Origin of the sequence: Rhodococcus sp. MEB064 (assembly GCF_000834565.1) — a bacterium.
Taxonomy (GTDB): Bacteria; Actinomycetota; Actinomycetes; order Mycobacteriales; family Mycobacteriaceae; genus Rhodococcoides.
The window spans coordinates 57,342-115,012 of record NZ_JXQS01000002.1 but is presented as its reverse complement, the minus strand read 5'-3'; the positions used below and the strand labels follow the sequence as shown (position 1 = coordinate 115,012).

Here is a 57,671-nt window from a genome sequence, read left to right as displayed (position 1 = left end):
ACTGCAGAGCGTCGCGGCGCGAGTCGAGGGCGGACAGCGACCCCGACGCGCCGGGCGTCGTGAGAAGGGCGGCAGCAGCGACCAGGCCGTCGTACTGCTGCACGCCGTCGGCCAACCTCGCGGCCGTGGACGTGATCGACGTCGACAGGTGGACGGCGGCGCCGGTACTGCCCACCGCGGCTCGTTCCATCGCAACGATGTCGTGGGCCACGGCGGTGAGCGACGCCGAGGCCGCAGCCGCGATACGTGCGGTGTCGTCGACGTCCTCGGCTGCTACCACACCCGACCGGGTGAGGATCCCGAGAAGTTCGTGCAGGCTTCGCTCCGACGCGGCAAGACGTTCGACCGGTGCACGAGCGGCCGACCCGACCGGTGGCAACGCGCGACGCGCCGGCGCCGACGGGGGAAGCGGAGTGGTGCGTAGCCGTCGGTAGGCCGCCACGGCAGCCACCGCCGGTATCCCGAGAAGAACAGTGGTGCCCGTACCGCCCACGATCAGCCAGTCCGGGGCCGACGTCGCCGCCACCGTCATGGTCGCGACACCGGTCGAGCCCGAGGCGGCGCCGAAGATTCGTGCTCGTCGACGCACCCGGCGACGCTTGCGTTCCGCTTTACGACGCGGGTCGTTCCATGACCGAGCCGCGTCGAGGATGGGACGCGTGGCCTCGATCGCACCGAGCGCACGGGCACCACGAGAACCCGAACGGGCGACCCGGGAGGACGCAGCGTCGGCAGCCTGCGTCACCCACGGATGCTGGAAACGGTGCCCTGACATGGCTGATCGGCCCCGACAGCCGACTCAGTTGGCCTGAGGAGGTTCGGGGATCGCCTGCGAGGGCGCAGCGTTCTTCTGCAGGGACGCGGTGTCGCCGGAGGTCAGCGAGTCGCCCTTCATCGAGGCGCGGATCTGCTCGAGACGGCTGTGACCCGCCATCTGGACGCTGGCCTGCTGCACTTCCATCATGCGGCCCTGGACCGAGTTCTGAGCGAGCTCGGCAGAACCGAGCGCGTTGGCGTACCGACGTTCGATCTTGTCCCGGACAGCATCGAGGCTGGGCGTGTTACCCGGCGCGGACAGCGTGGAATCCATCGACCGCAGCGACTCGCTGACGCGCTCCTGCATCTTGGCCTGCTCGAGCTGACTGAGGAGCTTGGTGCGCTCGGCGACCTTCGCCTGCAGCGTCATCGCGTTCTGCTCGACAGCCTTCTTGGCCTGCGTCGCGGCCTGGAGCGCCTGGTCGTGGAGCACCTTGAGGTCCTCGACGCTCTGCTCGGCCGTGACGAGCTGGGCGGCGAATGCCTCGGCGGCATTGGTGTACTGGGTGGCCTTCTCGACGTCGGCTGCCGCGTTGGCCTGGTCGGCGAGGGTGACGGCCTGACGCGCGTTGGCGTTCAGCTTCTCCACCTCGTCGAGCTGGCGGCTGAGCTTCATCTCGAGCTGACGCTGGTTTCCGATGACGGAGGCGGCCTGCTGCGACAGAGCCTGGTGCTGGCGCTGCGCATCCTCGATGGCCTGCTGGATCTGGACCTGGGGGTCCGCCTTCTCGTCGATCTTCGAGTTGAACAGAGCCATCAGATACTTCCAGCCCTTGACGAAAGGATTGGCCATCGGTTCTTCCTGCCTCCATGAGATACGCCGCCTACGCGACCCGGCTGGCGACCGTCACCGCCGGTAGTTCGTGTCGAGAGAGTGTGTCTGTACTCGGTACCCGTAATGGTGCTCTATCGAACCGGACAGTCCGACCGGTACGGCATATCCGATCAGGCTGCGGCCAGTGCCCGAGCGCTCGGAGCCGGAATGACCACACGAGTGTCGTCGGAGATGTGGGTGGCAGGCGAGGCGGCGTCGCGCGCCGGTGCGGCGTCCACTGCACCTGCAGATCCCGCCATCGTGTCGGTCAGCGACTCGCTCACGTCGAACAGAACGGTCGACAGAGGAACCGCGAGCGCGTCACAGATCGCGTTGAGCAGTTCGCTCGACGCCTCCTTGCGGCCGCGTTCGACCTCCGACAGATAACCGAGGCTCACCCGGGCGGTATGGGAGACCTCACGCAGCGTGCGGCTCTGAGCGACCCGCGTGCGGCGAAGACTGTCGCCGAGTGCCTCACGCAAAAGCAGCGCCATGTGGCCCCTCCTTCATCGTGTCCCAACGTGTCGGGACGTGTCGTGCCATCCAGACGTGCTGTTCCTTCGAGACGTGCTGTTCCATCAGTGACTACAACGCCGAGCGGACCCGATCGGTTCCCGCGACGGAAAGAGATTCCCTCACCGTCACCGGTGGAAGCACCCTAACCCGCTCGCCCGACCCGCACGCGCCGTAGGACGTCCGACACGGCCGCCCCGAGTCGTTCGGATCGTGTACCCCGGTACGAACGGTTCCCACATCCGCGTCGTCATGGGATTCGGACCCGCGACAGCGGATCGGTCATCGGCCGTCGTGAGTCGACCGGACACGGGGACGCGCGGCCTGCACGAGATAGTCGAGCCCGGTCACGACCGTGAGCACCACGGCCACGATCATGACGACCATCGCGGCCGGCATCACCGCGTCGGGAAGCGGCAGCACGATGATGCCGATCGCGACACTCTGCACCAACGTCTTGAGTTTGCCGCCGCGACCGGCAGGGATGACGCCGTGCCGCAGCACCGCGAACCGTAGAAGTGTGATCCCGATCTCGCGGACAGCGATGACCACGGTGATCCACCAGGGCAGGTCGCCCAACAGCGAGAGACCGACGAGAGCAGCACCGATGAGCGCCTTGTCCGCGATGGGATCGGCCATCTTGCCGAACTCGGTGACCAACCCGTGCTTACGCGCCAGCTGACCGTCGACGCGGTCGGTGATCGCCGCGACGACGAAGATTCCGAAGGCGGCCAACCGCCACCGCGTGTCGTGGCCTCCGTCGGCGAACAGCGCCCACAGGAACACCGGGACGAGCGCAATCCTCAGCACGGTCAGAACGTTGGCGATATTGAGCAGCGGGGCCGCACCCACCGGGCTGGACCCGACCACGGCATCTGCACCGGGAGCCGACGCGTCACCAGGACCACGACCGACGTCGTACTGCGCGCTCACGTCGACGCGTCCGCTCGGGAGGCGTGATGTGAGTAACCGGCGCGCGACACACGGTCACAATATCGGTACGTCCGATGACTACTGTTCACCCCATGACTTCCGACCTCGATCCGGACACGGACTCACGGGCGGCGCACGACCACGACGACGTCAGCGACGCCCCTGCAGCGGCCACCGATCGCGTACACCTGCGTCGAGCGCGCACCTCCGACATCCCGGAGATCAAACGGCTGATCGACATCTACGCCGGTCGCATCCTGCTCGAGAAGAACCTGGTGACCCTCTACGAGGCGGTCCAGGAGTTCTGGGTCGCCGAGGTCGACGGTGTCGTCGCCGGGTGCGGCGCGCTGCACGTGCTGTGGGCGGACCTCGGCGAGATCCGCACCGTCGCGGTGGACCCGTCGGTCAAGGGACACGGAGTCGGCCACCTCATCGTGTCGACCTTGGTCGACGTCGCGCGCGAACTCCAGCTGTCCCGGATCTTCGTCCTCACCTTCGAGGTTCCGTTCTTCGCACGCCACGGATTCTCCGAGATCGACGGCACTCCGGTCACGGCCGAGGTGTACGCGGAGATGTGCCGGTCCTACGACACCGGTGTCGCGGAATTCCTCGACCTCAGTTACGTCAAACCGAACACCCTCGGCAACACCCGCATGCTGCTCACGCTCTAGTTCCCCCACCACCCGATCACACACCGCAGGAGAACATCGATGGCCCACTTCCTCGTCAACTACACGTACTCGTCGGCCACTGCCGAGGGACGCGACCGCGTCCGTGCCGAGCACCGCGACTGGCTGCGGGATCTGCTCGCTCGCGACGTCGTGGTGGTGGCGGGGCCGTACGCGGACGACAGCGGCGCCACCATCATCGTCAAGGGTGAGAGCGCGGACCAGGTGGGCACGCTGTTCGCCGAGGACCCGTTCGCGGTGGAGAAGCTCGTCGACGCCGTGGCGATCCAGGAGTGGAAGCCGGTGATGGGCGTCCTCGCGGAGTGACCCGAGCCCCGCACCCACCGGATACGCGAACAGCCCGGCACCTCTCGGTGCCGGGCTGTCGTCGTGTGGGACGGATCAGCGCGAGTCGCGCTCGGTGTCCGTGACACCGGTCGACGTGGTGCCGGTCGACGTGGTGCCGGTCGAGGCGGCCGTGGTGTCGTCGTCGCCGAGGACCGGGCTTCCGGTCTCGTCGCCCTTCGCCGCGGGCTTCGCATCGCCGCGGGTCTTGAGCAGGCTGGCCACGGTGGTGACGATCAGGATGCCCATGATGACACTGAGCGAGAGGCCGGTGCTGATCTCGGGCACCTTCAGGTTCTCGCCGCCGTTGATGAAGCCGAGCTCGTTCTCGTGCAGGGCGTGCAGCACCAGCTTCACACCGATGAACGCGAGGACCAGCGACAGACCGTAGGACAGGTACACCAGGCGATCGAGCAGTCCGCCGATGAGGAAATACAGCTGACGCAGACCCATCAGTGCGAACGCGTTGGCGGTGAAGACGATGTACGGCTCGGTGGTCAGGCCGTAGATGGCGGGGATCGAGTCGAGCGCGAACAGGATGTCGGTGAAGCCGATGACGACCAGGGCCAGCAGCATCGGGGTGACCACGCGCTTGCCGTCGATCTTCACCGTCAGACGATCACCGTGGTACTCGTCCGTGGTGGGGAGGATCTTCTTGGCGAACTTCATGATCTTGGTGTCCTGCTGGACCTCGTTCTCCTCCTCTTCCCCGGCTTCCTTGATGAGCTTGTAGGCCGTGTAGATGAGGAATGCACCGAAGAGGTAGAAGACCCAGCTGAAGTTGTTGATGGCCGCGGCACCGAGGGCGATGAAGCCACCGCGCATGACGAGTGCCATCACGATGCCGATGAGCAGCACCTTCTGCTGGTACTGACGCGGCACGGCGAACGTCGTCATGATGATGAGGAAGACGAACAGGTTGTCGACGCTGAGCGCCTTCTCGGTGACGTACCCGGCGAAGTACTCACCGCCGAAGGTTGCGCCGTACTGCCAGAACACGATGCCGCCGAAGATGATGGCGATCGTGATGTAGACGACGGACCACGTCGCCGATTCCTTGAAGGTGGGCTCGTGGGGCGTCTTCACGTGAGCGAAGAAGTCGAAGACGAAAAGTCCGAGAATCACCACGATGGTGACGATCCAGACTGTGGGTGAGACATTCATGTAGCAACTACCTCCGGTAGTCCATGGTTGGGCTCCGGAGGTCTCTCCCACAGTGTCGAACGGTGATGTCTCGTGACCGTCGATACTGCCGATGACCCGGATCGAGGCAGGGCTCGATCGTGCTGACGGGTCCTTCGCAAGCTGGGGATACTCCCCTCCTGTGGACAAGAGTGCCACAGCCGAGCAGCGATTTGCGCCCCCTGAAGGTAATGCACAGGTAAAACTCAGGCAGTCTGAGAGTCAATTCACATCAGACCACGATCATTCGTCCGGGTTGTCCGATTCGGCAGGATCTCCGCCCTTGATCGACCACAACAAGCCGTCCAGCTCGTCCGGCTTGACCAGAACATCACGAGCCTTCGATCCCTCGCTGGGCCCGACGACGCCTCGGGTCTCCATCAGGTCCATCAGACGGCCGGCCTTCGCGAAACCCACCCGCAGCTTGCGCTGCAACATCGACGTCGACCCGAACTGGCTGGTGACCACCAGCTCGACAGCCTGGAGCAGCACGTCGAGATCATCGCCGATGTCGGCGTCGACGTCCTTCTTCTCCGCGGCCTTCTGCGCGGTCACACCCTCCTGGTACTCCGGCTCCGCCTGGTTCTTGGCGAAGTCGACGACGGCCGTGATCTCCTCGTCGGTGATGAACGCACCCTGCAGACGGGTGGGCTTGCCGGCGCCCATCGGCAGGAACAACGCGTCACCCATGCCGATCAGCTTCTCGGCGCCCTGCTGATCCAGGATCACGCGCGAGTCGGTCAGCGACGACGTCGCGAACGCCAGGCGCGAGGGCACGTTGGTCTTGATCAGGCCCGTGACCACGTCGACCGACGGTCGCTGCGTCGCCAGAACCAGGTGGATACCGGCCGCGCGGGCCTTCTGGGTGATCCGCACGATCGCTTCCTCGACGTCGCGAGGCGCCGTCATCATCAGGTCGGCGAGCTCGTCGACGATCGCGAGGATGTACGGGTAGGGCTTGTAGACACGCTCGCTCCCGAGCGGTGCGGTGATCTCCCCCGACTTCACCTTCTTGTTGAAGTCGTCGACGTGCCGAACCCTGTTGGCCTGCATGTCCTGGTAGCGCTGCTCCATCTCCTCGACCAACCACGCCAGGGCCGCGGCGGCCTTCTTGGGCTGCGTGATGATCGGGGTGATGAGGTGCGGAATGCCCTCGTACGGCGTGAGCTCCACCATTTTCGGGTCGATCAGGATCATCCTGACCTCTTCCGGCGTCGCGCGGGCCAACAGCGACACGAGCATCGAGTTGACGAAGCTCGACTTACCCGAGCCCGTCGAGCCGGCGACCAGCAGGTGCGGCATCTTCGCCAGGTTCGCGCTGACGAAGTTGCCCTCGATGTCCTTGCCGAGGCCGATGACCAGGGGGTGATGATCCTTGCGCGTCGACGACGCGGTCAGCACGTCCGCCAGGCGCACCATCTCGCGGTCCGAGTTGGGCACCTCGATGCCCACGGCCGACTTGCCGGGGATCGGGGCGAGGAGTCGGACGTTGTCGGTGGCCACGGCGTAGGCGATGTTGCGCGCCAGGGCAGTGATCTTCTCGACCTTGACGCCGGGGCCGAGCTCGACCTCGTACCGGGTGACCGTGGGTCCACGGGTGAACCCGGTGACGGCCGCGTCGATCTTGAACTGCTCGAGAACCTCGGAGATGGCCTCGATCATCGTGTCGTTGGCCTGGCTCCGAGTCTTGGGCGGATCCCCGGCGATGAGCAGCGACAGCGACGGGAGAACATAGTCGCCGTCGACGACCCGGTCGACGACCAGCTTGTCCTCGTCCGCGGGCCTCGGCGGCGTGGCCGCGACGACCGGTGTGGGTTTCGGCTTCGGGGCCGGAGGGGGTGTCGGGGCCGGTACGGGCTTCGCCTTCGCAGCAGGCGGCGCCACGGGAACGTACTCGGTCGGCTCGTCGACCGGATAGGCAGCGTCGGGATCGACCGGAGCAGCACCTCGACGGCGCCGAGTCTTCGGCTTCTCGTCCACCGGGTATCCGTCGGCGTCGAACAGCGCCGGGTCGTAGTCGTCCCGGCTGTCATCCGAACCGTAGGAGTCGTAGGACCGGTCGTAGCCGTCGGGTGCGAACTCGTCGTCGTAACCCTCGTCATAGCGAGCGTCGTACTCGCCGTACTCGTCACCGCGGTCGCGAGTGCCGAACAGCGTCCGCAGCCGCGCGGGGATGTCGCGGACTGTCGTACCGGTGAGAAGCAGGACTCCGAACAGGATTGCGAGGAGCAGCAGCGGCACCGCCAACCACACCGTGACACCACTGCTGAGAGGTCCACCGACGACGAATCCGACGAAACCGCCGCCCGACGCGCGTCCGGTGGCGTCGTCGGGAGATCCTGCGCCCAGATGCCACAACCCGAGCATGGGAAGTCCGACGAGGACGGAACCGAGAACGAGACGTGGCCGGGTGTCCGGCTTGGGCTCGGTGCGCATCAGCGCCACGGCGACGGCGATACCGAGCAGGGGCAGAACGACGGCTGCGCTGCCGACCACGGCGCGCAGCCCGATCTCGATCCACTCTCCGACGGGCCCACCTGCGGAGAACCACAGTCCGGCCGCGACGACGACGCTCACGGCGAGAGCGCCCAGCGCGAGCCCGTCCCGACGGTGTCCGTGCTCGATGTCGGCTGCTTTGCCGACGGTGCGCGTGGTGGCTCCGAGTCCGCGGGCAGCGAGTGACCAGCCCTTGCCGATACCGCGACCCATCGAGTTCAGCGCAGCCATGCCCGGCGAGACGGACGACCGCTTGGCGGCGGGCCGCGCCCGCGTCCCCGACGAGGTGCGAGGAGACGACTGCCGGGCACCGGACTGCCGTGGCGCGGTGGGCTTGCGCGGCGTGGTGACCGTCCGCCCGCGTCCTGTCGACGTGGCACTGCTCTTGCCTGTGCCTGCCCTGGTCGATCCGGTACTCCCGGATCGGGACGCGCGCGTACTCGTCTTGCCTGCCATGACCGTCAGGCTAGTCGGTCGACACCATCAGGACCATCCGCAACACCAGTAACAAGAGCGTGCGTCGGTGTCACACGCCTCGGTCGAGACCCTTCACCGACGCGATGTCCTCTGCTTCACCGTCGAACTCCAGCACGACCGCGTCCCGCCCGAAGGCATGGAGCACCAGTTCGGCCGGTTCGCCCCGGAGCGTCACGGTCCGCGATGCCGACTTCTTGCCGAACGCTCGGCGCCGACCGTCCGGGGTCTCGACCGCGACCCTGACCGGAGCACTCCGGTAGGCGATGCGGCCGAGCAATCCCAGCAGACCCCACAGCGCACTCTGCATCTCGGGGCTCAGCTCCCGAGGGCTCGGCGCCGCGGTGCCGGCGCGCCTGATGTCCTCGTGGTGGACGAACATCTCGCCCAGGTTCACCTGCGCGTCGAGCAACTTGTACGGGGACCACACGGGAGGACCGGTGCGGACGTCGTCCACCAGCGACACCCACTCCCCCGCGGCGACACCGTCCTGGACCTTGCGTGTGTACCCGGCCAACGGCGGCAGGAAGATGCCCGGCGCGGCGTCGAGCCGTCGTTCGCGGATGACGAGGTGCGCCGCCAGATCGCGCACCGTCCAGTCGCCGCACAGTGTCGGGGCATCCGGTCCGACCTCCGCCATGGTGTCCGCGAGGTCCAGACGTTCGTCGTGTGCGAGGCTCATGAGATACGAATCTAGCGTCTGTCGTACGGTCGCCGGTGTGCCCGTGACCGAAATACTGCTCATCCTGCTGGCGGGCTTCGCCGCGGGAGGCATCAATGCCATCGTCGGATCGGGAACGCTGATCACGTTCCCCACCCTCATCGCCTTCGGGTATCCGCCGGTCACGGCGACCATGAGCAATGCCATCGGCCTCGTCGCGGGCAGCGCGTCGGGCGCCTGGGGTTATCGCCGAGAACTGCGGGGACAGTGGCCGCGCCTGCGCTGGCAACTCCCCGGTTCCCTGCTCGGTGGACTGCTGGGTGCGTGGCTCCTCCAGCATCTGCCCGAGAAGACGTTCACCGCAGTCGTTCCCGTCCTGCTCGTCCTGGCGCTGGTTCTCGTCGTCACCGGACCCCGTATCCAGGCCTGGGCCCAGAAGCGGTCGTCCTCGGAGACATCCGAGACGTCGGCGGGGCTCGGCCGCGGCCGATTCGTCCTGCTGGTCATCGGCACGTTCGCGGTCGGCGTCTACGGCGGATACTTCACCGCCGCACAGGGAATTCTGCTGATGGGCGTCATGGGCGCCCTGCTGCCGGAGAACATCCAGCGGATGAATGCCGCCAAGAATGTTCTGTCGCTCGTCGTCAACATCGTCGCCGCGGCGTCGTTCATCATCTTCGCGTCGGACCGGATCAGTTGGGCCGCAGTCGGATTGATCGCCGTGAGCTCGCTGGTCGGCGGCGCCGTCGGTGCGCGGTACGGCCGTCGCCTCTCGCCGGGAGTACTGCGTCTGTGCATCGTCGCACTGGGCCTGATCGGCCTGTACAACCTGCTCGCCTGACGCGGCCTCCGATGATTCGGAGGCCGCGTCAGCGGGTGGATCAGCCTTGATTGACCTCGATGACGGTGGGCACGATCATCGGCTTGCGGCGGTACTTGTCCGCGACCCAGCGACCGACGATGCGACGCACGGACTGTGCGACGCGATGCGTGTCCCGGACACCGTCGTTGGCGAGGCGCACAACTTCCGCCTCGACCAGCTTCGCAGCCTCCTCGAGCGCGCCGGGGTCGTCGGAGAACCCGCGACCCGACACCTCGGGGGTGCCCACCGAGCGACCGGTGGCGCTGTCGATGGCCATCGTGATGGCGATGAAGCCGCCCTCACCCAGGACCAGTCGATCCGACAGAGTCGAGTCGCCCACGTCACCGACGGACAACCCGTCGACGTAGACGTGTCCGACCGGCACCTGACCGACGATCTCGGCGAGACCGTCGACCATGTCGACGACGACGCCGTCCTCGGCCAGCACGACGCGCTCCTCCGGGACACCGGTGGAGATCGCCAGGGCGGCATTGGCACGCAGGTGCCGCCACTCGCCGTGGACGGGCATCGCATTGGTCGGACGCACCGCGTTGTAGAGGTAGAGGAGCTCGCCCGCCGACGCGTGGCCGGACACGTGCACCTTGGCACTCTGCTGCGTGACCACCTTGGCGCCACGCTTGGCCAGCCCGTTGACGACGGCGAACACGGAGTTCTCGTTGCCGGGAATGAGCGAGGACGCCAGGACGACGAGATCGTCGGCGCGGATGTTGATCTGACGGTGCTCACCGCGGGCCATGCGGGACAGAGCCGACAGCGGCTCACCCTGCGAACCCGTGGACACGAGCACCAGCTTGTCGTCCGCGAGCTTCGTCGCGGTGTCCATGTCGACCTCGACACCGGACGGGACGGTCAGGTAGCCGAGCTCCTGCGCGATGGCCATGTTGCGCACCATCGAGCGACCGACGAACGCGACCTTGCGGTTGTAGCGGTGCGCGACGTCGATGACCTGCTGGATGCGGTGGACATGGCTGGCGAACGACGCCACGATGACGCGGTTCTTCGCCTTGCCGATGACGGTGTCGAGGACTCCGCCGATCTCACGCTCGGGTGTGACGAACCCCGGCACCTCGGCGTTGGTGGAGTCGACCAGGAACAGGTCGACGCCCTCGTCGCCCAGACGCGAGAAGCCTCCGAGGTCGGTCAGGCGACCGTCGAGCGGCAGCTGATCGAGCTTGATGTCGCCGGTGTGCAGCACGACGCCGGCGTCGGTACGGATCGCGACGGCGAGCGCATCGGGGATCGAGTGGTTGACCGCGAAGTACTCGAGCTCGAACGGTCCGTGGTCGGTGCTCTCGCCCTCGCGGACCTCGACCAGCTTCGGCTTCTGGCGGTGCTCACGGCATTTCGCAGCGAGCAGCGCGAGCGTGAACTTCGACCCGATGACCGGGATGTCGGGGCGAAGGCGCAGCAGGAACGGCACGGCACCGATGTGGTCCTCGTGGCCGTGCGTGAGAACCAGGGCGACGACGTCGTCCATCCGGTTCTCGATGTGGCGGAAGTCCGGGAGGATCAGGTCGACGCCGGGCTGGGCGTCCTCGGGGAACAGCACGCCGCAGTCGACGATGAGCAGCTTGCCCTGGAACTCGAAGACGGTCATGTTGCGACCGATCTCGCCGATACCGCCGAGTGCGACGACGCGGAGGCCGTTCTTCGGCGCCTTCGGCGGAGCGCCGAGGCGCTGCGTCTTGTCGACGGCGGTGCGGGCGTCGGGTCGCTGGATCGCCGACGAGCTCTGCGGGGTGCGCGGAGGCCGTGAGCGAGGCCCGCGTCCACCGCGGCCACCGGACTGGTTACCGCCGCCCGACTGGTTGCCACCGTTGGACTGGTTGCCGCCGCCGGACTGACGGCCCTTGGGGGCGTCGGACTTCGGGGCGCGGTCGGTCTGCGGTGCCTTCTCGGCTCGTGCCGCGGGCGCCGCGGGGGCGTCGGCTACGGGGGGCGGAGTCTTGGGTGCCTTCGGCGCCTCGGGAGGCGCCTCGACGGGAGGTCCGGCGCTGCGTGTGGCACTGCGCCGCCTGGGCGGACGGGTCATGTGAGAACTCCTGCACGGTGGAGATCGGCTGCGAGAGCATCGATCTGATCGGTGGACGGTGGAACTTGCGGAAGACGGGGGTCGCCGACGTCGATGCCCAGCAGGCGCAGGCCCGCTTTGGAACCCGTGACGCCGCCGAGTCGGGCGAACGAGCGCACGATCGGAAGCAGGCTGACATTGATGGCCTGCGCGGCGGCGATGTCGCCGGCGGTCCAGGCGGCATGAAGGTCGCGCAGCTTGCCCGGCACGAGATGGCCGATGACGCTGACGAATCCGACGGCGCCCACGGACAACCACGGGAGGTTGAGCGGGTCGTCGCCGGAGAAGTATTCGAGGCCGGTGGACGCGATCAGCTCGGCGCCCGCGGCGAGATCGCCCTTGGCGTCCTTGACGGCCAGGATGTTGCGGTGCTCCGCCAAGCGGCGCAGCGTTTCCGTCTCGATGGGAACGACGGAGCGGGGCGGAATGTCGTAGAGCATCACCGGCAGATCAGTGGCGTCCGCGACGGCGACGAAGTGGGCGTACAGGCCGGCCTGGGGTGGGCGTGAGTAGTACGGGGTCACGACGAGGAGGCCGTGAGCGCCCGCATCCGCGGCGGCCCGAGCGAGCTGGATGCTGTGCGCGGTGTCGTTGGTGCCGGCGCCGGCCACGATGCGGGCCCTGTCCCCCACGGCCGCGACGACCGCACGCAGGAGGTCCGCCTTCTCGCGATCGGTGGTGGTGGGCGATTCACCCGTCGTGCCGGAGATGACGAGGCTGTCGCAGCCACTCGACACGAGATGCGACGCCAAGGACACCGAGGTGTCGATGTCGAGGGCGCCGTCCGGGGTGAACGGAGTCACCATCGCGACGGACACCGCTCCGAACGGCGAGGGCGCCGTCGTCGTCTGCTTCTGCCGTGCGGGGTCGACAGTCTCCGCAGTGCCGACAGTCCTCGCGGTGTCACCGATGGTCATGGTCAGGAAGGTTACCCGGTCCGATTCGGACCATCGGACCCCCACGACGCTGCCGACTCGTCGGGCGCGCCGTCATTCTCCGGGGTACGAGCTCCGCGCCACTTCGGTGCCGTCGGGCAGAGTCTCGATCTCGAAGTCCGCGAAGACGTCGGGAGCGACATCCTTCAGGCGTCGCAAGCACTCGACCGCGAGGCGACGGATCTCGAGATCGGCGTGCTCGGACGCCCTCATGACGACGAAATGCCGCCAGGACCGGTAATTGCCCGTCATCACCAGACGCGTCTCGACGGCGTTGGGAAGCACCGACCGCGCAGCCTGACGCGCTTGCTTGCCCGCCACGACGGCGGGCGCGTCGGGACCGCTCACCTTCTCCAGCGCGGTCAACAACGCGTCGTACGCGGCACGGGAACTGTCGGTCGCATTCTGGAACAAGTCACTCAGCGTCGGGTCGGCTTCGAGAGCCGGGGGAACGACCATCCGCGCGTCGCGTTCGGACACCGACCGTTGCGAGAGCTGCGAGAATGAGAAGTGCCGGTGCCGGATCAGTTCGTGACTGCACGAGCGGGAGATACCGGTGACGTAGACGCTGGCGGACGCGTGTTCGAGCACCGAGTAGTTGCCGACGGCCAGCAGATGGTTGAGGTACCCGGCGTTGGTCGCGGTGCGCGGATTGGGCTTCGACCAGCTCTGGTAGCAGGCACGGCCGGCGAATTCGACCAGGGCCTGTCCCCCGTCGGCGTCGGTCTCCCACGGCACGTCCGGTGGCGGCACGAACGAGGTGGCGGCGATCAGCCGAACGGACAGCGGAGCATTCTGCACCCCCGAAGACTATTCGCTCGCGTGAGCGAGATCGGACGCGAGATCCCCCCGATCGCCGACGACGACATCGTCGACACCCAGCCAGTCCGCCATCTCACGTATCGACGCCGCGAGGGCCGCCGTGACCTCGGCGCGCCTGCCTCGGGCGTCGACGGACGGTTCGGAGAAGGCACCCGGAACGGTGAGGACTCCGGCGGCGCGGTCGACCCGGATGTCCACACGCCCGACGAGTTCGTCGTTCAGCAGGAACGGGAAGACGTAGTACCCGTACGTTCTCTTCGGCTCGGGCGTGTAGATCTCGATGCGGTAGTGGAAATCGAAGAGCCGTTCGGTGCGGGGTCGCCCGAAGATCAACGGGTCGAACGGGCACAGCAGAGCAGCCGTCTCGACCGACCGCGGTACCCGGGTGTCGCGGTGCAGGTAGGCCTGATCCCGCCAGCCGGTCACCGTGGCGGGCACGAGGACACCCGCGTCCACCAGATCGGCGACGGCACGGGTGGTCTGCACCGACGACAGGCGATAGTGATCGCGCAGGTCCGGCGCAGTGGCGACGCCCATCGCCTCGGCCGACTTCTCGACGAGCTGTCGGACGGCATCCACCTCGTCCACCCGCCGCCCCACGACGTCGGCCGGCAGCACTCGCTCGGCGAGGTCGTACAGCCTCGTGAACCGCTCCCGCCGCGGTACGGACAACACACCGCCGGCGAACAGTTGCTCGCACACCACCTTGACGTCGCTGTGGTCCCACCACGGACCCTTCGGACCCGGTCGACGACGGTCCAACAACTCCTCGAGGCCTCGTGCGGTCACGGGCCCCTGGTCGCGGATCGCGTCCAGCACCTCGTCCACCAGCCCGGGGTTACGCTCGGCCACCCGGGCAGCGCCGCCCCACCGGCCGTGCTCGTACTGGTCCATCCGCCACCGCATCAGCGGCCAGTCCGCAACGGGGAGGAACGCTGCCTCGTGTGCCCAGTACTCGACGAGCAGTCGCGGTGATCGCGCCGTGTCCGTCCACGCCGCGTCGTCCAGTGCCTGCCGGTCATAGGGTCCGATCCGACTGAAGACCGGCGCATAGTGCGCGCGCACCGCCGCGGACACCGAATCGATCTGCAGGAGCTTCGTCGAGCGCACGACACCCGCCACCGCTCGCCTCCCCGACACCGCGCCGGACCGCGGGCGACCGAATCCCTGTGCAGCGACGGCTGTACGACGTGCCGCGGCGGCGGACAGCTCACGCATCGGGAACGGCCCTCTCGCAGCAGGTCTTCACCGTCAGGACGGTACCCGTGACAGAGGTCGCTGCTGGATCGCTCGGTGGTGTTCCTGCTCCTCTCACACCGGATATCGACGGAAACCCGCGGTGTTCGGGCGCGAGGGGAGCAAAAACACCACTCACCGGCTGAACGGCAGGGTCGTCCGGCCGGACGGATACTCTCGGGTCATGCATCGGTCGAGGCTCGTTCCCCTGATCCTGTCGGCCGCTCTTCTCGGCGCGGCCTGCGGATCGACGATCGAGGGGCGCCCCACGGCCGGCGAGTGGGTGCCCACCGCCGAGAATCCCGACCCGTCCCTCGCCCTGGACGGTATCGAGGTGGTGCAATATCCGCCCGCCTTTCACGCGCTCGCGAACTACCGTGTGGCGTACAACTATTCACCCCCGATGGGCGGCCGGCACGACGCCGCGTGGGCCACTTGTACCGGGATCGTGTACCCGGAACCCGTGCGGACGGAGAACATGGTCCACTCGCTCGAGCACGGCGCCGTCTGGATCGCCTACGACCCCGACGCTCTCGACGACCAGCAGGTCGCGGCACTCGCCGACAGGGTCGACGGCGCGCCTTACACGATGCTGTCGCCGTATCCGGGCATGGACCGCACCATCTCGCTGCAGTCCTGGGGACACCGATTGGCCGTGGACAGCGCGGACGACGAGCGCATCGACCAGTTCATCTCGGCACTTCGTCTGAACCCGAACACGTTCCCGGAACCCGGCGCTACGTGCGCGACACTGCCCTCCACGTTCGACACGCTGAACCCGCCGCCGTTCGTCGAAGGCCCGCCGGATCCCGCGTCGCCGCTGACCCTTCCGGAATGATCAGGCAGGCATGATCGTCGCCGCGAGGGTGCCGCCGAGGTCGACGAGCCGCTCTCGAGACGTCGCATCGAACGCCGTCAGGTCGACGGGGGCAGCGGCCTGCTCGAGACCCCAGCCGCTCACGATGGATGTCAGCGCCCGCACCGCGCCCACCGTGTCGTTGTTCCCGTAGACCCAAGCGCCCCAGGGTTTCCCGTCGACGGCGCCCAGTGTCGGGTAGTAGACGGAATCCAGGAAATGCTTCAGTGCACCGGACATGTAGCCGAAGTTGGCCGGCGTACCGAACAGGAACGCGTCGGCATCGAGGACGTCACCGACGGTCGCCCCGAGCGCCGGGCGGACTCGAACGTCGACTCCGTCGATCTCGGGATCCCGCGCCCCGGCCAGGACCGCCTCGAGCATCTCGTGCATCGGCGGCGAGACCGTATGGTGCACCACCAGGAGCAGCGTCACGCGCTCTCGGCGCGCTCGAGTTCGACAGCGCGGCGCATGGTTTCGCGAGCACGCCCACGGTCTCCCGCGTAGTCGTAGGCACGGGCCAGCCGGTACGAGTTACGCCAGTCGTCCGGCGCCTTCTCGTACTCGGCCTTGACGTCCGCGAACAACGCATCGGCAGCTGCGCGTTCGATCCGGCCGGACGGACGGCGAGGAAGATCCTCCACGTCCAGCTCGAGGTTCTCCTCGTGGATGCGTCGCGCGAGATGCTGGTGCCGTAACCCGGCTCGGAGCGTGGCCACGACGATCCAGATTCCCAGCAGCGGCAGGATCAGCACACCGATACCGAGGCCGATGTTGACCGGACCACCGAGCTGGATGAAGTCGAAACCGCGACTTCCGAGAATGACGAAGTAGACACCGAGTACGACGACCATCACCACGATGATCGCCACCACGCGCGAATACTTGCTCATGCCGACCCGAGATCCATCAGCGGTTCGATGCCCAGCGTCAGACCGGGTCGGGACCCGATTGCCCGAACTCCCAGCAGCACACCGGGAGTAAAGGACGTGCGGTCGATGGAGTCGTGCCGGATGGTCAGTGTCTCGCCCTGCGTACCCAGCAGCACTTCCTGGTGCGCGACCAATCCCGCCAGCCTGACCGAGTGCACGCGCACCCCGTCCACATCGGCACCGCGCGCCCCGTCGAGCTCGGTGCTGGTCGCATCGGGGCTCGGTCCCACGCCGGCCGCCGCGCGCGCCTCGGCGATCAGCGCCGCCGTGCGATACGCCGTGCCGGACGGTGCGTCCGCCTTGTTCGGGTGATGGAGTTCGATGACCTCGACGGAGTCGAAGAACCGCGCGGCCTGCTGCGCGAACGCCATGGACAGAACGGCACCGATGGCGAAGTTCGGGGCGATCAGCACACCGGTCGTCGGAGACTCTGCGAGCCACCCGCGCACACGATCCAGACGCTCGTCGTCGAAACCGGTGGTTCCGACGACAGCGTGGATACCGGCCCCGACGAGATACTGGAGGTTGTCCATGACGACGTCCGGATGCGTGAAGTCGACGACCACCTGCGCACCGTTCTCCGCGAACGTCTCCAGCCGGTCACCCTTGTCGACGCGAGCGACCAGCTCGGTGTCCGGCGCGGCCTCGACGGCGTCGCACACCGCCTGTCCCACCTTGCCGGCTGCGCCGAGCACTCCGACGCGAATTGCCTCTGTCACCGTCAACATCCTCCACTTCGAACTGTCGCAGGACAGCCTAGTGGTCGAACTCGATGACCTGACGTATCGCCTTGCCGTCGGCCAACTCGTCCATGCCCTCGTTGATGTCGTCGAGAGTGATACGCGAGGACACGAGCTTCTCCACCGGGAATCGTCCTTCGCGCCACATCTGCTCGTAGGTCGGGATGTCGCGCTCGGGAACGGCCGACCCCAGGTAGCTGCCGATGATGGTTCGCGCCTCGGCGACGAGCGTCAGTGGCGAGATCGACGCGCGGGCGTCGGGAGACGGGAGCCCGACGGTGACGGTGGTGCCTCCGGGTGCCGTCGCTGCCAGCGCCGTCTCGAACGCGCGCGCATTGCCCGCCGCTTCCACCACGATCTGCGCCTTCACGCCGGACTCGAGCAGTTCCTGCGGTGTGTAGACCGCCGTGGCCCCCAGATCACGCGCCATGTCGAGCTTGTCGGGCATGGAGTCGACGCCGATCACGTCGCCGAGCCCCAACGACGCCGCGGTCAGGATCGCTGCCATACCGACGCCGCCCAGCCCGACCACCATGATCGTGTCCCCGCTCGTCGGGGACGCGGCGTTCAGCACGGCGCCTCCGCCGGTGAGAACCGCGCATCCCAGCACGGCAGCGACCGCGGGGGGAACATCGGCGCCCACCGGGACGACGGATCGACGATCGACCACCGTGTGCGTCGCGAACCCCGAGACCCCGAGGTGGTGCTTGACCTCGGTGCCGTCCCGCGTCAGTCGGACGTCGCCGTTCAGCAGGGTGCCGGCGTTGTTCGCCGCACTGCCCGGTACGCACGGTGTGCGCCCGTCGGACAGGCATCCGGCGCACTCACCGCAGCGCGGCAGGAACGTCATGACGACGCGCGTGCCGATCTCCAGATCGACTCCGGCGCCGACTTCCTCGACGATGCCGGCGGCCTCGTGCCCCAACAGCATCGGTACGGGCCGTACCCGGTTCCCGTCGACGACGGACAGGTCCGAGTGGCACAACCCGGCAGCTTCGATCCGCACGAGGATCTCTCCCTCGCCCGGCGGGTCGAGGTCCAGTTCGGACACGGTCAGAGGACGGGATTCGGCGAACGGACGCTGACGACCGATCTCCTCGAGGACGGCACCGCGAATCTTCATACCGTCACGTTAACCCGGCGGCGTCGGCGGCCTCGGCACTCTGGGATTGAGAAGATGCGCTACCAGCGCCGTCCACCCGGTCTGGTGACTGGCGCCGAGTCCCTCACCGGTGTCCCCGTCGAAGTATTCGCTGAACGTCGGATGCTGCGACCACAACGGATCGTCGGTCGATTCGATACGGCCACCGTCCGACGGTCGACCGGGTGACGTGCCCGTCCCGGCGCGGAACAGGTCGGCCAGTCCGCCCTCGATGATCGCGGCGGCCTCGACCAGCGTGTGCTGCTTCCCGGAGCCGGTGGGAATCTCGATGGTGAACGTGTCGCCGAAGTACCGGCCGTAGGCCCGAAGTTTGTCGGCGAGCAGCACGTTCACCGGGAACCACACCGGCCCACGCCAATTGGAGTTCCCGCCGAACATCGAGGTTCGGGACTCCCCGGGTTCGTACTCGATGGACAACGATCGTCCGTCGACGTCCATGCTCACGCCGTCGCGGTACGACGCGGACAGGGAGCGGATACCGAACGAGGACAGGAACTCCTCCGAGTCGAACATGCGCTCGAGGATGCGGCGCAGCCTGTCCGGGTCGACGAGGGCCAGCAACATGCGCCATGTCCCGTTGTCGTTGCGCGACATCATCGGTGAGACCAGATCGGGGCGGCGATGCTGCAGCCAGCGCAGCCGGGACGTCAGGTCCGGGCATTCCTTCGGCACCCACGACGGGATCTCCGTGGCACCCAGGATCGGCAGCAGTCCCACCATCGACCGCACGCGCAGCGGCACCGCGTCACCGTGGGGCGGGGCGAGTACGTCGTAGAAGAAGCCGTCCTCCTCGTGCCACAGCGACATCTGCGCGGAGCCGAACGATCCCACGGCCTCGGCGATGGAGAGGAAGTGTGCGAAGAACTTGGTGGCGACGTCGTCCCACGCGGAGTCGTAGCGGGCAAGCTCGATCGCGATCTTGAACATCTGCTGGCAGTAGAAGGCCATCCAGCTGGTGGCGTCCGACTGTTCCAACCGGAACCCGGGAGGCAAGGGTTCGGAACGGTTGAACATTCCGATGTTGTCCATTCCGAGGAATCCGCCCTCGAAGATGTTGGAACCCCCGGCATCCTTGCGGTTGACCCACCACGAGAAGTTCAGCAGCAGTTTGGTGAAGACTCGTACCAGGAACTCTCGATCACGGTGCCCGTCGATGCGGTAGACCTGCCACACCGCCCACGCGTGCACGGGCGGGTTGACGTCACCGAACTCCCATTCGTACGCCGGCAGTTGGCCGTTGGGATGCATCGCCCACTCACGACACATCAGGACCAACTGCTCCTTGGCGAAGTCCGGGTCGACGTGCGCGAGGGGAATGGTGTGGAACGCCAGGTCCCACGCGGCGAACCACGGGTACTCCCATTCGTCCGGCATCGAGACGACGTCCGCGAGCGAGAAATGCGACCACGCATGGTTACGCGCCGATGCGTCCAGTCGCGATCCCGGCGCCGGCGCTCCCACCGGGTCTCCCTGCGCCCACTCCCGAACGTCGTACCGGTAGAGCTGTTTACACCACAGCAGGCCCGCGTAGGCCCGTCGCGCGACGTGCCGGTCCTCGTCGGACAGGTCGGGGCCGATCACGTGGTCGTAGAACTGGTCTGCCTCCTGCGCACGGTCGGCGAGCACCGCGTCGTACCCGGGTCCGAAGGTGAACGAGTCGGGAAGGGTCGTGCCCAGTCGCAGCTTGATCCGACGCGTCTCACCCGGCTCGATGTCGTCGAGGGAATACCAGAAGGCGCACTTGGTGCCGGTGCCGTCGGGATTGACGGCCGACTCGTCGCCGTCGACGATGCGTCGACCGATGCCGTCCTTGGTGTACTCCGACAGGTTCTTCTCGGCGCCGAACAGATCGACCGCATTGGTCTCGTTGTCGCAGAACAGAACTCGTGGCGTGCCCTCGGCCGCGAGGTGGTACCGGCCGAGGAAACCGTGGTCGGCACGGACGGCCGCCAGGTGCCCGGGGATGCTGTCCTGCGTGATATCGACGATCGACGCCGTCCGGTCGTCGCGACCCCAGGACCATGTGTTGCGCAGCCAGAGGTGCGGTACGACGTCCACCGACGCCGCGTCCGGCCCGTGGTTGGTGACGTCGATGACGATGCAGACGTCCTCCGGCGACGCCTTGGCGTAGGTGATGGAGACGTCGAAGAACCGGTTCTCGTCCAGGATGCCGGTGTCGGCCAGTTCGAATTCCCGCTCCAGACGACTGCGGGCGAGGCTTCGTTCCCGCAGTTCGTCGTACGGGTACTCGGCCTGCGGGTAGCGGTAGAGCCACGACATCCAGCTGTGGGTAGGTGTCCCGTCGACGGCCCACCAGTACTCCTTGGCGTCCTCGCCGTGGTTGCCCTCACCGTTGGTGAGTCCGAACAGCCGTTCCTTGAGTATCGGGTCGCGACGGTTCCAGAGCGCCACCGAGAAGTTCAGGAACCCGAACCGGTCGCAAATTCCGCCGAGTCCGTCCTCACCCCAGCGGTAGGCACGCGACCGGGCGTGATCGAAGGGGAACGACTCCCAGGCGTTGCCGTCCTCGGAGTAGTCCTCCCGCACGGTCCCCCACTGTCGACCCGCGAGGTACGGCCCCCAGATGCGCCACGCACCCTGGGCTCCGGGCGACTCCGCCAATCGGGAGTGCTCCACCGTCGGATGACGAGGTGGATCGGTCGGCGACGTTGCGACGTCTGGTGCGTTGAACGGTGGAGCGGCGTCGGTCACCGCAACAGTGTGCCCCCACCGGTGCCGTCGTGCATCGCGCCGACCGTGGAGCCGGTGACGAGACCGGCGACGAGGGAGACGAATCCCGCGATCGTGGACGCCGGACGCGACATGTCGTATCCGGTTCCCGGCGCGAGGCCCACGCGCATCCCGAGGTCGGTGGCAGCGAGCATCAGCTCCTCCTGCGTGACCGTCACACGACCGGACGTTCCCGGTCCGATCACGACGAGAGCGGGACGCCAGCTGTCGAGGGCGGTGGGGCTGCCTCCTTCGGTCATTCCGCGGTCCCATTCGGGCGACTCCCACCAGACGCCGTCATCCGTAGCGGACGGTACGGGTGTGTCCTCGAACATGACCGATGCTGCGGGCACCGCGCCGGCTGCCGCGACGAGAGCATTCCTTGCGACTAGAGGAAGATCACCGTCGACGGCGAACAGTGGGTGCCCGGACGCGAGGACGCCGATCATCGAGATGACCGAGTCGACGCTTCCGTCCGAGACGACGGCCAAGGGAGCCCGACCGATGCGGTCGGGCGAATGTGCTCGGACGAGTGCAGCGCCCCGCTGACGCGCGGACACGGCCAGCTCCCCGTACGTGATGGAATCGGTGTCGGATACGAACGCCACCGACGATCCCGCCGAGCGGGCGATGCGATCGATCGCGGCCATGATCGAGACCCGGCCGACTGCGGTTGTTTGCTGCCCGGCGCGGACCTGCACCACGGCAGACGAAGCATTTGAAGCGGACATAGGGAACACCACCCACTGCCGAACCGGTCGGCGATCAGGTCAAGGACTCCGTAAGCGTACCGGAAGTATGTTTCTGCCCGGTTCACGCGTCGGAAACCTTGTTACGGCTCACGAAGAGCCTGCATACCCCAATCGACGGCTGATATCCTTCGCCGCGGTCATGGCATCCGCTGCCACCGCGGCGAAATCTTCCGGTTCCAGTCGATAGGCCGGACCGGACACGCTGAGCGCGGCGACCACTGTTCCGGTGTGGTCCCGAACAGGGGCGGACACGGCGTTGAGCCCCACCTCGAGTTCCTCGCGCACCGACGACCATCCGACCTCGCGAACGGCCGCCAGCTCCGCTTCGAGGGCCGACAACGACGTCACCGTCGTGTCCGTGAACGACTCCAGTCGTGTCGGGAGGCGATCGCGACGATCGTCCGCCGCCAGCTCGCTCAGCAGAATCTTGCCGCTCGACGTGGCGTGGACAGGGCTTCCCTGACCGACCCAGGTGCGCAGTGCCACTTCGGACTCGGATCTCGCCTTCACGATGTTCACCGCGCGATCACCGTCGAGAACGGCAAGGTTGGTCGTCTCCCCGACCTTCTCGGCGAGTCGGTCACAGATGTCCTGCGACGCCTTCGACAGGTCTCTCTCGGCGGTGGCCGAACCCGCGAGGCGCACGATCGAGAACCCGAGTCGGAACTTGCCCCGCTCGCCGACCTGCTCGACGTACCCACGGGCGTCGAGGACGCCGACCAGGCGGGACACGGTCGATTTGTGCACCCCGAGTTCGTCGGCGATGGCCGTGACACCGGCGCTTCCGTGACGGGCGATGATCTCGAGAACCTCGAGCGCTCGATCCACCGACTGGACGGCACTCTTACCGGGATCGCTCGTCTTTGCCATGATGGTGTCCGATTCTATCGTCTGTCACAGACCGGGCAGTCCGACGGTGGCCGCCACGTGTCCTACGCGCCGCTGCACTGCCGCGATCTCTCGGATCGCGTCCATCACCAGGCTGCGTTCGAGCGGCGTCAGCTCCTGGAGCACCACCACGTCCGTCGGTGTCCGTCCGTCGACGATCAGGGAGACCTGGTGGTCGAGGCGAAGATGCTGGAGGCGGTCGAACACGTCCGTCAGCCCCGACACGTCGCGGTCCGACAGCAGGCCGTTGCCCGCCGCGGCGCGAAGCCGCGCGGGCGTCGACGCGCAGGCGACTCCGACGCTCAACCCTCCCCACCGCGCAAGGTTCACGATCGCCGACACGGCATGCGACTTGAGATCCACCGTGGTGCCCCGCCGAGCGAGCACGTCCTTCAGGGATCGGACCCGTGCGCGGGTTCCCAGCGCGTCGCGCAGTTGGAGGCGGAGCGCGTCCGGGTAGTCGGCCGCCATCGTCGAATAGGCGTCGGGCACCGTGTGCAGCCCGGGGTCGCCCCAGACGACGCGTCCGTCGACCATCAACGACGACATGACGATGCCGCGGTCACCGAGTGGGTCGTCGAGCCACCCCCGCGCCGCGGTGCGCCACTCGCGGGCGGAGCGGGAGAACCGGGGACTGGCCGCGACGGCGTTGTTCGTGTCGGCCGGGAGTCCGCACGCCTCCAGGGTGCGGTGCACGGCACGGGCGACGTCGCGCAGCGCGCCGGCGTCTCTGTTCGATGTATCCGCCCACGACAGTGCGCTGTCGACATCGGACGACGGCATCGCCTCGCGCCGCCCCACACTTCCGAGGGACAGCCATGCGACGTCTCTCCCGGTGATCGGGACGGGTGACCCGGTGATGGCGAGCTCGACCGCACGTCGGACCACCGCGTCGACGACGACGGACAGGATGCCGGTCGCGGCGCTCGCGGTCGTTCCGGTCGTCCACAGGTCCACGATCAACGCGCGGATGCCTGCACTGGCCTCGATCAGGGCCGCCTCGGTCTCCGCCGCATCGAGGTCCCGACGCAACGAGAAGCTTCTCGCGGTCGAGTTGGCCAGGAGATCCGCGCTCTCGAGAACGCCGATCAACGTGCCCCTGGTATCGATCACCAGCATGTGGTGCAGACCGAGTTCCAGCATCTCGAGCAGCACACCCGTCGGGGTTCGATCGGCGTGCACCGAGCGTGCGGGCGAGCTGATCACGAGGTCGATCGACGCGTCCACGGACACCCCGACCGCGACGACCCGGGTCCGCAGGTCCCGGTCGGTGAAGATGCCGAACCGTCCACGCGGCAGCGGGACGACGACACACGAGGACGACTGCTCCGTCATGACGCAGACGGCATCCCGGATCGACGTTCCCGGTTCCACCGTGACGGGAGGTCTGCGGACGAGCGCTCCCACGGTCCCTCCCGCTCCGTCCGGAACGGGCGAGACGATCGACCGACCGCCGAAGGATGCGGCGATGGTGCGGGCGAGGAAGGCGACACCTGCGGGCCGGCCGAAGAACGGACGAGCGGCCGGTCCGGCGACTCTGATCACCGCGGAGTCGCGCGATGCTTTCGCCCAGAACGTGGTCCGCGCACCGACGAGCATCGCCGAGAACCCGAAGAGGCCGCCCGGCTCGATCGTCTCGAGCGGCGCGGCCCCGTCGACGTCGTCCGGATGCAGCAGGTCGACCTCGCCGGACTGCACCACCCAGACCGCGTCGATGTCGTCCACGGAGCTACCCACTACGGTCTCGCCCGCTCGGTAAATGCTCACCGCGGAATCCTCGGCCAGCTGTTCGAGCTCGCTCGCGGTCAGCGCGTCGAACGGCGGGTGGGCGGCGAGGAAGTCCGCCGTACGTCGAATGTCGGCCTGGTCAGCCCCTGACGAGATCGGCACACCGTTCCGCCATCGTCATGACCGTGATGTTGGGGTTCACGGCAGGCAACTTGGGCATTGCCGACGCGTCGACCACGCGCAGGTTGTGGACGCCTCGCACCCGCAGTTCGGGGTCCAGCACAGCCATGGGGTCGGTGGATGCACCCATCTTGGCCGTCCCTGCCGGGTGATAGACGGTGTTGTGCGTCCTGTGGACGTAGTCGAGCAGATCGTCGTCGGTGACGGCGTCCGGGCCCGGTGCGAGCTCGCGGGCGATCCACTCCTTCAACTGCGGCTGTTCGGCGATGCGCCGGGCGAGCTTGAGCCCGGCGAGCATGACGCGGTCGTCGTGGCCCTCGGAGTCGGTGAAATACCGCGGGTCGACCTTCGCACGGTCCCGGAAGTCCCGTGAGCGGAGTCGAACTGTTCCCCGCGAACGGCCTTGTGTCACATTGGGAGTGAGACAGAAGCCGTTGTCGGTGGTCGGGTAGCCCCAGCGCAGAGTGTTCATGTCGAACGGGACGCTGCCGTAATGCATCATCACGTCCGGATACGTCAGGTTCTCCTCGGTGGTGGCGAACACGCCGATCTCCCACCACTGCGACGACGTCGTGACCATCGGCCGCGACGCCTCCCAGAACACCAGTCCCTCGACGTGGTCGTCGAGGTTCGCGCCGACTCCCGGAGAGTCGACGCGGACGGTGATCCCCATTTCGCGGAGATGCACGGACGGGCCGATCCCGGACAGCATCAACAGTTTCGGTGTGTCGATCGCGCCGGCGGTGACGATGACTTCGCGGCGGGCGGAGACCACGTCGTGGCCCGTCAGGTCGGGACGCTGGTACCGCACCCCGGTCGCCGTGAGGGAATCGTCGATGACGATCTCGCTGACCCAGCACCCCGTACGCACCTCGAGATTGGGGCGCTTGTCCATGATGGGGTGCAGGTAGGCGTGCGAGGTCGACATACGCAAGCCGTCGTCGGAGGAATTGATCTGGAACCACCCGGCGCCGTTGAGCACCGTCTCACCGCGGTTGAACTGCACGGTGGGCAGTCCCACATCGGCAGCCGACTCGAGGAGAGCCGCACCGCAGGGATCCAGCGGAGGCACATCGCGCAGGGTCACCGGTCCCGTGACGCGGGAGATATACGGCGTGATGGCCGCCGCGTTCCATCCCGTGGCCCCCATGGCTTCCCAGTCGTCGAGGATGCCGGCCGGCGGATGGAACGCGATGCACGAATTATGAGAGGAGCAGCCGCCCAACACCTTCGCTCGTGCATGACGCATGAAACTGTTGCCGCGCTCCTGAGGCTCGACCGGGTAGTCCCAGTCGTAGCCGGAATCGAGGAGGTGCATCCATCGGTCGAGGACGAGGATGTCGTCGTTGCCGACGTCCGTCGGTCCCGCCTCGACGAGGCACACCGTGACCGACGGGTCCTCGCTCAGCCGAGCCGCCAGTACGCACCCTGCGGTGCCGCCTCCTGCGATCACGTAGTCGAACACGGTGTCCGTCATACTTCGTCACCTTTCGAGGTCGCGGCGTGGGACTTCAACGTACCGATATGGGACCGGCCGACGGTGAAGTACCACAGATACCCGAGGCCCAGGATGACTCCGATGTAGACGAAGGCACCCCACGTGTTGAACCACGGTGTGCCGTAGACGGATTCGCGTGGCCAGGCCAGGTTCAGTGCCATCGCGGCGCCCCAGACCACGGCGAAGATGTTCACCGGCAGTCCCCATCGGCCCATCGTGAAGTAGCCACCCTCCTTCAGATCCTTCGGTGGCCACTCTCCGCGGAGGCGCTTCTTCAGCAGCGGACCGGTGACCATCAGGTAGGCGAGATAGATCATGATGATCGCGATCGAGGTCAACACCGTGAAGATCTTGGGCTGAGCGATGTTGATGACCAGGATCAGGATGGACAGCAGACCGATCACGACCGCGGGAACGACCGGCGTCTGGTACTTGGGGTGCACGGTGGCCAGCCGCTCACCGAACGGCAGGGCATTGTCGCGTGCCATCGCAAACGTCAGGCGGATCGCCGCGGTGTGGACGGCCAGCGAGCACACGGTGACGGCGATGACGATGCAGATCAGGAAGATGTTGCCCAGAGGTCCCCACATCACCTGTTCGACGATGCCCTGCAGGCTGCCCTCCGGAGTTCCCAGAGCGGGATCGTTCAGATCCGGCGCGGCCATGATCGCGAACACCAGGATCGCCCCGCCGATGACGAAGGACGCGAGGATGGCGCGAAGAATCGCCTTCGGCGCGGTGCGGCGAGGCTCGACCGTCTCCTCGCCCAACGAACTGGCCGTATCGAATCCGTACATCACGTATCCCGACGCGAGCGACGCGACGAGGAACGCGCCCAGATACCCGCCGCTCTCCCCCGCGCCGTAACCGTTGGTGGAGAAGAAGACGTCGGGTCCGCGAGTGATGTTGGCAGCCAAAATGATCGCGATCAGGACGGCAGCGATGAGCTCGATGAACACGCCCGTGCTGTTGATCGCCGCCATCAGCCGCACGCCGGCAGCGTTGACCACCGTCGTGAACAGGATCATGATCGCGCCGAGCACGACGGCGTTGGCGGCGTAGTCGTACTGGCCGGTGCCGTCCCCGATGATCTGGAACCCGGGCCACAGCCTGGGCAGGTTGATCTGCAGAGCCAGCACCACCGCGGACAGCGTGACGATCGACGCCGTCAACATCAGCCATCCCGACGTCCACCCGACGATGCGACTGCCGAGCAGTTTCGCCCAGTTGTAGACCGACCCGGCCACCGGGTACTTCGCGGCGAGCTCCATGAAGCACAGCGCCACGGCCATCTGGCCGACGAACACGATGGGCCACGACCACAGATAGGCGGGTCCGGCCGTGCCGAACCCGAAGTAGAACAGCTGGAACGTGCCGGTCAGGATCGAGATGTAGCTGACGCCCGCGGCGAAGCTGGCGAACTTGCCCAGACTCCTGTCGAGCGATTCCTTGTACCCGAAGTCGTCGAGACCGCCGTCGCCCGGCGACGCGCCACCGGGTACGGGGGATCCGGACGGTGTAGTCGATGACACCATGTCGCCTCGCTCGTGTGAGAAGTGAATGTCGAATTCCGGCCGGCCTCCGGCCTACCCGCCGGTCCGATTCCGGCCGGCCTTCGGCCTACCCGCCGGTCGATCCCGGCCTACCCGCCGGCGCCGAACCAGTCCGCTCGCGGCGACGCGGTGTTGTTCCAGATGTGCTTGGTCTCCTGGTACTCGTGCAACCCCGCGGGTCCCAACTCGCGGCCGTTACCCGACTTCTTGTAACCACCCCACTCGGCGGCGGCGGTGTAGTACCCGAAGTCGTTGAGCCACACGGTTCCGTGGCGCAGCCCGCGCACCATGCGCTCGCCGCGCTCGGGATCGTTGGTGCGAACGCCCGCCGCGAGTCCGTACGCGGTGTCGTTCCCCAGCCGGAGCGCCTCGGCCTCGGTGTCGAAGCGCTCGACCGTCAGTATGGGCCCGAACGTCTCGAGCTGCACGATATCCATCTCGCGTGTGCAATGGTCGAACACGGTGGGGAGGAAGTAACTTCCGTCCGCGAGCGCAGGATCGGACGGGGCTCGTCCACCCGTCCGCAGCTGAGCACCCTCGGCGAGGGCGGTCTCGACGAACTTCTCCATCTTCTCGCGCTGCGTGGTCGAGACCAGAGGTCCCGTCTCGCTGGTGGGATCGATGCCCGGGCCCATCCTGATGGCCTCGGCCCGTCGCACGATCTCGTCGACGAATCGATCCGCCACCGAGCTCTCGACGATCAACCTCGTTCCCGCCGAACACACCTGACCGGAATGCAGGAACACTCCGGTGAGCACCTGGTCGACGGACGCGTCGAAGCTCGCCTCGTCGGCTGCGTCCGCGAACACGATGTGGGGGTTCTTGCCGCCGAGTTCCACGGCAACCTTGGTGACGTGGGGTGCGGCACTCGCCAGGATGGCGCTGCCGGTGGCGAGTCCGCCTGTGAAGGAGACGAAGTCGACGTCGGGGTTGTCGGTCAGCGCCGAGCCGATGGTGGCGCCGCTCCCCTGCACCAGATTGACGACGCCTGCCGGCACGCCCGCCTCCTCGAGCAGATGCGCGAAGGCGATGGTGCTGAGCGGGGTGACCTCACTGGGCTTGAGCACCATCGTGCAGCCCGCGGCGAGAGCGGGAGCGATCTTCCAGGAGATCTGCAACAGGGGGTAGTTCCACGGCGCGATCATCACGCAGACGCCGATGGGCTCGTGCACGACGCGGGAGATCACGGCGGGATTGCCGACATCGACGAGTCGATCGCTCGACACGGCGGCCAGCTGGGCGTAGTACCGGAAGACCGACGTGACGTCGTCGATGTCTATCCGGCTCTCCGCGAGGGTCTTTCCGGTGTCGAGGGTTTCGATGAGCGAGAGTCGCTCCTTGTCCCGCTGCAGAAGATCGGCGACCCGTTCGAGCAGCGCGCAGCGATCGGCCATCGGCGTCGCCGGCCAGTCGCCGGCGTCGAACGCGGACCGAGCAGCCGCGACCGCAGCGCGCGCGTCGTCCGGCGATGCCTCGTCGACGGCGACCAGAACGGCGCCGGTGGCGGGGTCGACGAGATCACGTGTCTCACCCGACGTGGCGGAGACCCACTCACCCCCGATGAGGAGTACGCGGTCGAACAGTGTGGCATCGAAGTCGGTGTCGTGCTCGTTCTCCAGGTTCACTGCCCCACCCTCTCACCGATCGGTCACCCCTGCAGTCGTGCGACGAGCCAGTCGTGGAAGAGGCCGATGTGATGCTCGGCAGGAACCAGCACGCCCCCGTCACGGTAGGCCCGTGAGCTCATCGCCGGTTGAGTTCGCTCACATGCGTCGAAATCCTGCAGATTGACGCGATGGAACAGCTCGACAGAGCGGCTCACGTCCGTGCCCGACGCGACGACGTCCCCGGTGTAGAGCCAATCGCACTCCACGATCGTCCGGTCCGCCGAGACCGGGAACATCCGGTGCAGGATGACGTGATCGGGCACGAGGTTGACGAAGACCGTGGGCTTGACCGTGATGGCGTAGTACCGACGGTCCTGGTCCTCGGTCAGCGTCGGCAACGCGTCGAATCCTGCGGACCCGTCGACCGTGAACCCCTCCACGTCGGCGCCGAACTCGGCGCCGTGTCCGACGAAGTACTGGGCGGCGAGCCCGTCCGCGAACTCGGGCAGGACCTCCGTCAGTTCGGGGTGGATGGTGGCGCAGTGATAGCACTCCATGAAATTCTCGACGATGAGCTTCCAGTTGGCCGCCACGTCGTAAGTCTCGCGTCGTCCCAGTTCCAGCGACGCGATGTCGTATCGGTCGATCGCCTCCGCCTCGCCCAGCCGCTCGGTAACCGCACCGATGACGTCCTCCTCGAAGGACGGCGGATCGTCGGAGACGCACAACCACGCGTATCCCGCCCATTCACGCAGGGCGACGGGTGTCAGGCCCCATTCCGTGCGGTTCAACGGAGCACCCTGTGCGTCGGACAGCGACGACAGGTTCGGTGCGGCAACGAGTTTGCCGTCGAGCCCATAGGTCCACGCGTGGTACGGGCACCGCAGGTTCCTGGTCACCGTTCCCGACTCCTCGGTGCAGATCTGCGCGCCGCGGTGCCGGCACACGTTCAGGAACGCGCGCAGCTGCCCGTCCCGCCCGCGGACCACGAGGACGCTCTCCCGTCCGACGTCGACGCGTCGGAAAGCGCCGGGAGTGGGAAGGTCGGCACTGCGCACGGCGCAGAACCACATCGCCTCGAAGACGTGCTCCTGCTCCGCCGCGAAGATGTCCGCGCTCGTGTACCAGGAACCGGGCAGGGTCCGGATCAGCGATCCTGTTCCGGCAGTTCCGGTGTCGAGCGTCGTCATGTGGTCACCATTCTCTGAGTGTCCAGGCCCGAAGAGTCGAGGCGCCGAGGGTCGAAGAGTGCGATGGGATGATCGGTGGAACCGGTCGTCGCGAGGTCCGCCAGGATCTCCCCGACCACGGGTACGAACTTGAACCCGTGGCCCGAAAAACCGCACGCCACGGTCACATTCGTGGCTTCGGGATGACGCGCGATCACGAAGTGTTCGTCCGGAGTGTTGGAGTACATGCATGTGGCCGAGTGGATATGGGGCCCGTCGAGACCGGGGACCGTCTGCAGGACCCGCGCCTGCATGTCCTCGATCTCGTGCGGATACACGGTCCGGTCGATGGTGTCCGGAGTGCATTCGATTCCCTTGCGGAAGAACGCCACCTTCACACCGCCGTCGGGACCGTCGATGGCGGGGAACCCGTAGTCCTGCATGCCGTCGGTCGCCTCGTGGATGAAGATCGGATTCTTCTCGTACGCGGCGGTTCCCGCGGAGGGACCGAACCAGTGCAGGAGCTGCCGTTCCACGACGATGGGGACGGAGAACTGCTCGAGCAGGCCGGGCGCCCAGGCGCCGGGGCAGATGACGACCTGCCCCGCGGTGTAGGTCCCCTTGTCGGTGACGACGGTGACGCCTCCCCCGGACTCCTCCCAGGACAGCACCGTCTCCCCGAACCGCAGCGTGGCCCCACGGTTCTCCGCCAGATCGAGGTGAGCCTGCACGGTCAGCTCGGGCCGGGCGAATCCCGCGGCGGCCTCGTACAGCGCCACCTCGTCGGAGTTCGGATCGAAGGTGGGGAATGCATCGCGCACCTGCTGGGCGTCGAGAATTTCGTGCGGCAGCGACCACTGGCGTGAGGCGAGCAGCGACCCGGCGAACGTGACGGACGTTTCCCGCCCGATGAACAGTCCCCCGGTCACCCGGTAGACCTCACGGGCCGACTCCTGCTTCAACTGCTCCCACAACTCGTAGGACCGCAGCAGCAACGGGACGTAGGCCGGGTTCTCGAAGTACGACTGGCGGATGATGCGCGACCCACCGTGGCTCGAGCCCTTGTCGTGCGCGGGTGTGAACTTCTCGAGGCCCAGGACGCGTTGCCCACGGTCGGCGAGGTGGAAGGCGGCGGCGCTGCCCATGCCGCCGAGGCCGATGACGATGACGTCGTAACTCACGGTGCTCATCTCCTGATCAGGTGGCCGGCGGGGTCGACGACGGCGTCCTCGGCGACCACCGCGTCGTACTGTCTGTCGAAATAGGACACCGTCACCGCGGCGCCCGGCTCGGCGCCGATCGGCAGCCACGCGTAGGCGATGCACCGACCGATGGTCGCCGACCATCCCGCGCTGGTCACGTATCCCACCACCGAGTCGCCGATCGAGACCGGTTCCTTGCCCAGGACCACGGAGTCGGCGTCGTCGAACACCAGGGTGCGGAGTCGCTGCGTGGCCTCGCGCGTCGCGAGCGCCGCCTTGCCTACGAAGTCCTTCGACGACTTCACGGCGAACTCCACGCCCGCCTCGATCGGAGTGTGCTCCGAGGTCATGTCGTGGCCCCAGGCCCGGTAGCCCTTCTCGAGCCGTAGGCTGTCGAATGCCAGACGGCCGGCCGCGATCACGCCGTGCGGTGTCCCGCAGTCCCACAACAGGTCCCACAGCGCGCCGCCGTACTCGGCGTCGGTGTAGATCTCCCACCCCAACTCGCCGACGTACGACACGCGGAGCATCGTCACCGGGACGGCGCCCAGGTACGTCTGCACCGCGCGGAAGTACCCGAATGCCGTGTGCGAGAGATCGGCGTCGGCAACGGGTGCCACCACGTCGCGCGCCCGCGGTCCCCAGACGCCGATGCAACACGTCGCTCCGGTGACGTCGCGGACGGTGACGGCGCCGTCCGTCTCCCGTGCCCGACGCGTCAACCAGTCCAGATCGAGAGGTCCGTTCGCGCCGACCCGGTAGTGGTCGGGAGCCAGCCGGGCCACGGTCAGATCGCTGCGCACGCCGCCGTTGTCGTCGAGCACCAGCGTGTACGTCACCCGGCCGACGGTCGTGTCGACGTTGTTCGTGGTCACGTCCTGCAGGAACTGCGCGGCTCCGGGGCCCTCGACGTCGTAGCGGGTCAGCGGTGTCATGTCGAACATCGCGACCCTGGATCTGGTGACGACGGCTTCGGCGACCGCGATGTCCGAGAAGTGACGCGCCGACCACTCGTCACGGGCAGGGATGTGCATGCCCCGAGCCACGAGGTCGTCGAGTTCGGATCTGTTGCTCTCGTACCAGGCGGGCCGCTCCCAGGCCCCGCCCTGCACGAACTCGGCTCCCAGGGCCACCTCTGCCGCGTGGAACGGGCTGCGGCGCAGACCGCGCAGAGCCGATCGCTGCTGACGGGGATGGATCACGTCGTACACCTCGACGAAGGCCTGCGCGCTGGTCGTGGCGATGAACGCGGGACTGCGCTCGGCGGCTTCGAAGCGGTACAGGTCGGACTCGTGCAGGTCGACCTCGGAGCTGCCGTCGATCATGGTCTGCGCCACCGCTCGTGCGATGCCGGCCGAATGCGTGACCCACACGGCCTCGGCGACCCAGAACCCGGCCAGGTCCCGGTGTTCGCCGACGATGGACTGCCCGTCGGGTGTGAAGGAGAAGATGCCGTTGAAGCCCGACTCCACCTTCGAGTCCCCCAGGGCGGGCAGCAGGCCGGTCGATTCCAGCCACGCGGGCGCGAAGTCGTCCTCGGTGAACGGGAGCATCGACGGCATGGGTGGCGGCAGGACGGACGAGGAATCGCCGTCGTCGGCCCAGGAGAGGGTGCTCATGTCCGCCGGCATCGGGTCGTGTCCGTAGTACCCGATGCCGATGCGGTCACCGTGCTCGCGGTAGTAGAGGTCGCCGTCCTGGTGCCGAAGGATCGGCAGGCTCGCATCGGAGTCGCCGTGGTTGCGTCCCACCAGCGCGTCGATCCGGCCCGTGTACGCGTACTGGTGCGCCATGGGGACCAGGGGAACGGTCAGTCCGACCGTGCGGCCCAGTTCGGCTCCCCAGAAGCCGGCAGCGGACACGACGATGTCGGCGGCGATGTCGCCGTGGGGTGTTCGCACTCCCGTGACGCGCCCGCCGGCGGTGAGGATCTCGGTGACCGGGCTGTGTCCTCGGAACACCGCGCCACGCGCGGTGGCCGCCGCGGCCTGGGCGGCGGCTGCCCTGACTGCGCGTGCCAGTCCGTCGGTGGGAGTGTGGAAGGCACCGAGTACACGGTCACGGTCGAGAAGTGGGTGCAACTCCGCTGCGGTCGCCGAGTCGACGAGGTGTCCGTCGATGCCCCACGATCGAGCCCAGCCCGCTTTGCGCTGCAGGTCCGCCCAGCGCGCCGGCGTGGTGGCCACCTCGAGTCCGCCGAGCGTGTCGAAGCACGGTTCGCCCTCGTGCGTGAGTCGTCGGAACTTGTCGGCGGTGTAGGAGGCGAAGTGCGCCATCGAGCGGGACGGATTGGTCTGGAAGACCAGCCCGGGTGCGTGCGAGGTCGAGCCGCCCGTGGAGAACAGCGGACCCTGGTCGAGGACCGTGACGTTGCACCATCCGCGCATCGTCAGTTCGTCCGCCAGCGAGGTCCCGACGATTCCCGCGCCGATCACGACGACGTGGGGTGTGACGGTGCGTGGTGCCACGAGTGTCCTCCGAGTGCTGATCCTTGTAGTTGCGATGGACGCAACGCATGCTGGATTACGCAACAGACGATCGGCCTTCGCGACTCCTCTGTCAACCCGGCACGCTGTGGTCCGACACACCGACTCAGCGATTGACGTGTGGACTCTCCTGGTGCAAGGTGTTGCGCAGTTCGATGATTGTTGCGCCGACCGCAACTCGTCGATCGACATCAGGGAGGCCTTCATGCCGGACACCGTTCATCGCGTCGCCGTCTGTTCCACGTCGGCGCTCCCGCCGGGCGAGGTGGTCACCGTGACACCGCCGGGCCACACCCCCATCTCGGTCTTCCACACGGACGACGGCATCTTCGCCATCGACGACACCTGCACCCATCAGGACGCGTCGCTCGCCGACGGCTGGGTCGAGAACTGCGCCGTCGAGTGCCCTCTGCACGAAGCATGCTTCGACCTGCGCACCGGCGTTCCGTCCGGCGCGCCCGCGAAGACGCCGGTGCGGACCTACGCGGTGCACGTGGACGACGGCTCGATCGTGCTCGACCTTCCCTCCTCGTGACGGCAACCCGGTCCGTCCTCGTCGTCGGCGCGTCCCTCGCCGGAGCCACCGTGGCGACGGAGTTACGCGAGCGGGGCTTCTCCGGCAGCATCACCGTGGTCGGCGACGAACCTCATCGGCCCTACGATCGGCCTCCGCTGTCCAAGGCCTTCCTGAAGGATTCGACCGCCGACCCGTGGTTGACGCCCGACGCCGACACGTCCGACATCGAGTGGATTCTCGGCACCGCGGCGGTGGACATCAGCGGACGCACGGTGACGTTGTCCGACGGTCGCGAACTGTCGGCCGATGTCGCGGTGATCGCGACGGGCGCGAGAGCGCGGACACTGCTCGGCGCGGCCGAACTCCGCGGTGTCCACACGTTGCGAACCCTCGACGACGCGACGGCCCTGCGTGAGTCGATGGCCACGGCGCGGACGATGGTGGTGATCGGTGCCGGCTTCATCGGAGCCGAGGTGGCATCCACCGCAGCATCCCTCGGGATCACGGTCACGATCGTGGAAGCATCGACCCAGCCACTGTCCGGTCCCCTGGGACTGAACATGGCGGCGATCTGCGTCGACCTCCACCGTGCGAACGGCGTGACCGTGCTACTGGGTGCCGCCGTGGATTCCCTGCAGGGGCGCGGCGGCGCCGTGTCGTCCGTCCTCCTGGGCGACGGCACCGAACTGCAGGCCGACGTCGTCGTGATCGGAATCGGCGCTGTTCCCAACACCGAGTGGGCGGCGGCGTCCGGTCTGGCGATCGACGGCGGGTTCGTCACCGATGCGCAGTGCCGCACCACCGTGCCCGGCGTCTACGCGATCGGTGACTGTGCCCGCACGTTCGACGACGTGCTCCAGGATCACCACCGCAGCGAGCACTGGTCGCACGCCGTCGCCCAGGCCCGTCATGTCGCCGGATCCATCGTCGGCGAACCACCGCCGGAGGGAGCGACCCTCCCGTACTTCTGGTCGGATCAGTACGGTGCGCGCATCCAGTTCGCGGGACGTCGTCAGGCCACCGACGACGTGCGGGTGGTCGAGGGCAGCCCCGACGACGGCTCGTTCGTCGCGGTATACGAGCGAGCCGACCGTGTCGTCGCGGTCCTGGCGATGAACAATGCGCGATCGTTCACTCGCCGACGGAAGGCGTTGGCGGCCTCGATGACGACCGACGCATAGCAATCCGTTTCCCGGTTTCGGTGGTCGTTACCAAACCTGGAGTCGTTTCACTGTGACTCACCCGAAGTCGACGGTCGTTCCGTCATCGGACGCCACAGCAGCGATAGGTTGCGATCATGACTGCTGAGACTCTCGCATCCGACGCCGTCGCCACCGACGCGGCGTTCGACCCGTCCCAGCACGCCCTCGACATGGTGGGTTACCACTACCGCATGGACGACTACTACGAGGTCGGCCGCGAGAAGGTCCGCGAGTACGCCAAGGCCGTCCGCGACTTCCATCCGGTGCACTGGACCGAGGAGGGCGCTCGGGAGCAGGGATACGACGCGCTGATGGCTCCCCCGACGTTCTTCTCGTTGGTCGGAATCATCGCGCAGCAGAAGCTGCTCGAGCGCATCGCGACCGGGTACGACCTGAGCCGCATGCTGCAGACCGACCAGCACGCCGAGTACTACGCACCGGTCCTGGCCGGTGACCGTCTGGTGTGCGACGTGTCCCTCGACTCGTTCCGCAAGGTCGTGGGGCGCGACATGATGGTCACCAAGACCGTCATCACCAACCAGCGCAACGAACTCGCGCAGATTACGTACACGACTCTGCTCATCGGGCGCGCCGACGACGGCGACAACTCGATCGCCGACGTCGCCCGCGGCATGGTCATGAACGGCATGTTCACCTTTCCGGCGGCCTCGAGCGATCCGGAGGGGGTCAACCCCAGTGGCGACGACCTCGAGACCGTGTTCGACCCGCCCGTTCTGGTCCCGAATCGCGGCCACGCACGACAGCGTTTCGAGAACGTGTCCGTCGGAGACGCGCTTCCGACCCGGACGATCGACCTGTCCCGAGGCGACCTGATCAACTACGCAGGTGTGGTCGGCGACAACAACCCCGTCCACTGGAGCGACCACTTCGCGTCTCTCCTGGATCTCGACACCGTCGTCGCCCACGGCATGCTCACGATGGGTCTGGGTACCGGATTCGTCTCCGCGTGGCTGGGAGACCCCGGCGCACTCAAGGAGTGCACGGTCCGCTTCACCAGCCCCGTGATGGTGCCGCCGATCGAGCACGCCACCATCGTCGTGAACGGCGTCGTCAAGTCCATGGACGCCGACGCCCGCACCGCCGAGGTGTCGATCGACGCTCGCTACAACGGCAAGCGCATCCTCGGCCACAAGGCCAAGGCGATCGTCTACCTCGCCTGAGTGCGGGCGGGTCAGCCCGCGACGGCTCCCCGCACGGACGCGGGAAGCGACGACACCTTCTTGAACGGCCCGACCACCGACGCGGCCATGGGGCGCGCCAGCAACACTCGTGCCACCTCACGGACCTCGTCGTTGGTCACCTGGTCGATCCGTGCCAGCGTCTCCTCGACGGAACGATGGTCACCGTAGTTCAATTCGCTGCGACCGATGCGCGTCATCCGCGATCCTGAATCTTCCAGTCCCAGTACGAGTCCACCGCGCATCGAGCCCTTCGCCCGCGCGCATTCGGCGTCGGTGATCCCGTCCGCCGCGACGGAGGCGAGGACGTCGCGGATCACAGCGGCGACCTCTCCGAGGTTCTCCGGCTGACAACCCGCGTACACCGAGAACGCCCCGGTGTCGGAGAACGTGTCGACCGATGAGTACACGGAGTAGGCGAGTCCGCGCTCCTCCCGGATCTCCTGGAACAGCCGTGAACTCAGTCCACCGCCGATGGCCGTGTTGAGCACCGACAACGCCCACCGATGACCCTCGTGGCGTCCGAACGCGCGCACCCCCAGGCACAGATGCGCCTGCTCGCTGTCGCGTGTGGTCAGACTCAGCGCGGGTCTGGTCGTGATGCGCCCGGTTCCCCCGCGGCGCGGTGCCGGCTCGGCGTCTCCCGCAATCCGGTCGGCGAAGCTGCGTCGAACGCCCGCGACCACGTCGTCGTGATCGATGTTGCCCGCTACTGCCACGACCATGCGCGGCGGCGTGTATCGCCGAGTGTGGAAGGAGTGCAACTGGTTCCGCGTCATCGCTTCGATGGACTCCACCGAGCCGATGACCGGACGACCGATCGGATGGTCACCGAAGAGCGCCGTCAGGAACGCATCGCCGAGAAGATCCTCGGGATCGTCGTCGCGCATCGAGATCTCCTCGAGCACCACCTGACGTTCGACGTCGACGTCCTCGGTCCTGCACCGTCCGCGCAGCACGACGTCGGCCACCAGATCGAGACCCAGATGGAGGTCCTCGTCGAGGACATGGGCGTAGAAGCAGGTGTGCTCCTTCGAGGTGAAGGCGTTGAGTTCACCGCCGACACCGTCCATCACCTGGGCGATGTCGAGGGCCGTGCGAGTGGGAGTCGCCTTGAACAGGAGATGCTCGAGGAAGTGGGCGGCACCGGCGACGGACCGACCCTCGTCGCGCGATCCGACGGCGACCCACACTCCGACGGAGGCCGACCGCACCCCCGGTACGAACTCGGTGACCACACGGACGCCGCCCGGAAGAACCGTGCGGCGAACGCCTGACGTGCTCGGAACGCGCGAGCGGCGCAGCCGAGAGCCCGTGAGCTCGGTCGACTGCGCCGCGGCGTTCGAATACTTCTTACTCAGCGCTGACCTCTGCCGATGTGTCGGCCTGGTCGTCGGCCGGCGCAGCGGCTGCTGCGTCGTCCTCGACCGGGACGAGGCTGATCTTGCCGCGGTTGTCGATGTCGGCGATCTCCACGCGGAGCTTCGATCCGACGCTGACGACGTCCTCGACCTTGTTGATGCGCTTGCCGCTGCCCAGCTTGGAGATGTGGACCAGGCCGTCGCGACCGGGGAGCAGCGAGACGAACGCGCCGAATGCCGTGGTCTTGACGACGGTTCCGAGGAACCGCTCGCCGACCTTGGGCAGCTGCGGGTTCGCGATGGCGTTGATCATGTCGATCGCGGCCTGTGCGGACGGGCCGTCCGCAGCACCGACGTAGACGGTGCCGTCATCTTCGATCGAGATGTTGGCGCCGGTCTGCTCGGTGATCGAGTTGATCATCTTGCCCTTGGGCCCGATGACCTCGCCGATCTTGTCGACGGGCACCTTGATCGCGGTGACGCGAGGTGCGTAGGGGCTCATCTCGTCCGGCTCGTCGATGGCCTCGGCCATGACGTCCAGGATCGTGACACGAGCGTCCTTGGCCTGCGACAATGCGCCGGCGAGCACCTGGGAGGGGATGCCGTCGAGCTTGGTGTCGAGCTGCAGGGCGGTGACGAACTCACGGGTTCCGGCGACCTTGAAGTCCATGTCGCCGAACGCGTCCTCAGCACCGAGGATGTCGGTGAGGGCGACGTACCGGGTCTCACCGTCGACCTGGTCGGAGACCAGACCCATGGCGATGCCAGCGACGGGGGCCTTCAGCGGCACACCGGCGTTGAGCAGTCCGAGGGTGGATGCACAGACCGAACCCATGGACGTCGAGCCGTTGGAGCTAAGCGCCTCAGAGACCTGACGGATGGCGTACGGGAACTCTTCCTGGCTGGGGAGCACGGGGAGCAGGGCGCGCTCCGCGAGGGCTCCGTGGCCGATCTCGCGACGCTTCGGCGACCCGACGCGACCGGTCTCACCGGTGGAGTACGGCGGGAAGTTGTAGTGATGCATGTAACGCTTGCTGGTCTCGGGTCCGAGCGAGTCGATCTGCTGGGCCATCTTGACCATGTCGAGGGTGGTGACGCCCAGGATCTGGGTCTCTCCACGCTCGAACAACGCGCTGCCGTGCGCGCGAGGAATGACGGCGACCTCGGCGGAGAGCTCACGGATGTCCGTGATGCCGCGGCCGTCGATACGGAACTGGTCGCGCAGGATGCGCTGACGCACGAGCTTCTTGGTCAGTGCGCGGAATGCCGCACCGATCTCCTTCTCACGGCCGGCGAACGAATCGCCGACAGTGGTCAGGACCTGGTCCTTGACCTCGTCGAGCTTGCTCTCGCGCTCGGTCTTGCCGGCGATGGTGAGTGCCTCGTTGAGCGGGATCTGCGCAGCACCCTCGACAGCGTCGAACACGTCGGACTGGTACGCGGGGAACAGCGGGAAGTCACCGGTCGGCTTCGCAGCGGAGGCGGCGAGCGCCTTCTGTGCCTCGCAGAGCGACGCGATGAACGGCTTCGCAGCTTCGAGACCCTCGGCGACGATCGCCTCGGTCGGAGCCTGGGCGCCGCCCTCGATGAGCGAGATGACCTTCTCGGTGGCTTCCGCTTCGACCATCATGATCGCGACGTCGGCGTCGGCTCCCGAACCGGAGACGACACGGCCGGCGACGACCATGTTGAACACGGCCAGCTCGAGCTGCTCGTTGGTGGGGAATGCGACCCACTGCTTGTCGATCAGTGCCACGCGGACACCGCCGATGGGACCGGAGAACGGCAGTCCGGCGAGCTGGGTGGACGCGGACGCGGCGTTGATGGCCACGACGTCGTACAGATCCTTGGGATCGAGGCTCATCACCGTGATGACGACCTGGATCTCGTTGCGCAGGCCGTCGACGAACGTCGGACGCAGCGGCCGGTCGATCAGGCGGCAGGTGAGGATGGCGTCGGTGCTGGGACGGCCTTCACGACGGAAGAACGATCCGGGGATGCGACCGGCGGCGTACATCCGCTCCTCGACGTCCACCGTGAGGGGGAAGAAGTCGAAGTGGTCCTTGGGGTGCTTCGAGGCGCTGGTGGCCGAGAGAAGCATCGTCTCGTCGTCGAGGTAGGCGACGACGGCTCCGGCCGACTGCTTGGCCACCCGGCCGGTCTCGAAACGGATGGTGCGCGTTCCGTACGACCCGTTGTCGATGACGGCGGTGGTTTCGAACACGCCCTCGTCGACCTCGGTGGCTGCTGCTGTGGTGTTGTCAGACATGTAAGTGTTTTCGTCCTCTCGTCTTCGCCGTGCCCACCCGGGCGCGCAGCGAACCCGGTGGCTCGCGTGCGGCGTCCCCGACTTCCCGTGCGAGCGGAGGCGGCCCACGATCGAAGTCCCGCGGCGCACGCATTTCCCTGCGCCGTAGGACCACTACCGAAGACCGACACCGCGACGTGTCGGAGACGAACGGCTGTCGTGCTGTCTAGCTGGTGTACTCGATCACGAGTACAGGTGAAAGCGTACCGGGCCACGCCGAACGGCCGACGAGGAACAGCTCGAAGCTGCCTCGCCGGCACGTCCGGGTGAACTCGATGGTGGGAATTATCGACGCAGTCCCAAACGCTCGATGAGCGAGCGGTAACGCGCGACGTCGATCTTCTGCACGTACTTGAGCAGACGACGACGACGTCCCACGAGCAGCAGGAGGCCGCGGCGGGAGTGGTGATCGTGCTTGTGCACCTTGAGGTGCTCGGTGAGATCCTGGATGCGCTTGGTGAGCATGGCCACCTGCGCCTCGGGCGAACCCGTGTCGGTCTCGTGCACGCCGTACTCGCCGAGGATCTGCTTCTTCTGTTCGGTGGTCAGTGCCACAGTGATGCTCCTGATGCGTTGCCGTCCGCGCGTGAATGGTGCCGAACCCTCACGGGTGCGGTGTTGCAGCCGCCGCGGACCGCAGCGAACAACAGTAGATGAGTCTAACAGTCCGGAGCGGTGAGGATTTCCCTGGCGCGATCGACGTCGCGGCCCATCTGTTCGATCAGCTCGTCGACCGAGGCGAACGCTTCCATGCCGCGCAGCCTCTCGACGAAGTCGACGGCCACGTGCTGTCCGTACAGATCGGCGTCGCCGTCGAGCACGAACGCCTCGACCGTGCGAGTACGCCCGGAGAACGTGGGGTTGGTGCCGACCGATACCGCTGCCTGGCAGCGTCTTCCGGGCGAGACGGTGCCCATCACGGGGCCGGGGCCCAGAACGGTGAACCACGACGCGTAGACGCCGTCCGCCGGGATCGCTGCGTGCATGGGGGGTTTGACGTTGGCAGTTGGGTATCCGATGGTCCGGCCGCGGCCGTCGCCGTGCACCACCACGCCCTCGACGCGGTGCGGCCGACCGAGTGCGTCGGCCGCGGCCGCGACGTCACCTGCGTCGACGCACGAGCGAATGTAGGTGGAGGAGAACGTGACCGCGTGTTCCGCGAGGAGCGTGACTCCGTCGACGGCGAAGCCGAAACGCTGACCGGCTGCCCTCAGCAGCGGGACGTTGCCGGCGGCCTTCTTGCCAAACGTGAAGTTCTCGCCCACGACCACTTCGGCCGCGTGCAGGCGTTCGACGAGGATGTCGTAGATGTACCGATCGGGAGTGAGCTTCATGAACTCCGGCGTGAACGGCATGACGCAGAAGACGTCGATACCCAGTTCCTCGGCCAGTTCGGCGCGTCGGGTGAGCGTGGTCAGCTGCGCCGGATGGCTACCGGGGCGCACGACCTCCATCGGGTGCGGGTCGAACGTCATGAGCACGCTGGGCACCCCGCGCGCCGCCGCCGACTTCACGGCTCGATCGATCAATTGCGCATGTCCGCGGTGCACTCCGTCGAACACGCCGATCGTCAGGACGCACCTGCCCCAGTCGGCAGGAACGTCGTCGAGACCTCGCCATCTCTCCACGCAGCCGAGCCTACGGGCCACGCATCGACCGGTCACGTCCGGCGCATCGGTTCGCCGCTAAGCTGTCCACGTGACATCCCCTGCCCTCACCACCGTCGCGCAGGACTACCTCAAGGTCATCTGGACCGCGAGCGAATACTCGGACGAGCCGGTGAGCACCAAGATGCTCGCATCGAAGATGTGCGTTTCACCGTCGACCGTGTCCGAGGCCATCCGCAAGCTCGCCGACCAGGGTCTGGTGGACCACGCGCGCTACGGCGCGATCACGCTGACCGAGGCCGGCCGCCGAGCGGCGGTCTCCATGGTCCGTCGGCACCGGCTGATCGAGACGTGGCTCGTCGAGGAGATGGGGTACGGCTGGGACGAGGTGCACGACGAGGCCGAGGTGCTCGAGCACGCGGTGTCCGACCTGCTGGTCGAGCGGATCGACGCGAAACTGGGACACCCGTCCCGCGATCCGCACGGTGATCCGATTCCGACGGTGGACGGCACCATTCCCGCTCCCCCGGCAATGCCGCTCAGCGACTTCGTCGCCGGCCAGAAGGGGCACGTCACCCGGATCTCGGATTCGGACCCGGACATGCTGCGCTACTTCGACTCCATCGGCATCACGCTCGACCTGTCCATCACGATGGTCGAACGTCGGGACTTCGCCGGCACCGTCGCCGTCGAGGCAGCGGGAACCGTCCTCGACTTGGGACATGTTGCCGCCGAAGCCATCTGGATGACGACGGACTGACCGCCCGCTACTGCCGGAGCGTCGCGGGCCGCACCACCATGACCGTGCTCGCACGCTTGCCGCGTTCCTGCACCAGTGCGATGGCGTTGCCGTCGGTGTCCAGAGCGGCGTAGATCCCCGGCAGACCGATCGGGTCGAGCCAGCGTCCCTGGCTGAGCGACTCCGCTTCCTCGGGTGAGACGGTTCGGTGCGCGAACGCCGTCTTCGCGGCCGCGTCGATGTCCAGACTCACCTGCGGGTCGTCGCGCACCTCGTCGAGTGTCCGTGCGTGCTCGAGCGTGAAAGGACCGACACGCGTGCGGCGGAGAGCCGTCAGATGGCCACCGACACCCAGCGCGGCGCCGAGATCGCGTGCGAGTGCCCGGACATACGTGCCCGACGTGCACTCGACGTGCACGTCGAGATCGACCGTGGAGCCCTCGCGGTGCGTCGCCAGCACATCGAAGCGGGACACGGTGACCGTCCGTGGCTCCAGGACCACGGTCTCCCCGTCCCGCACCAGCGCGTGAGCACGCTTCCCGTCGACCTTGATGGCGCTGACGCTCGACGGAATCTGGCTGATCGTGCCCGTCAGCTCGGCCACCCGCGCCTCGATGTCGGCGTCGGTCACGGCGGTGGCGTCCGCGGTCGAGACCGACTCGCCCTCGGCGTCGTCCGTCGTCGTGGCCACGCCGAGGCGGATGGTCGCCGTGTACTCCTTGGTGGTCAGCGACAACAGGCCGAGCATCTTGGTGGCCCGTTCGACGCCGAGAACCAACACTCCCGTCGCCATCGGATCCAACGTCCCCGCGTGACCGACGCGACGCGTCTTCAGGGCCTTGCGGCACGCGGACACGACGTCGTGGCTGGTGACTCCACCGCTCTTGTCCACCACCAGGAGTCCGGCGCCGTCGAGTCCAGTGGGGGGTTTCGGGTGAGCAGGCACGGGGAGTCAGTCTGCCATGTGGTCAGAACACCGTGATCGCGGTGACGACCAGACCGTTCGACACGGTCCACCGTCCGTCGAACGACGTCAGCGGCGAGCCCGACGTCGTGTCGCCCGGCACCAGCAACCGAGAGTGGAACGACCCGGCGACCTCGGCCGATCCGGCATCCCGTTCGAACGTGATGTGAGCGTCCTCGAACCCCAGCCAGCGTCCCGTCAACGGGTACCACGCCTTGTAGGTGGCCTCCTTGGCGCAGAACAGAAGCTTGTCCCAGTGCACCTCGTCGTCGGTACGGGTGGCCAGAACATCGCGTTCGGCGGGCAGGCTCACCGCCCCGAGCACCCCGTCGGGCAATGCCTCGTGCGGTTCCGCATCGATGCCGACCGAGCGGATCTGCAGAGCGAATCCCACCGCGGCGGCGCGGTAGCCGTCACAGTGCGTGAGGCTCCCGACGACACCGTTGGGCCACACCGGGGAGCCCATCTCGCCCCGCATGATCGGAGCCGGCTCGAGACCCAGTCTGCCCATCGCCACGCGGGCGCAGTGCCGGGCCGAGGTGAATTCCCGCTTGCGCTTGTCCACCGCCTTCTCGACCAGGTGTGCTTCGCGCGGATGCGGCGCCAGACCCGGCGGGTCCTCGAACAGTTCCTCCGCGACGACGCCGCGGGCGAGCAACCCGCCGAGCAGTGTGGACTCGGGTGCTGTCGTCACAGTCGCTTCTCCGCTCGCATCTTCTCCACTTCCGCTTCCATCTCCGGCGTCACGGTGAAGTGACCGCCGAACTTGTTGAGCGATCCCGGCGGGTACTCCGGGACCGGAAGTATCTGCCGCAGAACCTGATCCGGAAGGCCACGACGCTTCCACTCGCGGGGATAGCCGACGGACACCTCCTCGAATCGCACCCCGTCGTAGTAGGTCGTGCGTGGGATGTGAAGGTGCCCGTAGACGGCGCAGAGGGCGTTGTACCGCGTGTGCCAGTCGGCCGTACGCGTCGTTCCGCACCACAGTGCGAACTCCGGGTAGAACAGCACCTCGGTGGGCTGACGTACCAAGGGCCAGTGGTTGATCAGCACGGTCGGGATGGACGTGTCGACCTCCGCCAACCGCGCCTCGGTGATCTTCAGTCGAGCCGCGCACCACGCGTCCAGCGAGACGTACGGGGTGGGGGTGATCAGGAATTCGTCCGTCGCCACCACGTTTCGACTGCGTGCCAGTGCCAGACCGTCGATCTTGTTCGTGGTGCCCGCGGGCAGGAACGAGTAGTCGTAGAGCACGAACATCGGCACCAACGTCACCGGTCCGCCGTCGCCCTCCCACACCGGGAACGGGTCCTCCGGCGTCAGCACACCCAGTTCCCGACACATCGTCACCAGGTAGTCGTACCGAGCCTGGCCGTGCATCTGCACGGGGTCCTTCACCGTCGTCCACAATTCGTGGTTGCCCGGTACCCAGATGACGGTGTGGAACTTGGCCTTCAGTTCCGACAGCGCCCAGCGGATGTCATCGGTCTTCTCCGAGACGTCGCCCGCCACGATGAGCCAGTCCTCGGGGCTCTCGGGCTCGATCGACTCGGTCACGGGGCGGTTGCCCTTGTGGCCGACGTGGATGTCGCTCACGGCCCACAGTTTCGCTGGCACTCCCACGACCCTTCTGTTCACTTACGTCCTACCGACGGTATCGGTACCCGTGGTCGTCCACGCTCCCGACATGGTCCGCCAGACGACGGCCACCGCTCTCAGGCTGACGAACACCGTCAGTCCCACCCAGATTCCCGGCAGTCCCCAGTCGAACGCTGCCGACAACCAGATCAACGGCAGGAAGCCGACGACGGCGCTGCCGAGCGTCGCCGTCCGGAGGAACGCGGCATCTCCCGCACCGAGAAGGACGCCGTCCAACGCGAAGACGATCCCGGCGACGGGGATCAGCGCGACGAAGAGCCACCAGATGCTGTCGATGCTCGCGAGAGTCGACCCGTCGGAGGTGAACAGCGGCGGCAGAACGCCGTGCAACGCCGCGAACAGTGCAGCGAGCAGCACCGAGAAAGCCACGGACCACGCGGTGACTCGTGCCGCGACCCCCGTCGCGGCCCGAGCACGCCCGGCACCGAGCGCAGCGCCGACCAAGGATTGCGCCGCGATCGCCAGGGAATCGAGGGTCAGCGAGACCAGGTTCCACAACTGCAGGACCACCTGGTGCGCACCGACCGCGCCGGCGCCGAACCGCGATGCCACCGTCACCGCCGACAGGAAGCAGGCCTGGAACGCGAACGAGCGCAGGATCAGGTCCCGTCCCAGCACCAGCTGCCGGCGGATGACGGTCGGATCCGGCCGCAGCGAACGCTGCCGCGGGCCGACCAGCGCGCGCAGGAACAAGACCGCAGACACCGACTGACCGACGACGTTGGCCACCGCCGAACCGACGAGACCCATACGAGGCACGCCCGGGAGTCCGTGCACCAGGAGCGGACACAGCACAGCCGACAGAGCGAGACCGGCGACGACGTAGCGCAACGGTCGCACGGTGTCCTGCACGCCGCGCATCCACCCGTTCCCGGCCAGCGTGATCAGGATCAGCGGGACACCCAGGATGCCCACCCGCAGCCACGTCGTCGCCTCGGCGGTGATGTCTCCCCCGCCGCCGAGAACGGTCAGGATCGGGACGGCGAGAACCTGGACGACCAGGACGAGCAGCACCCCCAGGACCACCGCGAGCCACGTCGCCTGGACGCCCTCGTGTCGAGCGTCGTCGTCGCGTCCGGCTCCGTGCAGACGCGCCGCGCGTGCCGTGGTGCCGTAGGAGAGGAACGTCAGCTGGGTGCTGACCTGGGCGAGCACCAGTCCGCCCACGGCCAGACCGGCGAGGGGCAGTGCGCCCAGCCTCCCGACGACGGCGGAGTCGAACAGCAGGTAGAGCGGCTCGGCCACCAGCACGCCGAGCGCGGGGAAGGCCAGGCCGAACACGGTGCGGGCGGACACCCGACCGTTCGGGTCGTCGGCGGCACTCACCCGAGCGCGGCGACCAGCGCGTCGATGTCGTCCTCGATGTCACCGGTCGCGGTGTACCCGGCGGAGAGCCTGTGTCCGCCTCCACCGAGCGCCGTCGCGACGACGGACACGTCCACCTCGCTCTTCGCACGCAGGGACACCGCCCATCCCTCGGCGTTCTGCTTGAACACGGCCGCCACTTCGGCCTCGGCCGTCGTGCGGACGATGTCCACGACGCTCTCGATCTCCTCGGGACGCAGCCCGCGCGAGTCGTCGAGCCGGACGATCGCGCAGACCAGGCCGAGCCCGTCGGCAGCCGAGGGAATCAACCGCGCGGACCCGAGTACCGAGCCGAGCATGGGCAGCCAGGCGAACGGGTGGGTGTCCAGGAGTCGGCGCGAGATGGCCGCTCCGTCGATCCCGGTGGCTAGCAGGCGTTCTGCGAGTGTGTGCGAACCCGGTCGTACCCAGCGGAACGATCCGGTGTCCGTGACCAGTCCCGCGAAGAGGCAGTGAGCCAATTCGGCGTCGATGTCGACACCCCACTCGTCGAACAACGCCGCCACGACGGCCGTCGTCGACTCCGCCGACGCGTCGACCACGTGGTGGGTTCCGTAGAACGTGTTGGACCGGTGGTGGTCGATGACCAGCGACACGGCTCCGTCGAGCAGCACGCCCAATCGACCGAGACGGCCCCGACTACCCGCGTCCACCGTCACCACCAGGTCTGCGTCGGCACGCACCTGCTCGGGCGGGGTCAGGAACTGCAGCCCGGGAAGACCGATCATCGACTCCGGCAGCTGGGCCGGGGCCCCGAACGACACCTGCGTCGTCACACCGCGACGATCGAGCGCGATCGCCAGCGCCAGGGCACTACCGATCGTGTCCGCGTCGGGTTGGACGTGCGACAGCAGCGTGACGGATCGTGCGTCCGCGAGCAGACGCACGGCCTTCTGCATGTCGGCGTGCAGGGTGTCGGTCACGAGTGGATCAGATCTCGCGCTCGTCGGTCCGAGGAACCTTGTACGGGTCGGGGTCACCGGCGGGAGTCGCGCCGGCCGCCACCTCGGCGACCTTGTCGTCGATCTGACGGGCGCGTTCGAGCAGTTCCTCCATGTGCCGCGCGGTGTCCGGGACCGTGTCCGGCCGGAACGTCAGGGACGGGGTGAACCGCACTCCGGTACCGGCGCCGACCTTGGTGCGCAGCGCACCCTTCGCCTTCTCCAGACCCAGTGCGGCAGCCTGGAAATCGGGCTCGGCATCGAGAGTCTCACCGCGAACCGTGTAGAACACGGTCGCGTCGTGCAGGTCCGGTGTCACCTTGGTGTCGGTGACCGTCACGAACGCGAGCCGGGGATCCTTGATTTCGTGATCGATGGCCGTCGCGACGATCGCGCCGATCCGCTTGGCCAACTTACGAGCACGGGCTTGATCGACCACGATGCGTCTCCTTCGTTCTCAGTCCTCGGGCCCGAACACTCGGCGCCGTACAGCGAGTAATTGTATTTCGGGCCTTTCGGCCACGTGCCGTTCACAGCTGTCGAGCACCTCGTGGAGATGCGAGACATCCGCGGTGGCGAGCGCTACACCCACCATCGAACGACGGTATCGTTCCTGCTCCCCGGTCTCCGCGACGGACACTCCGTAGCGTTGCAGGGCAGCGATGACTGGCTTGATCACCGAACGCTTCTCCTTCAGCGAATGTACGTCGCCGAGAAGGATGTCGAGTTCGAGAGCGCCGAGAAACAATCGATCACCTCAGTGTCGAGGGCGGGCAGAGATCGAAACGGGGTGTGGCCCGCGGACTGCGTTCCGCGGGCCACACCCGTTCGTTCCGTTGGATCAGTCGCGCGGCTTCTCGCGAAGCTCGTACGCCTCGACGACGTCGCCGACCTTGATGTCGGAGTACGTCACCGTGAGACCGCATTCGTACCCTTCGCGGACCTCGGTCGCGTCCTCCTTCTCGCGCCGCAGCGACGAGATGGTGACCAGCTCGGCTACCACGTTGTTGTCGCGAAGCAGACGTGCCTTCGCGTTACGACGCACGAGACCGGAGGTGACGAGGCAACCGGCGATGTTTCCGACCTTGGAGGACCGGAACAGCGCACGGATCTCGGCCTGACCCAGCGTGACCTCTTCGTAGACCGGCTTGAGCAGGCCCTTGAGCGCCTTCTCGATCTCGTCGATGGCCTGGTAGATCACCGAGTAGTACCGGATGTCCACGCCTTCGCGGTTCGCCAGCTCCGTCGCCTTGCCTTCGGCGCGGACGTTGAAGCCGATGATGATCGCGTTGGATGCCGACGCCAGGTTGACGTTGGTCTCGGTGACGCCACCGACGCCACGGTCGATGACACGCAGTTCGACCTCGTCGTCGATCGCGATACCGACGAGAGCCTCTTCCAAGGCCTCCACGGTTCCGGAGTTGTCGCCCTTCAGGATCAGGTTGAGCTGCGACGTCTCCTTCAGTGCGGCATCGAGATCGTCGAGGCTGATCCGCTTGCGCGACTTCGCGGCCAACGCGTTGCGCTTGCGCGCATTGCGGCGGTCGGCGATCTGACGGGCGATACGGTCCTCGTCGACGACGAGCAGGTTGTCGCCTGCGCCGGGCACCGACGTGAAGCCGATGACCTGCACGGGCCGCGACGGAAGCGCCTCGATGACGTCCTCACCGTGCTCGTCGACCATGCGACGAACTCGGCCGTAGGCGTCACCGGCGACGATCGAGTCACCGACACGCAGCGTTCCGCGAGCGATGAGCACGGTGGCCACCGGTCCGCGACCGCGGTCGAGGTGCGCCTCGATGGCGACACCCTGCGCGTCCATGTCCGGGTTGGCGCGCAGATCGAGCGCCGCGTCGGCCGTCAGCAGCACCGCTTCGAGAAGGGCATCGATGTTCGTGCCCTGCTTGGCGGAGATGTCGACGAACATGGTGTCGCCGCCGTATTCCTCGGCGACCAGACCGTATTCGGTCAGCTGCTGCCGGATCTTGTCCGGGTTCGCGCCTTCCTTGTCGATCTTGTTGACCGCGACCACGATCGGCACGTCTGCTGCCTGCGCGTGGTTGATGGCCTCCACCGTCTGCGGCATGACGCCGTCGTCGGCCGCGACCACGAGGATCGCGAGGTCGGTGGCCTTCGCACCACGGGCACGCATGGCCGTGAAGGCCTCGTGACCGGGGGTATCGATGAAGGTGACCAGACGCTCGTTGCCTTCGAGTTCCGTGAGGACCTGGTAGGCGCCGATGTGCTGCGTGATACCGCCGGCTTCGCCCTCACGCACGGTGGCGTTACGGATCGAGTCCAACAGGCGCGTCTTGCCGTGGTCGACGTGACCCATGACGGTGACCACGGGGGGACGCTGCTCGAGCTCGTCCTCACCGCCCTCGTCCTCGCCGTAGGTCAGGTCGAACGAGTTCAGCAGTTCGCGGTCCTCGTCCTCCGGGCTGACGACCTGCACGACGTAGTTCATCTCGCCGCCGAGCAGCTCCAGCGTCTCGTCGTTGACCGACTGAGTTGCCGTCACCATCTCGCCGAGGTTGAACAGCGCCTGCACGAGTGCAGCCGGGTTCGCGTCGATCTTGTCCGCGAAGTCGGACAGCGATGCGCCGCGAGCGAGACGGATCGTCTCACCGTTGCCACGGGGCAACCGCACGCCACCGACTGCGGGAGCCTGCATGGATTCGTACTCGGCGCGCTTCGCCCGCTTCGACTTGCGTCCACGACGGACTGCGCCGCCGGGACGACCGAATGCACCTGCTGCCGCGCCGCGCTGGCCGGGACGGCCACCGCCGCCGGGACGACCACGGAAGCCGCCGCCTGCGGGAGCACCCGCGGGAGCGCCGGGTGCACCGGCACCGCCACCGCGGTAACCGCCGCCGCCACCGGCACCGCCGGGACGACCGCCCGGTGCGCCGCCGGGACGACCCGGACGACCGCCGGCTGCGGGAGCCGGACGAGCCGAGCGGCTCGGCATGGCACCCGGGTTCGGGCGAGGAGGCATCGAGCCGGGATTGGGACGGGGTCCGCCGGGGCGAGGTCCGCCCTGACCTGCGGGCGGACGACCTGCTCCACCGGCTGCGGGAGCGCCGGGTGCGGGACGAGGTCCACCCTGTCCGGGAGCCGGACGGGGAGCACCGGGGCGAGGGCCGGCCTGTCCCGGTGCGGGACGGGGAGCCGGGCGCTCGACAGGTGCGGACGAGTACGGGTTGTTACCGACGCGAGGCGCCTTCGGACCCGGCTTGGGACCGGGACCGGCAGGAGTCGCGGGTGCGGACTGCTCCGGTGCTGCGGGAGCGGCCGATGCAGCGGGGGCCGCCGGTGCTGCCGGGGTGGGAGCCGCCGGAGCGGGTGCTGCCGGACGGCTGGGTGCGGGCGCGGCGGGTGCCTGCGCTGCGGGAGCTGCCGGGGCTGCGGGTGCAGCCGGAGCGGGAGCCGCGGGTGCGGCCGGGGCTGCGGGTGCGGCCGGAGCTGCGGGTGCCGGCTTGGGTCCGGGCCGGGGTCCACCCGGCTTGGGGCCGTCGCCGGACGGACGTGCGCTGGGTGCCGGCGAATCGCCGGACGGCGCGGACGGGAACGACTCCCGGAGGCGTCGAGCGACCGGGGCTTCCACGGTCGACGACGCGGACTTCACGAACTCGCCCTGCTCCTTGAGCCGTGCGAGTAGATCTTTGCTGGTGACACCGAGTTCTTTAGCCAACTCGTGCACGCGGGCCTTGCCTGCCACTGCTCTCCTCACTGAGAGGTCGAGCGCGGCTCCTTGGCAGGTGCCCGCACGACCTCGGGTTATCTGATAACGATGTTCATCGTCGGTGCTTCACGGTGTGCTCATGAATTCGTGTACCTGTTCTCCTCGTGGCGCGGCGAGGTGCCGCGACCGTTCGGCCGGTCGATCACTGGACGGTTCGCCGGAACTGCGCGAACTCCCGGGCAAGCGCGGACAGGTCCATGGGACCGGTCACGCGCAAGGCACGCCCGAAGGCTCGACGTCGTTCCGCCAGCTGCAGACAGTCCGTATCGGGATGCAACCATGCACCCCTGCCGGGCAATCTGCGGCGATGATCGACCACGGCGGAGACCGTGCCGACATCGGAGACGTCGGCGACGATTCGCACCAAGGCGGAAGGCGACTCCCGCTGTCTGCATCCTACGCACGTCCGAACCGGACTCACCGGTGCGGACGTGGTCTCTTCGGACAACGTGTGTCGAGCCACTTCACAGTCTAACGCGGATTCGCGGCGGTTCGGAACGTCGACCCGTTCGGCGCGCCCGTGAGGCGCGGTCGGTCCCCGACTCAGTGATCGTCCTCTGTCGGCGCGGCGTCGCTACGGATGTCGATGCGCCATCCGGTGAGACGGGCGGCCAGTCGAGCGTTCTGCCCTTCCTTGCCGATGGCGAGGGAGAGCTGGTAGTCCGGCACGATCACGCGCGCGGCGCGTGCAGCCTCGTCGACGACGGTGACCGAGACCACCTTGGACGGCGACAGCGCGTTGCCGACGAAGGTCGCGGGATCGTCGTCGTAGTCGATGATGTCGATCTTCTCGCCGGCCAGCTCGCTCATCACGTTGCGGACTCGCTGCCCGACGGGGCCGATGCACGCACCCTTGGCATTGAGGCCCGCCACGGACGACCGCACGGCGATCTTCGAACGGTGACCCGACTCGCGGGCGACCGAGACGATCTCGACCGAGCCGTCCGCGATCTCGGGAACCTCCAGCGCGAACACCTTGCGCACCAGGTTGGGGTGCGTCCGCGACAGCGTGACCTGCGGTCCCCGGTTGCCGCGGGTGACTCCGACGACGTAGCACTTGATGCGGTCACCGTGCTCGTACGTCTCACCCGGCACCTGCTCCGCCGGCGGAATGGTCGCGTCGACGCCGCCCGACTCGCTGCCGACCCTGACCACGACCGTTCCACGAGCATTGAGCCTCGCGTCGGCCTGGATGAGCCCGCCGACGATCTCGCCCTCGTGCATGGCGAACTCACCGAACGACTTCTCGTTCTCGGCGTCGCGGAGACGCTGCAGGATGACCTGGCGGGCCGTCGTGGCGGCGATGCGACCGAAACCCTCGGGAGTGTCGTCCCACTCCGAGATCAGGTTGCCCGCCTCGTCCTTCTCGCGCGCCATCACCTTCACCTCGCCGCTCTTGCGGTCGACGCTGATGTACGCGTCGGACTGGTGCCCGGCCGTGTGCTTGTACGCGGTGAGAAGCGCGGACTGCAGCGTCTCGATCACCGCGGAGATGGTGATGCCCTTTTCCGCCTCGATGGCGCGCAGGGCGGTCATGTCGATATTCACGTGTCTATCTTTCGTCGTCTGTGTCGTCGTCGTCGTCGAGCCCGGTCACGGGCTCTTCCGGTGGATTCAGCGGGTCGAAACGTCCCGGAGCCACGCCGCCGGCCATCTCGAGCTCGACCGGGTTCGGCTTCTTGAACTCGACCTGGACCGCCGCGGACACCACCTCGCCCAGCGCGAGCGTGCGCACCGTCGGACCGGTGCGCGACCGCAGGACCAGATCGAGCTCCGCGCCGTCCGTCGAAGATTCCGACGATCCGGGTCGAAGCTCGCCCACGCGGCCGTCGATCGTCTCGTCGGCCGTGGTCACCGTCACCATGCGGCCTCGTGCGCGTCGCCAGTGCCGGGGCTCGGTGAGGGGGCGGTCGACTCCAGGGGTGGTCACCTCGAGGTTGTAGGCCGTGTCGCCGAATTCGGTGGCAGCGTCGAGAATCTCGGACACCTCGTGACTCAACGTCGCGAGAGCGTCGAGCTCGAACCCGGAATCACGATCCACGATGACCTTGACGACGCTGTGACTCCCCGCCTTGGAGACGGTGACGTCCTCGAGATCCAACTCGCCGGCACTGAAACCCGGCCCTGTCGGCTGCATGTGCGCCGAGAGGAGTTCGACGACCCTCTCCCTTGATGGAACCGGCATCGCTCGACTACTCCTCGTTCAGTTGTGTGGAGGTGCCACGATACCGCGTGACGGCGTGTCCTCACGACACGCTGCGTCGGCGCTGTCTGGCACGATGACCGGGTGTCACCGACCGTTCTTCCCGTTTCCCGCCGAACCGTCCTGCGCGGTGTCGGTCTCTCCGTCGTCGGCAGCACCCTCTCGCTCTCTGCGTGCGGGACCTCGTCGTCCGGTGACGACGCCCCCGAGCCCGATCCGCTGCTGGCCGAGTCGGCGCGAGCGCGGGCCGACAGCGCCTCCGCCACCGCAGCCATCGCGCAGTTCCCTGCATCGTCGGACACGTTGACGGTCGTCGCGGATCAGCGTCGCGCGCACGCCGACGTGCTGGACACGGAGATCGCCCGCCTGACTCCCCCGCCGCCCACCGGCACCACCACTCCCACCGCGACACCCGAGCCTGCACCGGTGGCGGCACCGACGTTGACCGAACTCGCGGAATCGCTGTCCGCGTCGAGCCGCTCGGCCGCGGACCTCGCGCGCACACTGTCGGGCTACCGTGCGGGTGTGCTCGGATCCGTCAGTGCCGCATGCGCTCTCGCATCCTCGGCGGTGTCGGCATGAGTGAACTGGGCCCGGAACAGCAAGCCCTGGTCGATGCGCTGAACGTGGAATTCGCCGCCGTCTTCGCCTACGGCGTCGTGGCGGCGTTCTCCAATCCCACACGCGATCCGATGGTCGCCCAGTACGCGGCGGAACACCGCGCGCGGCGCGACGGCACCATCGACGCCCTGACCGCTGCGAGTGTCACGTCCCCCGAACCTGCCGCCGGGTACACCGTACCGTTCCCGGTCACCGACGCCGTCGCCGCGGCCCGACTCGCGGCGCAGGTCGAGGACGACTGCGCCGTGGCATGGAGATCGGTCGTGGAACGGTCGCAGTCCGGCGCGACGCGAGATCTGGCGATCGTCGCCCTGACGGATTCCGCACGCCGCGGTTCCGCGTGGCGTGCGATTCTCGGGATCTTTCCGTCGACGGTCGCGTTCCCCGGTCAGCCGGCTCCCTGAGGTCAGCGCTGGTCGGTGAGGACCGCGACCGCCAGCGCACTGTCCCCGGTGTCCCAGGATGCCGCGTCGATACGCGGGTGGCGGTCGAGCGCGCCGCGCACCGCGGTGAACGCATCACCCGAACCACCGACTACCAGTGCGGTCCCCGGCCGTCCCAGCACCAACGCCCACTCGACGTACTGCAGAGCGTCCTCGACGGACGCCCGGGTGACGTCGACGGTGACGACTCCGAACGTCGTGTCGTCGTCGGTACGCAGATGGGGCAACGACTCGACGGGGTCGCCGACGACGACCTCGACGCCGTCACTCCACCCGGCCGCCCCGTCCCGTACGAGGACGACGACCGATCCCTGCGGTCCGACCGCCGCCGCCGCACGACGAGCGGGCTCCGACGTCGACGGATCGACCATCAGCACTCGACGCGCACCGACCAGCGTGACCAGCACCGCAGGCAGGTTGTCGCCTGTCACACGGGACGCCCGACTGCGCGAAGAACCTCCTGGCCGGCCGAGTCCGCGGGAACGTCCCGAGTCTCGCCCGTGAAACGATCCTTCAGCTCCACGGTGCCGTCGGCCCAGCCGCGCCCGAGCACGACGATCAACGGGATTCCGATCAACTCGGAGTCCTTGAACTTGACGCCGGGCGAAACCTTGGGGCGATCGTCGAGGACGACCTCGAGACCGTGCGCATCGAGTTCGGCGGCCAGCGCCTCGGCACCCTCGCGCGCGGCAGCATCCTTGTTGGCGATGACGATGTGCACGTCTGCGGGCGTCACGGACGCGGGCCACCGCAGGCCCTTGTCGTCGTGCATCTGCTCGGCGATGACGGCGACGAGGCGTGAGACACCGACGCCGTACGACCCCTGCAGCAGCCGGACCGGCTTCTGGTTCTCACCGAGGACGTCCACCGAGAACGCGTCGGTGTACTTGGTGCCCAGCTGGAAGATGTGACCGATCTCGATTCCGCGGGCGGTCACCAGCGGACCACGGCCGTCGGGCGACATGTCGCCGTCACGGACGGCGGCAGCCTCGATCGTGCCGTCGGGGACGAAGTCTCGTCCGACGACGAGGTCGACGACGTGCTTGCCCTTCTCGTTCGCTCCGGTGATCCAGGCCGTTCCGGTGACCACACGGGGGTCCACCAGGTAACGGACACCGTTGTCCTGCAACGCCTTCGGGCCGATGTATCCCTTGACGAGGAAAGGGTTGGCGGCGAAGTCCGCGTCACCGAGCATGACGAACTCGGCGGGGGCGAGAGATGCTTCGAGTCGCTTCTCGTCGACGTCACGGTCGCCGGGGACACCGACAGCCAGCAGTTCCCAGTCCCCGCCGGGGATACGGGTCTTCAGCAGGACGTTCTTCAAGGTGTCCGCCGCCGTGACGGTCCGGCCCAGGTCCGCGCCGTTGGCCCACTCGACCAACGTGGCGATGGTCGGGGTGTCTCCGGTCTCGTACACCGTGGACTCGGGCAGGCCCTCCAGTGACGTCGTTTCCGGGGCCGGGGTGATCACGGCCTCCACATTGGCGGCGTAGCCGGACTCGATGCACCGGACGTAGGTGTCCTCGCCGACGACGGACTCGGCCAGGAACTCCTCGGACGCGCTACCGCCCATCGCGCCCGACGTCGCGGCCACGATGACGTAGGAGACACCGAGCCGCTCGAAGATGCGCTGGTAGGCCTCGCGATGCGCCTCGTACGACGTCTTCAGACCGGCCTCGTCCAGATCGAAGGAGTAGGAGTCCTTCATGACGAATTCGCGGCCACGCAGAATGCCCGCGCGGGGCCGTTCCTCGTCGCGGTACTTGGTCTGGATCTGGTAGAGCGTGACCGGCAGATCCTTGTAGGAGCTGTACTCACCCTTCACGGTGAGCGCGAACAACTCTTCGTGCGTGGGCCCGAGGAGCATGTCGACGCCCTTGCGGTCCTTGAGACGGAACAGCCCGTCGCCGTACTCGGTCCACCGGTTCGTCACCTCGTAGGGCTCGCGCGGCAGCAGCGCGGGCAGCGAGATCTCCTGGCCACCGATGGCGTTCATCTCCTCACGCACCACCTGCTCGACGCGTCGCAGGACGCGGAGTCCGAGCGGCAGCCACGAATACACGCCGGGGGCGATGCGGCGGACGTAGCCCGCACGCACCAGCAGCTTGTGGCTCGGCACCTCGGCATCGGCAGGGTCGTCGCGGAGAGTGCGCAGGAACAGGTGGGACAGACGCGTGATCACAGCCGCAAATCCTAGTCCGTGCGCGAGTGGGTACCGTTCGGGCCGTGCTGGTTCTTCTCCCCCCGTCCGAAACCAAGTCGACCGGCGGTCGCGGCGGTCCGCTCGACCTCGACCAGCTCTGGCTCCCCGAACTCACGGCGACGCGCTCCGCCCTGATCGATGCGCTGGTCTCCCTCGCCGACGACGTCGACGCGTCGCGGTCGGCTCTCGGCCTGTCCCCGAAGCAGGACGACGAGATCGAACGCAACGCCGCGCTCACCGTGTCGCCCACCAGGCCGGC

At 67.5% G+C, this 57,671-nt stretch carries 53 protein-coding genes (2 of these 53 cut by a window edge); 11 read left to right on the top strand and 42 right to left on the bottom strand.

The window, feature by feature from the left end; genetic code table 11:
- The 4 genes from pspM to pgsA all read right to left on the bottom strand — a co-directional run.
- Positions 1–745 carry the 5' portion of a phage shock envelope stress response protein PspM gene (pspM, locus tag RU01_RS00890; RefSeq protein WP_231568548.1) on the bottom strand. It extends 59 nt beyond the left edge of the window, so only the first 745 of its 804 coding nucleotides appear in the window; its start codon is at positions 743–745; its stop codon lies beyond the left edge, outside the window.
- A gap of 54 nt (positions 746–799) precedes the next feature.
- Positions 800–1,609 carry a PspA/IM30 family protein gene (locus RU01_RS00885; RefSeq protein WP_042572604.1) on the bottom strand — a complete coding sequence of 270 codons (810 nt, stop codon included), beginning with the start codon at positions 1,607–1,609 and terminating at the stop codon, positions 800–802.
- 152 nt (positions 1,610–1,761) lie between these two features.
- Positions 1,762–2,124 carry a helix-turn-helix domain-containing protein gene (locus tag RU01_RS00880; protein ID WP_042572603.1) on the bottom strand — a complete coding sequence of 121 codons (363 nt, stop codon included), beginning with the start codon at positions 2,122–2,124 and terminating at the stop codon, positions 1,762–1,764.
- Positions 2,125–2,425: 301 nt separating this feature from the next.
- Entirely contained in the window at positions 2,426–3,013 is a 588-nt protein-coding gene (gene pgsA, locus RU01_RS00875) for a CDP-diacylglycerol--glycerol-3-phosphate 3-phosphatidyltransferase (protein ID WP_231568554.1), read from the bottom strand.
- Positions 3,014–3,168: 155 nt separating this feature from the next.
- Here pgsA and RU01_RS00870 point away from each other — a divergent pair, with 155 nt between their 5' ends.
- Both RU01_RS00870 and RU01_RS00865 read left to right on the top strand, forming a co-directional pair.
- Positions 3,169–3,747 carry an amino-acid N-acetyltransferase gene (locus tag RU01_RS00870; RefSeq protein WP_082042785.1) on the top strand — a complete coding sequence of 193 codons (579 nt, stop codon included), beginning with the start codon at positions 3,169–3,171 and terminating at the stop codon, positions 3,745–3,747.
- 39 nt (positions 3,748–3,786) lie between these two features.
- Positions 3,787–4,071 carry a YciI family protein gene (locus tag RU01_RS00865; RefSeq protein ID WP_042572601.1) on the top strand — a complete coding sequence of 95 codons (285 nt, stop codon included), beginning with the start codon at positions 3,787–3,789 and terminating at the stop codon, positions 4,069–4,071.
- Between the two features lie 75 nt (positions 4,072–4,146).
- Here the strand turns inward: RU01_RS00865 and RU01_RS00860 are convergent, their stop codons facing one another.
- The 3 genes from RU01_RS00860 to RU01_RS00845 all read right to left on the bottom strand — a co-directional run bounded on the left by RU01_RS00860 (position 4,147) and on the right by RU01_RS00845 (position 8,923).
- Positions 4,147–5,253, bottom strand: coding sequence for a TerC family protein (locus RU01_RS00860; protein WP_082042784.1), 1,107 nt, complete (start codon positions 5,251–5,253; stop codon positions 4,147–4,149).
- A gap of 261 nt (positions 5,254–5,514) precedes the next feature.
- Positions 5,515–8,223 carry a DNA translocase FtsK gene (locus RU01_RS00855; protein WP_197074646.1) on the bottom strand — a complete coding sequence of 903 codons (2,709 nt, stop codon included), beginning with the start codon at positions 8,221–8,223 and terminating at the stop codon, positions 5,515–5,517.
- A gap of 70 nt (positions 8,224–8,293) precedes the next feature.
- The gene (locus tag RU01_RS00845) at positions 8,294–8,923 is read right to left on the bottom strand and encodes a TIGR03085 family metal-binding protein (protein ID WP_042572599.1); all 630 of its coding nucleotides are present in this window, start codon (positions 8,921–8,923) and stop codon (positions 8,294–8,296) included.
- Here RU01_RS00845 and RU01_RS00840 point away from each other — a divergent pair.
- On the top strand, positions 8,922–9,743 hold the full coding sequence (locus RU01_RS00840) for a sulfite exporter TauE/SafE family protein (RefSeq protein WP_082042783.1): 822 nt from the start codon (positions 8,922–8,924) through the stop codon (positions 9,741–9,743). The two genes, RU01_RS00845 and RU01_RS00840, sit on opposite strands and share 2 nt — an antisense overlap.
- A 40-nt stretch (positions 9,744–9,783) precedes the next feature.
- On the opposite strand, the gene RU01_RS00835 is transcribed toward RU01_RS00840, so the two are convergent.
- The 4 genes from RU01_RS00835 to RU01_RS00820 form a co-directional block, all read right to left on the bottom strand.
- Positions 9,784–11,817: a ribonuclease J gene (locus RU01_RS00835; RefSeq protein ID WP_042572597.1), complete on the bottom strand. Its 2,034-nt coding sequence runs from the start codon at positions 11,815–11,817 to the stop codon at positions 9,784–9,786.
- The gene (gene dapA / locus RU01_RS00830; protein ID WP_082042796.1) at positions 11,814–12,773 is read right to left on the bottom strand and encodes a 4-hydroxy-tetrahydrodipicolinate synthase; all 960 of its coding nucleotides are present in this window, start codon (positions 12,771–12,773) and stop codon (positions 11,814–11,816) included. Before dapA ends, RU01_RS00835 begins: the two co-directional genes overlap by 4 nt.
- 72 nt (positions 12,774–12,845) lie before the next feature.
- Complete coding sequence (gene thyX / locus RU01_RS00825; RefSeq protein ID WP_042572596.1) at positions 12,846–13,592, bottom strand: FAD-dependent thymidylate synthase; 747 nt, start codon at positions 13,590–13,592, stop codon at positions 12,846–12,848.
- 9 nt (positions 13,593–13,601) lie between these two features.
- Positions 13,602–14,831 (bottom strand): winged helix-turn-helix domain-containing protein, encoded by a 1,230-nt coding sequence (locus RU01_RS00820; protein WP_042572595.1) that lies wholly within the window; start codon positions 14,829–14,831, stop codon positions 13,602–13,604.
- A 202-nt stretch (positions 14,832–15,033) separates the two neighbouring features.
- On the opposite strand from RU01_RS00820, the gene RU01_RS00815 reads away from it, so the two are divergent.
- Positions 15,034–15,687 carry a DUF3105 domain-containing protein gene (locus RU01_RS00815; protein WP_042572712.1) on the top strand — a complete coding sequence of 218 codons (654 nt, stop codon included), beginning with the start codon at positions 15,034–15,036 and terminating at the stop codon, positions 15,685–15,687.
- On the opposite strand, the gene RU01_RS00810 is transcribed toward RU01_RS00815, so the two are convergent.
- The 14 genes from RU01_RS00810 to RU01_RS00745 form a co-directional block, all read right to left on the bottom strand.
- The gene (locus RU01_RS00810; protein WP_231568547.1) at positions 15,688–16,140 is read right to left on the bottom strand and encodes a flavodoxin family protein; all 453 of its coding nucleotides are present in this window, start codon (positions 16,138–16,140) and stop codon (positions 15,688–15,690) included.
- The gene (locus RU01_RS00805; RefSeq protein WP_042572594.1) at positions 16,137–16,598 is read right to left on the bottom strand and encodes a hypothetical protein; all 462 of its coding nucleotides are present in this window, start codon (positions 16,596–16,598) and stop codon (positions 16,137–16,139) included. Before RU01_RS00805 ends, RU01_RS00810 begins: the two co-directional genes overlap by 4 nt.
- Complete coding sequence (gene dapB / locus RU01_RS00800) at positions 16,595–17,356, bottom strand: 4-hydroxy-tetrahydrodipicolinate reductase (RefSeq protein ID WP_442970423.1); 762 nt, start codon at positions 17,354–17,356, stop codon at positions 16,595–16,597. The genes RU01_RS00805 and dapB overlap by 4 nt, the downstream gene beginning before the upstream one ends.
- 37 nt (positions 17,357–17,393) lie before the next feature.
- The gene (locus RU01_RS00795; protein ID WP_042572592.1) at positions 17,394–18,500 is read right to left on the bottom strand and encodes a zinc-binding dehydrogenase; all 1,107 of its coding nucleotides are present in this window, start codon (positions 18,498–18,500) and stop codon (positions 17,394–17,396) included.
- A gap of 9 nt (positions 18,501–18,509) precedes the next feature.
- Complete coding sequence (locus RU01_RS00790; RefSeq protein ID WP_231568546.1) at positions 18,510–21,251, bottom strand: MGH1-like glycoside hydrolase domain-containing protein; 2,742 nt, start codon at positions 21,249–21,251, stop codon at positions 18,510–18,512.
- Complete coding sequence (locus RU01_RS00785) at positions 21,248–21,919, bottom strand: hypothetical protein (protein WP_042572591.1); 672 nt, start codon at positions 21,917–21,919, stop codon at positions 21,248–21,250. The genes RU01_RS00790 and RU01_RS00785 overlap by 4 nt, the downstream gene beginning before the upstream one ends.
- A 189-nt stretch (positions 21,920–22,108) precedes the next feature.
- Positions 22,109–22,891 (bottom strand): IclR family transcriptional regulator, encoded by a 783-nt coding sequence (locus RU01_RS00780; protein WP_042572590.1) that lies wholly within the window; start codon positions 22,889–22,891, stop codon positions 22,109–22,111.
- Between the two features lie 24 nt (positions 22,892–22,915).
- On the bottom strand, positions 22,916–24,799 hold the full coding sequence (locus tag RU01_RS00775; protein WP_042572589.1) for a DUF294 nucleotidyltransferase-like domain-containing protein: 1,884 nt from the start codon (positions 24,797–24,799) through the stop codon (positions 22,916–22,918).
- Positions 24,777–26,294: a GMC family oxidoreductase gene (locus RU01_RS00770; RefSeq protein ID WP_042572588.1), complete on the bottom strand. Its 1,518-nt coding sequence runs from the start codon at positions 26,292–26,294 to the stop codon at positions 24,777–24,779. Before RU01_RS00770 ends, RU01_RS00775 begins: the two co-directional genes overlap by 23 nt.
- Entirely contained in the window at positions 26,291–27,850 is a 1,560-nt protein-coding gene (locus RU01_RS00765) for an APC family permease (RefSeq protein WP_042572587.1), read from the bottom strand. The genes RU01_RS00770 and RU01_RS00765 overlap by 4 nt, the downstream gene beginning before the upstream one ends.
- Before the next feature lie 107 nt (positions 27,851–27,957).
- Positions 27,958–29,451 (bottom strand): aldehyde dehydrogenase family protein, encoded by a 1,494-nt coding sequence (locus tag RU01_RS00760; RefSeq protein WP_197074648.1) that lies wholly within the window; start codon positions 29,449–29,451, stop codon positions 27,958–27,960.
- A gap of 65 nt (positions 29,452–29,516) precedes the next feature.
- On the bottom strand, positions 29,517–30,665 hold the full coding sequence (locus RU01_RS00755) for an aromatic ring-hydroxylating oxygenase subunit alpha (RefSeq protein WP_042572586.1): 1,149 nt from the start codon (positions 30,663–30,665) through the stop codon (positions 29,517–29,519).
- On the bottom strand, positions 30,662–31,834 hold the full coding sequence (solA, locus tag RU01_RS00750) for an N-methyl-L-tryptophan oxidase (RefSeq protein WP_042572585.1): 1,173 nt from the start codon (positions 31,832–31,834) through the stop codon (positions 30,662–30,664). Before solA ends, RU01_RS00755 begins: the two co-directional genes overlap by 4 nt.
- A complete protein-coding gene (locus RU01_RS00745; RefSeq protein ID WP_042572584.1) occupies positions 31,831–34,314 on the bottom strand; it encodes a GcvT family protein in 2,484 nt (827 codons plus the stop codon). Before RU01_RS00745 ends, solA begins: the two co-directional genes overlap by 4 nt.
- Positions 34,315–34,537: 223 nt before the next feature.
- Here RU01_RS00745 and RU01_RS00740 point away from each other — a divergent pair, with 223 nt between their 5' ends.
- The 3 genes from RU01_RS00740 (at position 34,538) to RU01_RS00730 (ending at position 37,232) form a co-directional block, all read left to right on the top strand.
- Positions 34,538–34,867, top strand: coding sequence for a bifunctional 3-phenylpropionate/cinnamic acid dioxygenase ferredoxin subunit (locus tag RU01_RS00740; RefSeq protein ID WP_042572708.1), 330 nt, complete (start codon positions 34,538–34,540; stop codon positions 34,865–34,867).
- Positions 34,864–36,030: an NAD(P)/FAD-dependent oxidoreductase gene (locus RU01_RS00735; RefSeq protein ID WP_042572583.1), complete on the top strand. Its 1,167-nt coding sequence runs from the start codon at positions 34,864–34,866 to the stop codon at positions 36,028–36,030. Before RU01_RS00740 ends, RU01_RS00735 begins: the two co-directional genes overlap by 4 nt.
- A gap of 116 nt (positions 36,031–36,146) precedes the next feature.
- Positions 36,147–37,232, top strand: coding sequence for a fused (3R)-hydroxyacyl-ACP dehydratase subunits HadA/HadB (locus RU01_RS00730; protein ID WP_042572582.1), 1,086 nt, complete (start codon positions 36,147–36,149; stop codon positions 37,230–37,232).
- A gap of 11 nt (positions 37,233–37,243) precedes the next feature.
- On the opposite strand, the gene RU01_RS00725 is transcribed toward RU01_RS00730, so the two are convergent.
- The 4 genes from RU01_RS00725 to RU01_RS00710 all read right to left on the bottom strand — a co-directional run bounded on the left by RU01_RS00725 (position 37,244) and on the right by RU01_RS00710 (position 42,547).
- On the bottom strand, positions 37,244–38,554 hold the full coding sequence (locus tag RU01_RS00725) for a M16 family metallopeptidase (RefSeq protein ID WP_042572581.1): 1,311 nt from the start codon (positions 38,552–38,554) through the stop codon (positions 37,244–37,246).
- Between the two features lie 49 nt (positions 38,555–38,603).
- Positions 38,604–40,880 (bottom strand): polyribonucleotide nucleotidyltransferase, encoded by a 2,277-nt coding sequence (locus tag RU01_RS00720; RefSeq protein ID WP_042572580.1) that lies wholly within the window; start codon positions 40,878–40,880, stop codon positions 38,604–38,606.
- Between the two features lie 324 nt (positions 40,881–41,204).
- A complete protein-coding gene (gene rpsO / locus RU01_RS00715) occupies positions 41,205–41,474 on the bottom strand; it encodes a 30S ribosomal protein S15 (protein ID WP_042572579.1) in 270 nt (89 codons plus the stop codon).
- A 104-nt stretch (positions 41,475–41,578) separates the two neighbouring features.
- A complete protein-coding gene (locus tag RU01_RS00710) occupies positions 41,579–42,547 on the bottom strand; it encodes a bifunctional riboflavin kinase/FAD synthetase (RefSeq protein WP_042572578.1) in 969 nt (322 codons plus the stop codon).
- Between the two features lie 70 nt (positions 42,548–42,617).
- Between RU01_RS00710 and RU01_RS00705 the strand changes: the two genes are divergently transcribed.
- Positions 42,618–43,286, top strand: a complete 669-nt coding sequence (locus RU01_RS00705; protein WP_042572577.1) for a metal-dependent transcriptional regulator — start codon at positions 42,618–42,620, stop codon at positions 43,284–43,286.
- A 7-nt stretch (positions 43,287–43,293) separates the two neighbouring features.
- On the opposite strand, the gene truB is transcribed toward RU01_RS00705, so the two are convergent.
- The 11 genes from truB to rimP form a co-directional block, all read right to left on the bottom strand.
- On the bottom strand, positions 43,294–44,211 hold the full coding sequence (gene truB, locus RU01_RS00700; RefSeq protein WP_042572576.1) for a tRNA pseudouridine(55) synthase TruB: 918 nt from the start codon (positions 44,209–44,211) through the stop codon (positions 43,294–43,296).
- A 22-nt stretch (positions 44,212–44,233) separates the two neighbouring features.
- On the bottom strand, positions 44,234–44,899 hold the full coding sequence (locus RU01_RS00695; RefSeq protein ID WP_042572707.1) for a 4'-phosphopantetheinyl transferase family protein: 666 nt from the start codon (positions 44,897–44,899) through the stop codon (positions 44,234–44,236).
- Between the two features lie 20 nt (positions 44,900–44,919).
- Positions 44,920–45,849: a metallophosphoesterase family protein gene (locus RU01_RS00690; RefSeq protein WP_042572706.1), complete on the bottom strand. Its 930-nt coding sequence runs from the start codon at positions 45,847–45,849 to the stop codon at positions 44,920–44,922.
- A gap of 21 nt (positions 45,850–45,870) precedes the next feature.
- On the bottom strand, positions 45,871–47,217 hold the full coding sequence (locus tag RU01_RS00685; protein WP_042572575.1) for an MATE family efflux transporter: 1,347 nt from the start codon (positions 47,215–47,217) through the stop codon (positions 45,871–45,873).
- A complete protein-coding gene (locus tag RU01_RS00680; RefSeq protein WP_042572705.1) occupies positions 47,214–48,155 on the bottom strand; it encodes a DHH family phosphoesterase in 942 nt (313 codons plus the stop codon). Before RU01_RS00680 ends, RU01_RS00685 begins: the two co-directional genes overlap by 4 nt.
- A 31-nt stretch (positions 48,156–48,186) precedes the next feature.
- Positions 48,187–48,636: a 30S ribosome-binding factor RbfA gene (gene rbfA / locus RU01_RS00675; RefSeq protein WP_042572574.1), complete on the bottom strand. Its 450-nt coding sequence runs from the start codon at positions 48,634–48,636 to the stop codon at positions 48,187–48,189.
- Positions 48,637–48,654: 18 nt separating this feature from the next.
- Complete coding sequence (locus tag RU01_RS00670; protein WP_042572573.1) at positions 48,655–48,945, bottom strand: DUF503 domain-containing protein; 291 nt, start codon at positions 48,943–48,945, stop codon at positions 48,655–48,657.
- Between the two features lie 93 nt (positions 48,946–49,038).
- The gene (gene infB / locus RU01_RS00665) at positions 49,039–51,918 is read right to left on the bottom strand and encodes a translation initiation factor IF-2 (protein WP_042572572.1); all 2,880 of its coding nucleotides are present in this window, start codon (positions 51,916–51,918) and stop codon (positions 49,039–49,041) included.
- 166 nt (positions 51,919–52,084) lie between these two features.
- Entirely contained in the window at positions 52,085–52,363 is a 279-nt protein-coding gene (locus RU01_RS00660; RefSeq protein ID WP_331386514.1) for a YlxR family protein, read from the bottom strand.
- Positions 52,364–52,485: 122 nt separating this feature from the next.
- Complete coding sequence (gene nusA / locus RU01_RS00655) at positions 52,486–53,490, bottom strand: transcription termination factor NusA (RefSeq protein ID WP_042572571.1); 1,005 nt, start codon at positions 53,488–53,490, stop codon at positions 52,486–52,488.
- A 4-nt stretch (positions 53,491–53,494) separates the two neighbouring features.
- Positions 53,495–54,127 (bottom strand): ribosome maturation factor RimP, encoded by a 633-nt coding sequence (rimP, locus tag RU01_RS00650; RefSeq protein WP_042572570.1) that lies wholly within the window; start codon positions 54,125–54,127, stop codon positions 53,495–53,497.
- Positions 54,128–54,229: 102 nt separating this feature from the next.
- Here rimP and RU01_RS00645 point away from each other — a divergent pair, with 102 nt between their 5' ends.
- Positions 54,230–54,727: a hypothetical protein gene (locus tag RU01_RS00645; protein ID WP_042572569.1), complete on the top strand. Its 498-nt coding sequence runs from the start codon at positions 54,230–54,232 to the stop codon at positions 54,725–54,727.
- Positions 54,724–55,170 carry a ferritin-like domain-containing protein gene (locus RU01_RS00640; protein WP_042572703.1) on the top strand — a complete coding sequence of 149 codons (447 nt, stop codon included), beginning with the start codon at positions 54,724–54,726 and terminating at the stop codon, positions 55,168–55,170. The genes RU01_RS00645 and RU01_RS00640 overlap by 4 nt, the downstream gene beginning before the upstream one ends.
- A 2-nt stretch (positions 55,171–55,172) precedes the next feature.
- Here RU01_RS00640 and RU01_RS00635 read toward each other — a convergent pair whose 3' ends face one another.
- Together RU01_RS00635 and RU01_RS00630 are read right to left on the bottom strand one after the other, a co-directional pair.
- Positions 55,173–55,640 (bottom strand): hypothetical protein, encoded by a 468-nt coding sequence (locus RU01_RS00635; protein WP_042572568.1) that lies wholly within the window; start codon positions 55,638–55,640, stop codon positions 55,173–55,175.
- Positions 55,637–57,391: a proline--tRNA ligase gene (locus RU01_RS00630; protein WP_042572567.1), complete on the bottom strand. Its 1,755-nt coding sequence runs from the start codon at positions 57,389–57,391 to the stop codon at positions 55,637–55,639. The genes RU01_RS00635 and RU01_RS00630 overlap by 4 nt, the downstream gene beginning before the upstream one ends.
- Positions 57,392–57,435: 44 nt before the next feature.
- On the opposite strand from RU01_RS00630, the gene yaaA reads away from it, so the two are divergent.
- Positions 57,436–57,671 carry the 5' end (the start) of a peroxide stress protein YaaA gene (gene yaaA / locus RU01_RS00625; protein ID WP_042572566.1) on the top strand. It continues 508 nt past the right edge of the window, so only the first 236 of its 744 coding nucleotides appear in the window; the start codon lies at positions 57,436–57,438; the stop codon falls past the right edge of the window.

What these genes read in the sequence shown, in the direction of transcription:
- RU01_RS00885 (WP_042572604.1), bottom strand. Translation starts at nt 1,609, where the DNA reads ATGGCCAATCCTTTCGTCAAGGGCTGGAAGTATCTGATGGCTCTGTTC.
- RU01_RS00880 (WP_042572603.1), bottom strand. Translation starts at nt 2,124, where the DNA reads ATGGCGCTGCTTTTGCGTGAGGCACTCGGCGACAGTCTTCGCCGCACG.
- RU01_RS00870 (WP_082042785.1), top strand. Translation starts at nt 3,169, where the DNA reads ATGACTTCCGACCTCGATCCGGACACGGACTCACGGGCGGCGCACGAC.
- RU01_RS00865 (WP_042572601.1), top strand. Translation starts at nt 3,787, where the DNA reads ATGGCCCACTTCCTCGTCAACTACACGTACTCGTCGGCCACTGCCGAG.
- RU01_RS00860 (WP_082042784.1), bottom strand. Translation starts at nt 5,253, where the DNA reads ATGAATGTCTCACCCACAGTCTGGATCGTCACCATCGTGGTGATTCTC.
- RU01_RS00855 (WP_197074646.1), bottom strand. Translation starts at nt 8,223, where the DNA reads ATGGCAGGCAAGACGAGTACGCGCGCGTCCCGATCCGGGAGTACCGGA.
- RU01_RS00840 (WP_082042783.1), top strand. Translation starts at nt 8,922, where the DNA reads ATGAGATACGAATCTAGCGTCTGTCGTACGGTCGCCGGTGTGCCCGTG.
- RU01_RS00845 (WP_042572599.1), bottom strand. Translation starts at nt 8,923, where the DNA reads ATGAGCCTCGCACACGACGAACGTCTGGACCTCGCGGACACCATGGCG.
- RU01_RS00835 (WP_042572597.1), bottom strand. Translation starts at nt 11,817, where the DNA reads ATGACCCGTCCGCCCAGGCGGCGCAGTGCCACACGCAGCGCCGGACCT.
- dapA (WP_082042796.1), bottom strand. Translation starts at nt 12,773, where the DNA reads ATGACCATCGGTGACACCGCGAGGACTGTCGGCACTGCGGAGACTGTC.
- RU01_RS00820 (WP_042572595.1), bottom strand. Translation starts at nt 14,831, where the DNA reads ATGCGTGAGCTGTCCGCCGCCGCGGCACGTCGTACAGCCGTCGCTGCA.
- RU01_RS00815 (WP_042572712.1), top strand. Translation starts at nt 15,034, where the DNA reads ATGCATCGGTCGAGGCTCGTTCCCCTGATCCTGTCGGCCGCTCTTCTC.
- RU01_RS00805 (WP_042572594.1), bottom strand. Translation starts at nt 16,598, where the DNA reads ATGAGCAAGTATTCGCGCGTGGTGGCGATCATCGTGGTGATGGTCGTC.
- RU01_RS00795 (WP_042572592.1), bottom strand. Translation starts at nt 18,500, where the DNA reads ATGAAGATTCGCGGTGCCGTCCTCGAGGAGATCGGTCGTCAGCGTCCG.
- RU01_RS00785 (WP_042572591.1), bottom strand. Translation starts at nt 21,919, where the DNA reads ATGGCCGCGATCGATCGCATCGCCCGCTCGGCGGGATCGTCGGTGGCG.
- RU01_RS00780 (WP_042572590.1), bottom strand. Translation starts at nt 22,891, where the DNA reads ATGGCAAAGACGAGCGATCCCGGTAAGAGTGCCGTCCAGTCGGTGGAT.
- RU01_RS00770 (WP_042572588.1), bottom strand. Translation starts at nt 26,294, where the DNA reads ATGACGGACACCGTGTTCGACTACGTGATCGCAGGAGGCGGCACCGCA.
- RU01_RS00765 (WP_042572587.1), bottom strand. Translation starts at nt 27,850, where the DNA reads ATGGTGTCATCGACTACACCGTCCGGATCCCCCGTACCCGGTGGCGCG.
- RU01_RS00755 (WP_042572586.1), bottom strand. Translation starts at nt 30,665, where the DNA reads ATGACGACGCTCGACACCGGAACTGCCGGAACAGGATCGCTGATCCGG.
- solA (WP_042572585.1), bottom strand. Translation starts at nt 31,834, where the DNA reads ATGAGCACCGTGAGTTACGACGTCATCGTCATCGGCCTCGGCGGCATG.
- RU01_RS00740 (WP_042572708.1), top strand. Translation starts at nt 34,538, where the DNA reads ATGCCGGACACCGTTCATCGCGTCGCCGTCTGTTCCACGTCGGCGCTC.
- RU01_RS00730 (WP_042572582.1), top strand. Translation starts at nt 36,147, where the DNA reads ATGACTGCTGAGACTCTCGCATCCGACGCCGTCGCCACCGACGCGGCG.
- RU01_RS00720 (WP_042572580.1), bottom strand. Translation starts at nt 40,880, where the DNA reads ATGTCTGACAACACCACAGCAGCAGCCACCGAGGTCGACGAGGGCGTG.
- RU01_RS00680 (WP_042572705.1), bottom strand. Translation starts at nt 48,155, where the DNA reads ATGCAGAAGGCCGTGCGTCTGCTCGCGGACGCACGATCCGTCACGCTG.
- rimP (WP_042572570.1), bottom strand. Translation starts at nt 54,127, where the DNA reads ATGCCGGTTCCATCAAGGGAGAGGGTCGTCGAACTCCTCTCGGCGCAC.
- RU01_RS00640 (WP_042572703.1), top strand. Translation starts at nt 54,724, where the DNA reads ATGAGTGAACTGGGCCCGGAACAGCAAGCCCTGGTCGATGCGCTGAAC.